Here is a 55,009-nt window from a genome sequence, read left to right on the forward strand (position 1 = left end):
GGGCGACGGCATCCGGATCTCCGTCGGCGAGCACGAGTCTGTGGAGGTACTCCTAAGGCTTCTCGGGGAGCTTGTCTGACCTCCACAAGAAGGGGCTCACATCGAGCGGGTACCGTGGAACGGTGACAGCCCCCTCACGCGACTTCACCGCTCCGACGGTCCAGCTCCTGACGCCCGAGGGCGACCTGCGTCCGACGCCGGAGGCGGAAGGCTACCTGCCGCTCGTCGAGGCGCTTCCGGATGCCGCGCTCGAGCAGTTCTACCGCGACATGGTGATCTCGCGCCGCGTCGACGTGATGGGCGCGAACCTCCAGCGCCAGGGCCAGCTCGCACTCTGGGTGCCGAGCCACGGCCAGGAGGCCGCGCAGGTCGGTTCCGCGCGCGCCGCGCGTCCGCAGGACCACATCTTCCCCTCGTATCGCGAGCACGTCGTGGGCATGATCCGCGGTCTCGACCCGGTCGCCATCCTGAAGCTCCTCCGCGGCGCTACCCTCGGCGGCTGGACCCCCGAGGAGAACGGCAACTTCCACCTCTACACGCTCGTGCTCGCGTCGCAGACGTTGCACGCGACCGGTTACGCGATGGGCCTGCAGTTCGACGGCGCGACCGCGACCGGCGACCCCGAGGCGGATGCCGCGGTGCTCGTGTACTACGGCGACGGCTCGACCTCGCAGGGCGACGCGAGCGAGGCCCTCGTGTTCGCCTCGAGCTACGCCACGCCGCAGGTCTTCTTCGTGCAGAACAACCAGTGGGCGATCTCGGTGCCCGTCTCGCGCCAGTCGCGCAGCCCGCTCGCGCTGCGGGGCGGCGGATTCGGCATGCCGGGCATCCGCGTCGACGGCAACGATGTGCTCGCGAGCTACGCGGTGACCCGGCAGGCGCTCGAGGAGGCGCGCGCCGGCGAGGGGCCGTCGTTCATCGAGGCGGTGACGTATCGGATGGGCGCGCACACGACCGCCGACGACCCGACGAAGTACCGCACCGACGACGAGGTCGCGTACTGGACCGCGCGCGACCCGATCACCCGATTCCGCACGTGGCTCGAGGGCCGCGGAGCGTCCGCCGGGTTCTTCGACGGCGTCGACGAGGAGGCGGCCGACATCGCGGCCGACGTCAGGACCCGCTCGCTCGAGCTCACCGCTCCCCCGCGCAGCGACATCTTCGCCCACGTCTACAGCGAGCCGCACCCGCTCATCGAGGCGCAGGCCGCGTGGCTCGAGGAGTACGAGAACTCGTTCGAAGGAGACCAGGCATGACGGTCGAGACCATTGCCGACGCGTCGCCCGAGTCGGGCGAGCTCCGCGGCGTGCACACGCTCTCGATGGCCAAGGCCATCAACGCCGGCCTGGCGGAGGCCATGCGCAACGACCCGAAGGTCCTGCTCATGGGCGAGGACATCGGCGCGCTCGGCGGCGTGTTCCGCGTGACGGAGGGCCTGCTCGCCGAGTTCGGGGATCGCCGGGTGCTCGACAGCCCGCTCGCGGAGTCGGGCATCGTGGGCACTGCGATCGGCATGGCCATGCGCGGGTACCGCCCCGTGCTGGAGATCCAGTTCGACGGCTTCATCTTCCCCGCGTTCGACCAGATCACCACGCAGCTCGCGCGCATCAACCTGCGCCACGACGGCGGGATGCCGATGCCGGTGGTCATCCGCGTGCCCTACGGCGGCCACATCGGCTCCATCGAGCACCACCAGGAGAGCCCCGAGGCGTACTTCGCGCACACCCCGGGCCTTCGCGTGGTCAGCCCGTCGTCGCCGCACGACGCCTACTGGATGATCCAGGAGGCGATCGCATCGAACGACCCGGTGCTGTTCTTCGAGCCGAAGAGCCGGTACTGGCCGAAGGGACCCGTCGACCACGACCATGCGGGCCTGCCGCTGCACGCGAGCCGGGTCGTCCGTCGAGGCGACGACGTCACGGTCGTCGGGCACGGCGCGATGGTCGCCACGTTGCTGCAGGCCGCCGACATCGCGGCCGGCGAGGGCCGCAGCCTCGAGGTCGTCGACCTCCGCTCCCTCTCCCCCATCGACTTCGGGCCGATCGTCGACTCGGTGCAGCGCACCGGCCGCCTCGTGGTCGCCCAGGAGGCGTACGGCTTCGTGAGCGTCGGCTCCGAGATCGCCGCCACCGTCGCGGAGCGCGCGTTCTACTCGCTCGAGGCACCGGTGCTCCGCGTCTCGAGCTTCGACACGCCCTTCCCGCCCGCCGCGCTCGAGACGGAGTACCTGCCGAGCGCCGATCGGGTGCTCGAGGCCGTCGACCGCTCACTGGCGTACTGACGAGAACGCCTATCCGATATGACCGTGACGGCATAGATCGACTGCGAGGGTGGACACATGAGTGAGATCCGATTCCCGCTTCCCGACGTGGGCGAGGGCCTGACCGAGGCCGAGATCGTGCAGTGGCGCGTCGCCCCCGGCGACCGCATCTCGCTCGACCAGGTCTTCGTCGAGATCGAGACCGCGAAGTCGCTCGTCGAGCTGCCGAGCGCGTTCGAGGGCACGGTCAGCGAGTTGCTCGTCGAAGAGGGCCGGACCGTCGACGTCGGCACTCCGATCCTGGTGATCCAGACGGATGCCACGTCCGGCATGTCCTCTCCCGACACCGCGCCCGACGCGGCCGGCGCTCCCGTCGCGACGCCCGCCGGCCCGGCTGCGTCGACCTCGACGCCGCCCGCGTCCGCGGCGGGCGACGGCGGCGGCGCCGTCCTCGTCGGGCACGGCAGCAGCGGCCCGGGCCAGAGCCGTCGCCGCCGGCATCCCGCGCCCGGCGGTGCGCACGAGCACCTCGCCGCCCCGGCCCCTCCGGCGCCTGCGGCCTCGTCGGCTGCACCCACCACGACGGCCGAACCGGCCGGCTCGCCGGTCGCGACGCCCGGGTCCGCTGAGGCCACGCGCCCTGCCGAGCGTCATGACGACCGTGTTCCCGTCATCGCGAAGCCCCCGATCCGGAAGCTCGCGAAGGACCTCGGTGTCGACCTGTCGCGCGTCGCCCCCACCGGCCCGATCGGCGACATCACGCGCGACGACGTGATCCGCGAGGCCAGCCAGGCGAGCGTCTTCCGCAACATCCAGACTCCCGAGGCGCCCTCCGACCGCGAGACCCGCATCCCGGTCAAGGGCGTGCGCAAGGCGATCGCCTCCGCCATGGTGCAGAGCGCATACTCGGCGCCGCATGTATCGGTGTTCGTCGATGTCGACGCGACGCGCACGATGGAGTACCTGAAGCGACTCAAGGCGTCGCCCGATTACGCGGGCATCAAGATCTCGCCGTTGCTGATCATGGCGAAGGCCATGCTCTGGGCCGTGCGACGCAATCCCACGGTGAACGCGCAGTGGACCGACGACGAGATCATCGTGAAGCACTACGTGAACCTCGGCATCGCGGCGGCGACGCCGCGCGGCCTCATCGTGCCGAACGTCAAGGACGCGCAGGACATGTCGATGGTCGAGCTCGCCACGGCGCTCGAGCAGTTGACGCTCACCGCTCGCGAGGGCAAGACGCAGCCCGCCGAGATGCAGGGTGGAACGATCACGATCACGAACATCGGCGTCTTCGGCATGGACACCGGAACCCCGATCCTCAATCCCGGCGAGGTCGGCATCGTCGCCCTCGGCACGATCAAGCAGAAGCCGTGGGTCGTCGACGGCGAGGTGCGACCGCGCTTCGTGACGACCATCGGAGGCTCGTTCGATCACCGCGTCGTCGACGGCGACGTGGTCTCGCGTTTCGTCGCCGACGTGGCCTCGATCATCGAGGAGCCGGCGCTCCTGCTCGAGTAGCGGATGCCGCGGGTGCCGCGTCGGCCCACCGCCGCGGCACCCGCCTCCTCAGAGGCGGATCTCGAAGCTGACGATGTCGTCGGAGCGGCCGACCTCGACGAGGCCCGCCTGCTCGAGCACGCGCCGCGCGGGCAGGTTGGCGATCTCGCACTCGGCGCGCGCGACGAGCGCGCCCGCCGTTCGGAGCACCTCGATCGCCGCGTCGACCACGTGAGCGGCCAGGCCGGTGCCGCGGGCGGCGGGCACGAGTCCGAATGCGAACTCGACCGCGCCGCGATCGTCGGGCGGCCCGAAGAGGTTCACGCCGCCGACCGCGGCGCCGTCCTCTCCGTCGGTGCCGAGGCGTCGCACGAGATACGGACCGAAGGGCGCCGGGTCGCCGTCGCGCTGCGCTGCGCGGACGTAGTCGGCGAGGAGCTCGGGCTCATCGGTGAACGAGTAGCCGCCCTCCCAGCCGTCGATCGGGTCGACGTGGCCGTCGAGCAGGCGCTCGGCGTCGGAGGGGGTGAACGGGTGCAGGGTGATGGGGCTCGTGGTGGTTTCCACGGCTGACACTCTCGCATGGACGACCGACGAGCGACAGTGCCAGTCCACAGAACGTCATGCGAACGATACGTGCTTCGTGGTTTTGACAATCATTATCAATAAGGCGTAGCCTCGTGGCATGCCCCTCGTATCGACCCGATCCGTCCGCGTCTCCGCACTCGCCCTCGGCGCGGCATCCGTGACCCTGCTGGCCGGCTGCGCCACGCCGGGCGCGACCGGATCCGACGGCGTGCAGGTGGTCGCGACGACCACCCAGGTCGCCGACTTCGCCCGCGAGGTCGCGGGGGAGTCGGCCGACGTGACCGGGTTGCTGGAGCCCGGGCAGAGCGCCCACTCCTTCGACCCCTCGGCCGCTCAGCTGCTCGCGCTCGGCACGGCGGATGCGCTGGTCGTGAACGGCGCCGGTCTCGAGTCGTGGATCGACGACGCGATCGCCGCGTCGGGCTTCGACGGCGTGCTGATCGACGCCGGAACGGGCATCGAGCTCGAGTCGACCGACGACGAGCACGCCGCCGACCACGACCACGAGGCCGAGACGGCGGGGGACCAGCACGCCGACGACGAGCATGCGCACGAGGGCGGCAACCCGCACATCTGGACCGATCCCGTGCTCGCCGAGCGCATGGTCGCGAACATCGCGGCCGGCCTCGAGGAGGTCCCCGGCATCGACGCCGCGGCGATCGGCGCGAACGCCGACGACTACACCGCACGACTCCAGGCGCTCGACGCCTGGATCGACGAGAACGTCGCCACGGTGCCCGTCGCGGAGCGACTCCTCGTGACGAACCACGACGCGTTCACCTACTTCCTGCACGCGTACGACATCACCTTCGTCGGCAGCGTGATCCCGAGCTTCGACGACAACGCCGAGCCGAGCGCGGCCGAGATCGACGCACTCGTCGAGCGGATCGCCGACACCGGAGTGCGCGCGGTCTTCTCGGAGGCGTCGATCTCGCCGAAGGCGGCGGAGACGATCGCCGACGAGGCCGGCGTCACCGTCTACTCGGGCGATGACGCCTTGTACGGCGACTCGCTCGGCCAGCCCGGAACGGACGGGGAGACCTACCTCGGCAGCCTGGTCCACAACGTGGAGCTGATCCTCGAATCGTGGGGCGTCGAGCCTTCCCCGCTGCCCGCTCTGCTGGGAGGATGACCGCATGACCGACCAGGACGCCGTCCTCGAGCTCCGCGACGCCGCATTCCGGCATCCCGGCGGGGCCGGAGTGAGCGGGCTCCGCCTGTCCGTCGCACCGGGCCAGGCCGTGGCCGTCATCGGCCCGAACGGCGCAGGCAAGTCCACGCTCCTGCGTGGCATCCTCGGCCTCGTCCCACTCGTCGGAGGCGCGATGCGGATCGGGGGAGCGGAACATGCCGCCGATGGCATGATCGGGTTCCTTCCCCAGTCCTCCGACCTCGACCCCGACTTCCCGATCAGCCTCGAGCAGGTCGTCATGCAGGGTCGATACCGCCGCCTCGGGCTGCTGCGCTGGCCCGGCCGTCGCGACCGCGAGGTCGTGCGCGACGCCCTCGAGACCGTGGGCCTCGCGGACCGCGCCCGCCGCCGCTTCGGCGAACTCTCGGGCGGTCAGCGCCAACGCGGCATGCTCGCGCGGGCCCTCGCCTCCGAGCCCCTGCTCCTGTTGCTGGACGAGCCGTTCAACGGCCTCGACCAGGCCAACCGGGACGCGCTCGTCGACACCATCCGCACGCTCAAGGCCCGCGGCGTCGCCATCGTGGTCTCGACGCACGACCTCGAGCTCGCGCGGCAGGTCTGCGACACCGTGCTGCTGGTCAACGGCAGCCAGATCGGCTGCGGTCCGGTCGACGACGTGCTGACGCTCGAGAACGTGCAGGAGTGCTTCGAGGGCGTCGAGGTCGAGATCGACGAGCACACCGTGGTCGTGCCGGGGCACGAGGGGCATTGATGCTGCGACGGGCATGCAACCGGGGGAGTCGCGCGCGATGAGCCTCGGCGACGTGCTCTTCGGCGCCTTCGCTCTGCCGTTCATGGGCCGTGCACTGCTCGTGCTGCTCGTGCTCGCCGTCGTGGCCGGCATCGTCGGGGTCCTGGTGAACCTGCGCGGGCTCGAGTTCATCAGCGACGGGCTGACCCACGCGGTCTTCCCCGGCCTCGCGATCGGACTCGCGGTCGGCGGCACGGCCGGACTCGTGCCGGGCGCGGCGATCGCGGCCCTCACCGGCGCCGTGCTGCTCACCCTCTTCGTCAGGGCCGGCGTCACCTCGGACGCCGCCGTGGCCGTGGTCCTCACGGCCACGTTCAGCGTCGGCGTCATCGTCGTCTCGCGAGGCGACGACTACGCGGGCGAACTGGAGGCGCTGCTGTTCGGCCGCGTGCTCACCATCGCGCCGGAGGACGTCGTGCCGCTCGTGGTGGTCTCGCTCGTCGCCGTCGTCGCCGTCGGCGCGACGATGAAGCAGCAGGTGTTCCGGGCGTTCGATCCGCAGGGCAGCCGCGCCGCCGGAGACCGCGGACTGCTCCTCGACCTCGTGCTCAACGCCTCGATCGCGCTCGTGGTGGTCGCGGGAGCGAGCACCGTCGGGACCCTCCTCGTGCTCGCCCTGCTCATCGTCCCCGGAGCAGCGGCTCGGCTCGCGACCACGCGGCTCTGGGTCCTGTTCCCCGTCGCCGCGATCGTCGGCGCCGTCAGCGCATGGCTCGGCCTCGCCGTCGGGTTCGGTGCGTCGGTCGGCGCCGGGATCGACCTGCCTGCGGGCGGCACGGTCGTGGCGGTGTTCGTCCTGGTGTACGCGCTCATGCTGGGGTTCCGGATCGGCGCCGACCGGCTGGCGAGGCGACCGGCGTCGCCCGAGGGCCTGCGGTCGTCGGCGGAGATCGCGGGGGAGCGCTGATGGGGTACTTCGAGCGAGCCCTCGTCGCCGCGGTCGTGATCGGAGCGGGCGCCGGATTCGTCGGTGCCCTCGTGGTGCTTCGTCGACGCACCTTCTTCGCGCAGGCGCTCACGCACGCCACCTACCCCGGCGCGGTCGCGGCGGCCGCGCTCGGGCTCAGCGTGCCGCTCGGGGCGGCCGTGGCATCCGTCGCCATCGTCGCGGTCATGGTCGGCATCGCGCGCGTGCGGCATCAGGGTGCGCAGGTCGCGGCGGGCATCGTGCTGACCGGGGGTTTCGCCGCCGGCGCCCTGCTGCAGGCCGCGATCCCCGGGATCCCGGTCCGCGCCGAATCGCTGCTCGTGGGCTCCATCCTGACCGTCCGCGACGCCGACATCGCCCTCGCGGCGGGCGTCCTCGTCGGCGCGGTGGTGCTCGTCGCGGCGTTCGGCCCGCGGATCGCGTTCTCGACGTTCGATCCGGGAGGGTTCCGCGCGGCCGGGTTCCGCGAGTGGCCGGTCGAGCTGCTCGTGCTCGGCCTGACCGCGGCATCCGTCGTCAGTTCGCTCCCCGCGGTCGGCGCGATCCTCGCGATCGCGCTCATCGCCGCGCCCGCCGCCGCTGCGCGCGCGGTGGTGTCGACCTATCGGGGGGTCCTCTTCGCGGCGCCGGTCATCGGGGCGGCGTCGGGCGTCGTCGGCGTGCTGGCCTCGCGGGCCCTCGCGGTGGCCGCCGGTCCCGCGATCGCGCTCGCGGCGACCGCCTTCCTGCTCGTCGCGCTCGGCGGCTCGCAGCTGCGGCGACTACCCTCGAGGCGGGCTCCGATACCCGTGGAGACCGCGGAGGACGCACGGATCGCATGAAACGGAACACCTGGCAGCGCGAAGCGGTGCGCGACGCCCTCGACGGCACCGAGGGCTTCATCAGCGCGCAGGCGCTGCACTCGGCGTTGCACGCGAGCGGATCGCCCATCGGCCTCGCCACGGTGTACCGCGCGCTCGGCGACCTCGCCGCCAGCGGCGACGCCGACTGCCTGCAGTCGCCGGAGGGCGAGGCGATCTACCGGGCGTGCAGCACCGGCCACCACCATCACCTGATCTGCCGCAACTGCGGCCTGACGGTCGAGATCGCCGCCGACGAGGTCGAGACGTGGGCCCAGCGCGTCGCCGCCGAGCAGGGCTTCACCGCCCCAGCCCACGTGGTCGACGTGTTCGGGCTCTGCGCGGAGTGCTCGCGCCAGGCGGCCGACGGCGCGCGCGACTGACCGCGGCCGGCGCGACAGGCTCGGCCGGTGCCGCGTGAGAGGTCCGCGCACGCCGTCGTCGGCGGCCGTCGCGCGTCAGGCGAGGCGCTCGAACGCGGCCAGGTGGTTCTCGGAGCCGGCGTAGAGCCGCTCGAGCACGCTGATCACGTCGGCCTCGTCCTCGGACGCCATCGCGGCGCCCAGGTCGGCGAGGTCCTTCTCCTCGATCGCGATGCCGACCTGGATCGCCTCGTCGAGGCTCGTCGACCCGCGCGCGACGAGCTCGTCGTAGAGCGCCTGGAGGTCGGGGTCGGTGAACACGCCGACGTCGGATGAGCGCGGGTCGTCGATTCCACGTGCCGAGAGCAGGGGAGCGACGAGGTCCTGGTGGGTCGTCTCGCTGTCGACGATGTTCGCGAACACCTGCGCACCCCAGAGGTCGGCGAGCACCACGTACACGTCGTGGGCGAGCTTCTCCTCCTCGATCAGGTAGGTGAGGGCGGCGGCCGTGTCGCTCTCGGCAGCGGTGGGGGCGGATGCCTCGGGGGCGGGGGTCGTCGCCTCCTCCGACGCCGGCGTGGTCGGCTCCGGTGCGGTGCCGGCCGGCGAGGGCGTGCAGGCCGTGAGCGACAGGGCCGAGCCGGTGAGCAGGACGGCGGTGATGGCGCTGAGGACGATGGACCTGCGGGGGAGCATGTGGGAGCCCTTCTCTCGGGACCTCTCGGTCCGGTGAACGCGGCCCGGTGGATCGTGCCGCGATCTCACGGTAGCAATACCCATGGGGTATTCCACGGGTCGGAGGTCCCGTGGGTGCCCGCGCAGGGAAGCGCACTCGCCGGTTATGCGAAATCCCCGGTCACGGCTGAATCACGTGACACGATTTGGGAACCGTCCGCGGACGTGGATACGGTTGACGACGGTCCACGTGGACCGCCCCGCCCAGTCCGCGGCTCCGATCGCCGGCACGTTCGTCCAGTGCCCGTCGGGGTCGTACGGTTCCCTGCGTGGTGTCCGGCCCGGATGGTCGGACGCGCTGGATTCGGCGCTCGCCCGGTGCACAGCAACGCCGCGGCTCGAGCCCCGTCTCCCGGATCGCCGGGAACCCGGCCGTGACCCTGAGCACGCTCCTGCCCGTCGGCCGCAGCGCACCATGGCCGGCGCATCGAGCGCGCCTCGGAGTGCCCGCACACATGCTCGAATCACCTGCACGTCCCTCGGACGGCGTCGCGACCATCGAGGTCGCCGCGCCGCCCGGCACGACCTCCGACGCCGCGGCGGCCGCCGCCGCGGCCCGCCACGCCCCGCCCGCCCTCGAGGTCCGCGGCCTCACCCGCTTCTTCGGCCGCAAGCCCGCCGAGGCCCTGAAGCGCCTCGCCGAAGGCGCCACCCGCGAGGACGTCTCGCACCTCGGGACCGCGGCCGTGGTCGACGCGGAGTTCGACGTCCGCCGCGGCGAGATCTTCGTCGTCATGGGCCTGTCCGGTTCCGGCAAGTCCACGCTCATCCGCATGCTCAACGGCCTGCTCGAGCCCACCGCGGGCTCGGTCGAGGTCATGGGGGAGCGGATCACCGGCGTCTCGCCCAAGCGGCTGCGCGCCATCCGCCGCGACCACGTCTCGATGGTCTTCCAGCACTTCGCCCTGCTGCCGCACCGCACGGTCCTCGACAATGCCGCCTACGGCCTCGAGATCCAGGGCGTGCCCGCCGCGGAGCGTCGCGAGCGCGCCGGGCGCGTCCTCGAGCGCGTCGGCCTCGGCGGCTGGGGCGACAAGATGCCGTCCGAGCTCTCCGGCGGCATGCAGCAGCGCGTCGGCCTCGCCCGCGCGCTCGCCGCGGACACCGACATCCTGCTCATGGACGAGGCGTTCTCGGCCCTCGACCCGCTGATCCGCCGCGAGATGCAGGAGCAGCTCGTCGAGCTCCAGCAGGAGCTCGGGAAGACGATCGTCTTCATCACGCACGACCTCAACGAGGCGATGTTCCTCGGCGACCGCATCGCCGTCATGCGCGACGGACGGATCGTGCAACTCGGCACGGCCGAGGAGATCCTCACCGACCCCGCCGACGACTACGTCGCGCAGTTCGTGCAGGACGTCGACCGTGCCCGCGTGCTCACCGCCGGCAACGTGATGGAGGCGCCGCGCGCCATCGTGTCGTCGTCGGCCGGGCCCCGCGCGGCGCTGCGGACCATGCGCGACCTGCAGACCTCGACCGTGTTCGTCGTCGCGCCGGGCCGGCGCCTGCTCGGGGTTGCGCACGACCGCGAGGTGCTCCGGCTCGTCCAGCGCGGCGAGCGCACGCTCGACGCCGCCATCCGAGCGGACGTCGCGACCGTCGCCCCCGACGTGCCCCTCGCGGAGCTGCTCGGCAGCGCCGTCGAGCACGAGCTCGCGCTCGCCGTCGTGGACGACCGGCAGCGCCTCCTCGGCGCAGTGCCACGGGTCACCCTGCTCGCCGCGCTCGGCAACGTGACGGCGACCACGGGCGAGCTCCCGGCGATCACCCCGCCCGCGACGGTCCCCGTCGACGTGATCACCGAGACCCTGCGCTCGACGGAGGAGGGCCGGCCCGACCCCGCTCCGGGCCTCGAGGAGGCGGTCCAGGCCGTCGACCCGGCCCGCGCCACCACGGAAGGGAGCCGCGCATGAACGAGTTCCGCCTTCCCCTCGGCGAGCTCGCCGAGGGCGCCATCGATGTCCTGACCGACGCGCTCGGCGGCCTCTTCGACGTCATCCGGGCCGTCTTCGCCGGCTTCTACGACCTCGTCGACCTGATCCTCTCGACCCCGCCGTTCTGGGCCGTGATGCTCGTCATCGCGGCGCTCGCCTGGTTCGCGAAGGGCTGGAAGCTCGCGATCGGCACGGCCCTCGGCCTGCTCGTCATCGTCGGCGTCGACCAGTGGGAGAACGCGATGGACACCCTCGCGCTCGTGCTCGTCTCGAGCGCGATCGCGGTCGTCGTGGCGATCCCCCTCGGCATCCTCGCCGCCCGGAACGACGTGGCGAGCCGCGTCATCCGCCCGGTGCTGGACTTCATGCAGACGATGCCGGCGTTCGTGTACCTGATCCCCGCGCTGATCCTGTTCCGGGTCGGCGTCGTGCCGGGCATCGTCGCGACGATCGTGTTCGCGATGGCTCCGGGCGTGCGCCTGACCGAGCTCGGCATCCGCGGCGTCGACCGCGAGGTCGTCGAGGCGGGGCACGCGTTCGGCTCGTCGCCGTCGCGCATCCTGCGGCAGATCCAGCTGCCGCTCGCGATGCCGTCGATCATGGCGGGCGTCAACCAGGTCATCATGCTCTCGCTCTCGATGGTCGTCATCGCCGGCATGGTCGGCGCGGGCGGCCTCGGCGGCGACGTCGTGCAGTCGCTGACGCGCATCGACGTCGGCCTCGGCTTCGAGGCGGGCCTGTCGGTCGTGATCCTCGCGATCGTGCTCGACCGGATCACCGGCGCGTTCGGCTCCGGCCGTCGACGCACGTTCCGACGGTCGGCGACGTCGGATGCCGCGGCCGCGCGCCCGTCGGAGGTCGCCGCGAGCACGGATGCCTCGAACGCCACCGACCTCGCCGACGCCGACGGCTCGGGTCTCGCGGTGAAGCACTCCGCCGTGAAGTCGCCGGTCGGCGCCAAGTAACCAGACCATCCGGTCACCGCTCTTCGGTCACGGAGCGCGGTGCCCGGCATGCCCCGGGACGCGGCATCCACCGCCCCCAGGACCCCCGCGCGGAACCCGCGCGGACCCATCCCCAACGCCCGTGCCACAGCACACGGGAGGAAAGGAACACCCTGCACATGACCAAGCGTCACCTGATCTCCACCATCGCCCTCGGCGGCGCCGCCGCGCTCGCCCTGTCCGGCTGCGCCTCGGGCGCCGAGGCCGAGACCCTCGACAACGGCGACCAGCAGGACGTCACCATCGCCGTGTTCAACGGCTGGGACGAGGGCATCGCCGCGAGCGAGCTCTGGAAGGCCGTGCTCGAGGAGCAGGGCTACGACGTCGAGCTCGAGTACGCCGACGCCGCCCCGGTCTTCCAGGGCCTGAGCGACGGCGACTACGACGTCACGCTCGACACCTGGCTGCCCATCACGCACGCCGACTACGTCGACCAGTACGGCGACGACATCGTCGACCTCGGCGCCTGGAACGAGGACGCCAAGCTCACCATCGCCGTGAACGAGGACGCCCCCGTCGACTCGCTCGCCGACCTCGCCGCGAACGCCGACGCGTTCGACAACCGCCTCGTCGGCATCGAGCCGGGCTCCGGCCTCAACCGCGTCACGACCGACAGCGTCATCCCGACCTACGGCCTCGACGGCATGGCGTACCTCACCTCGTCGACCCCGGCCATGCTCTCCGAGCTGACCGCGGCGACCGACGCGGGCGAGAACATCGCCGTCACGCTGTGGCGCCCGCACTGGGCCTACGACGCGTTCCCGCTCAAGGACCTCGAGGACCCCGAGGGCACGCTCGGCGACGCGGAGGGCATCCACTCGTTCGGCACCGCCGACCTCGAGGAGACCCACCCGACCCTCGCCGGCTGGCTCGCGGGCTTCACGATGGACAGCGACCTGCTGTACTCGCTCGAGAACGCGATGTTCAACGAGAACGACAGCGACGACTACGGTCCCGTCGTCGAGCAGTGGATCTCCGAGAACCAGGAGTACGTCGACTCCCTGACCTCCTGAGGTCCCGTCGCGCCGTGACGGCGCGATGAGGCGAAGAGCGGATGCCGCGGGCGCACGTCGTGCCCGCGGCATCCGTCGTCTCGTCCGGCTCCGAACGCGCCGCGTCGTCGAGCCGTCGGCCGTTCAGGCGGAGCGGCTCGCCCGCGAGCGCTCCGCCCGCCGGGCCGCGCGCGCCGCCTTCAGCTCGGCGTCCGATGCCGACATGGACTCCTTCGCCTCGTCGAGGTCGCCGAGGAGCGGTCTCACCCAGCGCATCGACGGGTTGGTGTCGACGAAGATCGTCCGCACGAGCAGCGTGAGCGGGATGGCGAGGATCGCCCCGACCGGCCCGATGATGATCGCCCAGAACAGCACCGAGAAGAAGGTGATGCTCTGGCTCAGTGCGACCGCGTTGCCCACGACCCGCGGCTGCACGACGGACTGCACGCCGGCGTTCACGATTCCGTAGACGATGATCACCGCGATCACCGTCGGCCATCCTCCGACGAGGCCGCCGAAGACGAGCGGCGGGACGATCGCGATGAAGTAGCCCACGTTCGGGATGAAGCTGCAGAGGAACGACAGCAGCCCCCAGATGAAGGCGCCCGGCACTCCGAGCAGCACCAGCGCGACCCAGTTGAGGACGCCCTGCGCCAGGCCGAGGAGCGTCGTGACGACCATGTAGCGCCGGACGCCGGAGGCGTAGGCGGAGAGGGCGGTGGAGACGAGCGGTCGGTCGGGCCGGAGCTGCGTGAGCAGCGTCGGCAGGTAGGCCGCATCCATCGCCATGAGCAGCAGCATCGTGAGGATGATCACGAGCAGCGAGATCCACCCCGTGAGGCCGCCGACCAGCCCGCCGACGAACCCGATGAGCGCGGACGGATCGAACGAGTCCCCGATCGCGGCGACCTGGTCGGCCGTGATGCCGATCGACGTGAGCCATGACGCGACGTCGCCGATCCACGCCTGGAGCTCCGGCTCGAACTGCGGGATGAGCTGGCCGAACTGGCCGAATGCGACGAGCACGGCGTAGCCGAAGGCCAGCAGGAGCAGGAGGACCGCGAGGATCACCGACCCGGTCGCGATCCCGCGCGGCACGCCGCGCCGCTCGAGCGCGGCCCGAAGCGGATGCACGCAGATCGTGAGGACCACGGCGAAGAAGACGGGCGCGAAGATCCCCGAGATGGCCGCGAGCCCGAACGCCCCGAGCACCGCGCCGCCCACGCCCATGAGGATGAAGGCGTTGCGATGGACGGGCACGGACGGCACGACCCCCTCTGCCGTCACGGGCTCGGCGGGCGCCGTCCGGTCGGCCGCACCGCGGAGGCCGCGGAAGCGCCTCGGCCGGTCCGACCCCTTCACGATCCCGCTCCAGCCGTGGAGTGGGCCGAGTGCATCCGCTCGATGATCGGCGGTCCGATCCCGGTGGCCTTCGGTTCGTTCGACATGCGACGACTCCTCTCCACGCCGGGGACGTCGAGCGCAGGCGAAGCCGGCTCGCGCGTGTCCCCGACCACGCGGGAATCCTATGGGCGGCTCCGCCGGGCCGAAGGGACTTCCGACCTCACACGGATCGGGTGGAGCGCGGACGGGCCGCAGGGCGTACCCTCGGCCGTGGGACGGAGTCCGGGGGGACGACACGGACCGTTGCGGATGCCGTCCGGGTCGACCGGAGCTGCCGGAGGCCGACGGAGCGATGGAGGGGACCATGCGCCACGACGACGAGCTGGAGCCGACGTTCACGCGAGCGGGGGAGGCGACGACCGCGCGGCACACGCGCATACCGGAACTGCCCATGCTTCCGGAGACCGCGTACCGCATCATCCAGGACGAGTCCATGCTCGACGGCAATGCCCGCCTGAACCTCGCGACCTTCGTGACCACGTGGATGGACGAGCACGGCGACCGGCTCTACCACGATGCGTTCGACAAGAACATGATCGACAAGGACGAGTACCCGGCGACGGCGGCGATCGAGGAGTACTGCTGGCGGATCCTCGCCGACCTGTGGAACGCGCCCGATCCCGACGACGCGATCGGGACGTCGACGATCGGCTCGTCCGAGGCGTGCATGCTCGGCGGCCTCGCGCTGAAGCGCCGCTGGCAGCATGCCCGGCGCGCGGCGGGCAAGTCGACCGAGACGCCGAACCTCATCATGTCGAGCGCCGTGCAGGTCTGCTGGGAGAAGTTCTGCAACTTCTTCGACATCGAGATGCGCTTCGTGAACACGAGCGACGAGCACCCCCTGATGGACGGCACCGGGCTCGAGGACGTGGTCGACGAGAACACGATCGGCGTCGTCGTGATCATGGGCGTCACCTACACGGGCTCCTACGAGCCGGTGACGAAGGTCGCCGCGAAGCTCGACGAGATCCAGGCGGCCACCGGCCTCGACATCCCGATCCACGTCGACGGCGCGTCCGGTGCGATGGTCGCGCCGTTCCTCCAGCCCGACCTCGAGTGGGACTTCCGCGTCGAGCGGGTGCAGTCGATCAACACGTCCGGCCACAAGTACGGCCTCGTCTACCCCGGCGTCGGTTGGGTCGTGTGGCGGAACTCCGCGGCCCTTCCCGAGGACCTCGTGTTCCGGGTGAGCTACCTCGGCGGGTCGATGCCGACGTTCGCGATCAACTTCTCCCGACCGGGCGCCCAGGTGCTCCTGCAGTACTACCGGTTCCTCCGTCTCGGACGAATCGGGTTCACGGCGATCCAGCAGGCGTCGCAGGACGTCGCGGTGTTCCTCTCCGGCGAGATCGGGTCGCTCGACGCCTACGAACTGCTCACCGACGGCACCGACATCCCCGTCTTCGCCTGGCGGCAGGCGCCCGGGTACACCGACAAGTGGACCCTCTACCACCTGGCCGAACGGCTCCGGATCAAGGGATGGCTCGTGCCGGCGTATCCGCTCTCGGGGGACCAGTCCGACCAGACCGTCATGCGCATCGTGTGCCGCAACGGCCTGAGCCACGACCTCGCCGAGGACCTGCTCCGCGACATCCGCGAGGAGACCGACTTCCTCGACGGCCTCGAGGCGCCGATGCCGCACGAGGGCCTCGTCCAGACGTTCCACCACTGAGGCGGGAGCCGCCGTGGCACCGGAGACGGGCGGAGGCCGGCGGCAGCGCCTGCGCCGCGAGGCGTGGGGGTTCGCCGCCGGCTCGCTCTGCTTCCTGGTCGGCGCGGTCCCGTTCTATGCCGAATGGGCGGGACCGGTCGTGGTCGGGTGGACCTTCTTCGGAGGGTCCATCCTGTTCACCCTCGCCGCGTTCATCCAGCTGAGCCTCAGCGGACGCCACCTGCCGCGGAAGGGCACCGGTCGGGCGGATGTCGCCGACTGGTGGGCGTCGGCCATCCAGTTCGTCGGCACGCTGTTCTTCAACGTGAGCACCTTCGGCGCCCTCCTCGCGGCGATCGCCGACCCGACCCGACTCGGCGTCGGCTGGCGACCGGATGCCTGGGGGTCGATCGCGTTCCTGCTGTCGAGCGCGCTCGCGCTCGTGGCGACCAAGGACCGCGGACAGCTCTGGGACACCCAGGCCCGGACCTGGCGTGCCACCTGGCTGAACATGTTCGGCTCGGTCTTCTTCGGCCTCTCGGCGATCGGCGCCTACGTCCTGCCCGACACCGGGACCTTCTACAACCTGCTCTGGGCGAACCTCGGCACCTTCCTCGGAGCCGTGTGCTTCCTCATCGCGGCGCTGCTGTCGCGCCGGACGATCGACGCCGACGAGCCCGCCGCCGCGACCGGCCCGGTCGCAGCCTGAGGGGAGGACTCGGCCGGCGCGACGACCGCGATTCGGCCCCCCATCGGGCCATCTGGTAAGCTGAACCTTTGGCTGGGTACTTCCACTGCCCAGACCGCGACGATCCCCTGACGTGACGCGCGAGAAATCGCGGGTTCCGACGCGGGCTCGTCAGCAGACAAGAGACCTTGGGAGGGGCCGTCCGGCCCCTCGGTATTGGAGGAAAGACCAATGGCAGCAGTGTGCCAGGTGACCGGAGCCGTCCCCGGCTTCGGCCACAACATCTCGCACTCGCACCGCCGGACGAAGCGCCGCTTCGACCCGAACGTGCAGAAGAAGACCTACTACGTGCCGTCGCTGCGTCGTAACGTCACCCTGAACGTGTCCGCCAAGGGCATCAAGGTGATCGACGCCCGTGGCATCGAGGCCGTCATCAAGGACATCCAGGCTCGTGGGGTGAAGCTCTAATGGCGAAGCAGCAGGACATCCGTCCGATCATCAAGCTCCGTTCGACGGCCGGCACCGGGTACACCTACGTGACCCGCAAGAACCGTCGCAACAACCCCGACCGTCTCGTGCTCAAGAAGTACGACCCCGTGGTGCGCAAGCACGTCGACTTCCGAGAGGAGCGCTAAGACATGGCCAAGAAGAGCAAGATCGCGCGCAACGAGCAGCGCAAGGTGGTCGTCGACCGCTACGCCGCGAAGCGCGCCGAGCTGAAGAAGACCCTCGTGGACCCGAACGCGACCGACGAGGCCCGTGAGGCCGCCCGCGTCGGCCTGCAGAAGCTGCCCCGCAACGCCTCGCCGGTGCGCGTCCGCTCGCGCGACGCCATCGACGGCCGCCCCCGCGGCGTGCTCACGAAGTTCGGCGTCTCGCGCGTCCGCTTCCGTGACATGGCGCACCGCGGCGAGCTGCCCGGCATCACGAAGTCGAGCTGGTAACTCCGACCCGCTTCCCGAGAGGGGCGTCCCGGTCTCCGGGGCGCCCCTCTCGTCGTCTCCGCGCCGGTCGACGAGAGCGGTCGGGCGACGGATGCCGCGGCATCCGTCAAGCCCCCTCCCAACCTGCCCGAACGGGCCGGAAATCCGCGTGTTTCCGCGGGACTCTGCTACATTCGAGGCGGCCTGAACGGCTACGGGGGCGGTCGAGACGATCCGTTCTCGTGTTTCCACACGACAGCTGTACCAACAGCGAAGGTCCGAGGAGGACATCCAATGGCTGACAAGTCGCTCAACAAGTCGGAGCTCGTTGCCAAGATCGCCGCATCGACGGGCCAGAGCCAGACGGCCGTCGACGCCGTGCTCAACGGCTTCTTCGACACCCTCGCCGAGTCGGTCGGCTCGGGCACCAAGGTGTCCATCCCGGGCTGGCTCGCCGTCGAGCGCACCCACCGCGCCGCCCGCACGGGCCGCAACCCGCAGACCGGCGAGACCATCCAGATCGCCGCCGGAAACTCGGTCAAGGTGACCGCGGGCTCGAAGCTCAAGGCCGCCGCGAAGTAATCCCGCGCGCGTCGATCGACGCACTCCGCGACTCCCGAAGGGGCGCCCGGTACCCCGGTGCGCCCCTTCGTCGTGCGCGGGCGGGCGCTCCCAGCCGGCTCGCCTAGGCTCGTACGGTGATCCGTTCCGCCCGCGTGCTGGGCCCAGCCGCACTCATCGCCGTCGCGCTCGCCGCGATGATCGCCGCACTCGCGTACGGCGGCGGCGCGGAGCCGTACCCGATCCAGGACCCGGGTCCGGTCGCGCGCTGGGGCGTCCCGGTCGCGAAGCTGTTCGTGAACCTCGGCGCGGCCGGCATGCTCGGCGCGCTCGTGCTCGCCGTCTGGGCGCTGAGCCCGAAGCGACGCGAGTTCGACCTCGCGCTCGACGTGGCCGCGGCATCCGCTGCCGTGCTCACCGTCGCGAGCGCCGCGACCGGCGTCCTGACCTTCATGCTGGTCACCGGCGCCTCGTTCTCGCTCGACGACCGGTTCGGCCAGCAACTCGGCCAGTTCGCGACCTCGATCGAGCTCGGGCAGTCGTGGCTCGCGACGACGCTCATCGCGGCGGCCGTGACCGTGCTCTGCTTCGCGGTCCGCAACCACACCGCGCTGGTGTTCGTCGCGGGGCTCGCCGTCGTGGCACTCGTGCCGATGGCGCAGCAGGGCCACGCGGCCGGGGCCTCCGGCCACAACGAGGCGATCACGGCGCTCGGCCTGCACCTCGTGTTCGCCGGCGCATGGCTCGGCGGCCTGCTCACGATCGTGCTGCTGAAGCCCGCCCTCGACGGCGAGCGCCTCGCGGTCGTGCTCTCGCGCTACTCGACCGTCGCGCTCATCGCCTTCATCGTCGTCGCGATCTCGGGCTATGCGAGCGCGGCGCTGCGCATCGGCACGTGGGACCAGCTCGCCACGCAGTACGGCGTGCTCGTCGTCATGAAGATCGCGGCGCTCGTGACGCTCGGGCTGTTCGGCGCCACACAGCGCCGCCTGATGATCGGGCGGATGCTGCGCGCCGGTGCCGCACCGTCGGCCTCGGCGAATCGCACCTTCTGGCTGCTCGTCGTCGTCGAGCTCGCGTTCATGGGCATCGCGTCGGGCGTGGCGGCCGCCCTCGCGCGCACGGCGACGCCCGTGAACGAGGACGTCTCGGGCGGACTCGCGCGAACGCCCGCCGAGATCCTCACCGGCGAGCCGCTCCCGCCCGCGCCCGACGCCCTGCGGTACTTCACCGAGTGGAGCCCGGACCTGCTGTGGCTGATCGCGTGCGGGTTCGGCATCTTCTTCTACGTGGCCGGCGTGGTGCGCCTGCGGCGCCGCGGCGACCGGTGGCCGATCTACCGCACCGTGCTCTGGATCGCGGGGCTGCTGCTCCTCGCATGGATCACCAGCGGCGGCGTCGCCGCATACGAGCAGTACCTGTTCTCGGCGCACATGCTGGGGCACATGGCGCTGACCATGGCGGTACCCGTGCTGCTGGTGCCGGGCGCGCCGGTGACGCTCGCGGCACGGGCCATCCGCCCGAGGAAGGACGGCAGCCGCGGGGGCCGCGAGTGGATCCTGCTCGCCGTGCACTCGCGCTTCGCGTCGATCATCGCGAACCCGATCGTCGCGGCCGTGCTGTTCGCCGGCTCCCTCTGGGTGTTCTACTACTCGCCGCTGTTCCGGTGGTCGATGGAGGACCACATCGGGCACGAGTGGATGATCACCCACTTCCTCATCACCGGGTACCTCTTCGTGCAGTCGCTCATCGGGATCGACCCGGTGCCGTACCGCCTTCCCTACCCGTTCCGGCTGCTGCTGCTGCTCGGCACCATGGCCTTCCACGCGTTCTTCGGCCTCGCGATCATGATGGGCACCGGCCTGATGCTCGCCGACTGGTACGGCGCGATGGGGTGGGGCACCGACGCGCTCGCCGACCAGCAGGTCGGCGGCGGCATCGCCTGGTCGATCGGCGAGATCCCCACCGTCGCGCTCGCGATCACCGTCGCCGTGCAGTGGTCGCGGTCCGACGCGAAGGAGACGAAGCGACGCGACCGGCACGCGGATCGCACCGGCGAGGCCGAGCTCGAGGCGTACAACGCGCGGCTCGCGGCGCTCGCCGAGCGCGACGGGGTGCACTGAGGCGACGCGTGGAGGCGCCGACGCGCGGGTCTTCCCGCCGTCAGCGCAGCTGGATGGAGATCGACCCGTCGGGACGCACGGTCGCGTCGAGCGCGAGCGTGAACGACTCGTCCTGTTCGAGCGTCGAGAAGGTGCCGTCGAACAGCGACTGCACTTCGACCGAGATGTGGGCGAGGCCGGGCGTCGGCGGCATCTCGAACGTCGTCTCGCCCGGGACGAGCGTGACCGCGGGGGACTCGACGATGCTCCATGCGGGTTCGCCCACGATGCGGTCGTCGATCACGACGCCGAACGGGCACCCGGCGGGCTGCAGCACAGGCTGGCTCGCGCACTGGTCGATGAGGTACTCGTCGACCTTCGCCTGGACCCGCTCCACGAACGCCGGCGTCGGGAGGGCGTCGACCCTGACCTCGGCCCGTGCGGCGGGTTCGACGATGGCCTGGACGGGGACGGCCTCGAGCAGCGTCGACTGGTAGCCGAACTCGTAGACCGCCGGGGCGATCGCGAGGTACTGCGTCGTCTGCGTGAACGCCGACAGCTCGTCGCCGGTCTTCGTGGCCCGCGTGTCGAGCGTGAGCGAGCCGACCGTGAACAGGGGGCTCTGCGCTGCGGTGACCTCGACCACGGCGAGCGGGCTCGACGCGAACTCCCACCGGTGCAGCACGCCGTACAGCGGCTCGATCGGGTTCACGTCGAACGCGGTCTGGACGATCGCCGTGTCGAGTCGATAGCTCACGGTGACGGTATGCCCGCCGTCGTCGTGCGCCTCGTCGGAGATGACGCGCACGTCTTCGGGGCCGGAGTCGACGACGTTCGAGCGGAGCATCGCGGTGGAGACGTCGACGGGAAGGCCGGCGCCCGCGAGGTCGCCCTCGTCGAGACGGACGCCCGGCGTCGCCGCGGCGCTCACGATGTCGTCGCGCGCGATCGCGTCGAGGTACCGCTCGACGAACGCCGGCGCACCGTAGAGGCTCTGGTTGAGCCCGCCGAGTGCGGCGAGGAAGCCGGCGACGAGCATGACGGCGAGACCCGTCCACCCGACGATCGCGACGGGCGACAGGCGTCCGTCACGTCGACCCGAGCTCCCCACCCGGCAAGTCTAGACAGGGCCATGCGACGGTACGGTTTCTCCACAACGCCGCGTGACGCATCGACGGATGCCGCGACCGGCGCCCCGGCGCGAGGATCGCGGTCTACAGTGAAGACGCCCGCCCGCGGCGTCCGCCCACCGCCGCATGCGCCGCCGCAGCGCATCGAACCCCGACGAACCCAGCGAGACCGAAGGCCGACCCGTGCAGCACGTCACCCTCACCGCCGAGCAGGAGGCGGTGTTCCGGGCGATCGAGCACACGCGCGAGCACGTGTTCGTGACCGGTCGCGCGGGCACCGGCAAGTCGACGCTGCTGAACCACCTGAACTGGAACACGGGCAAGCAGATCGTCATCTGCGCGCCCACGGGCGTGGCGGCGCTGAACGTCGGCGGGCAGACGATCCACTCGTTGTTCCGCCTCCCGATCGGCGTCGTCGCCGATCACGAGATCGACCAGAACGACGCGGTCCGGAAGGTCCTGAACGCCATCGACACGCTCGTCGTCGACGAGGTCTCGATGGTCAACGCCGACCTCATGGACGCGATGGACCGATCGCTCCGGCAGGCGCGCCAGCGCCCGCACGAGGCGTTCGGCGGCGTGCAGGTCGTGCTCTTCGGCGATCCGTACCAGCTCGCTCCGGTACCGGGCTCCGGCGACGAGCGCCGCTACTTCGCCGACACCTACCGATCGATGTGGTTCTTCGACGCGAAGGTCTGGCAGGAGGCCGACCTGCGCATCTACGAGCTCGGCGAGATCCACCGCCAGCACGACGACGCGTTCAAGCACATGCTGAACGCGGTGCGGCACGGGATGGTCACGGCCGAGATCGCGGGCGCGCTGAACGACACTGGCGCCCGCCGGCCACTGCCCGAGCAGGGGGCGATCACGCTCGCGACGACGAACGAGACGGTGAACCGCATCAACCGCGCGGCGCTGCACCGGCTGCCCGGCCACTCGATCGCGAACGAGGCCGACGTGAACGGCGAGTTCGGCGGGCGCGGCTACCCCGCCGACGAGCGGCTCGAGCTGAAGGTCGGCGCGCAGGTCATGTTCCTCCGCAACGACACCGCCGGGTGGGGCGAGGCGCCGCGCTGGGTGAACGGCACCATCGGCACGGTCACCTCGCTCGAACGCGAGGTGCGCGTCGAGATCGACGGCGAGGAGCACGAGGTCGAACCCGCCACCTGGGAGAAGTACCGCTATTCGTGGGATCCGGTCGCGAAGAAGCTCGAGCGTGACATCGTCGCCGAGTTCACGCAGTTCCCGCTGCGGCTGGCGTGGGCGGTCACGATCCACAAGTCGCAGGGTGCGAGCTACGACACGGCGATCGTCGACCTCGGCTCGCGCGTCTTCAGCCCCGGCCAGACCTACGTCGCGCTCTCGCGACTGACCAGCCTCGAGGGGCTCTACCTCGCCCGACCCCTCGTGCCGCGCGACATCATCGTCGACCGCGACGTCGAGCGCTTCATGTCGGGTGCGAGCCGCGACCTCGGCACGGCCGACGAGCTGCCCGACTGAGGCCCGGACCGCACGCATCTGACAGACTCGCCGGCATGGCATGGGTGTTCCTCGCACTGGCGATCGCGGCGGAGGTCGCGGCGACGAGCCTGATCGGATTCACGGCGGGGTTCACCCGGCTGTGGTGGACCGTCGTGGTGCTCGCGGGCTATGGCTTCTCGTTCTGGATGCTCGCCCTCACCGTCCGCGAGCTCGAGATCGGCATCGTGTACGCCATCTGGTCGGGGGTCGGGACCGCCGCGATCGTCGCGATCGGCGTGCTGTTCCTCGGCGAGTCGATCACCGTCGCGAAGCTCGTCGGCATCGGGCTGATCGTGGCCGGGGTGCTCGTGCTCAACCTGTTCGCCGCCGAGTCCGCCGCGCACGCCTAGGGGCGAGCGGCGGATCGCGGATCCAGCGGAACTCGCGCCGATCCGACGGCGCGCGTCGCGGGGGAGGAGCCGAGGAGGAGCGACCGGGGGCGTCATCGCCACGCGCCCCCGGCCGCGGTCGGGTGGTCAGTGGTGGTGCGCCGGCGCGGACGGCGCGTCATCGGAGTGCGTGCCGTGCGGCACGGCGGACCTGCCGGCCTCCGTCGCGGCGAGTGCGGGGGTCGCGAGCGCCGAGATCAGCACGGCGCCGATCGCGAGGCCGACGAGCGATCGACGGGTCTCCGTCGTGGAGGCGGCTGCTGCGGCCGCCGCGCCCGGCTCGGGGCCGGATGCCCGGGAAGCACGTCGTGCGCCCAGACCGCCGCGCACGGAGCCGGCGACCGAGAGTGCGACGACGGCGAGGAACACGCACGCCGCCGCGAGCGGGAGGCCGGGGACATCCGCCATGGCACCGGATGCCACGGCGACCCCGGCGACGACGAGGGCCGCGACCGAGGTCGCGAGCACGGCGCGCGGGGCGAGCGGACGCCCCGCGCGGAGGGACAGCACGCCCCAGCCGAGCGCGGCGACGCCGAGCCCGGCCAGGACGAGCCGCCCCGCACCCCCGGCACCGGCGGCGAGAGCGGTACCGACCAGCCCGCCGCCGAGGGCGGAGAGCATGGGCCAGGTCCGGGTGAACGTCGCCGGTGCACGCATGGCCGGTTCCCTAGGCCGTCGCCACGCGCGCTGAGCGCTCGGCGCCGACCCCCACGCCGAGCAGCACGATCGCGCTGGCCAGGTGCAGGAAGTGGTCGGGCGTGTTGAGCGCGAGGATGTTCGCCGGCGTGCCGGCGATGAAGAAGCCGACCACGCCGAGCAGCAGGTAGGCGGCGCCGACGACCGCGTTCACGGTCTTCGCCGCGGCGACGTTCGACAGGCCCGCGATCAGCAGGGCCGCGCCGATCGCGAGGTGCGCGATGTTGTGGAGCGGGTTCACGGCGAACACGCCGAGCAGCAGTCCACCCTCGGTGGCGATGAAGTCGATGCCGCCGGTCACGGCGAAGCCGAGCAGGCCGACGAGGACGTAGACCGCGCCGAACACGGTCGCGGCGATGCGGTTGGGTGAGTTCTTCATGGCGATGCCTCCTTTTTCTCGCGCGGCGGGCGCCGTGCTGGGAGGGGTTCGGCACGGCATGGGAACCGGATTGGATGCATGGTCCGCCGATCGGGGGACACCGGTTCGGGGACGGACGGTCGGAGCCACCGCGCCCCCGCGGAGCGCCGTGCGGTGGGTGGCCTCGATCGGGTTACAATCGCAGCGGACACACGGCGGGGGGCACGGTGGCTGCACAGACAGGGCGGATGCGTCGGCTGGTCGCTGCGGCGCTGGCGTCCGTCTTCGTGGTCGGAGGGCTCTCCGCGTGCACCGCGTCCGACAGCCCCGCCGCCGACTTCGACCAGGTCGAGGGTCCGTTCGACGACGCGATCGTGGAGCAGTTGGACGCCACGCTCGCCGAGGCCGTACGGCTCAGCGGATCGAGCGGCGCGGTGGCCGGCGTCTGGGCCCCATGGGCCGGCAGCTGGACCGTGGGCATGGGCACGGTGGACTTCAGCGACGGGGCCGCGCGGGTCACGACCGACACGCGGTTCCAGCTCGCCGACGGAACCGGCGAGCTCACCTGCGCGGTGATGCTGCGGCTCGTCGATGCCGGGGTCGTGGAACTCGATGAGCACGTGTCCGACATGGTCAAGGGCATCCCCGGACTCGAGGGCATCACGCTCGAGCAGCTGTGCCGCAACCGGTCGGGCCTCGCCGATTACTACGGCCCGCTTCGAGCGCACTTCGTCAAGAACCCGGCGCGGATCTGGCCGTCCAACGAGCTGCTCGCGAGCGGCCTCGCCGCGGGCCGGAAGGGCGACCCGGGCACGACGTGGGTCGAATCGCGCACGGGGATCCTGCTGTTGACCGAGGCGCTCGAGGAGCGGACCGGCCGCTCGTGGGCCGAGCTCGCGAAGCAGTACGTGCTCGATCCGCTGGACCTCGAGGGAACCTCCCTGCCGGAGGCGGACGACACCTCGTACGCCGGCGCGCTGGGCGGCTACGCCGCGTCGTACTCCGCCGGAGCGCCGGTGTGCGACGCGATCGTCGACGTCTCGCGGCGTTCCAGCTCGATCGGGGGCACCGCGTCCGGGGCGCGGACCACGCTCACCGACGTGAAGGCCGTCAGCGAGTCGTTCGCGACGGGGGCGATGTTCCAGGAGGCCACCGCACGCGACGTGTGGACGCTGACCCCGTTCGGGGGCGACGCACCCGGGTGGCAGGCGCAGGGGATCGGGGCGCAGCAGTTCGGGCCGCTGCGCGGCGTCGCCGGGGAGTCGATCGGTGCGCTGAGCGCGATGTTCACCGACCCGGCGACCGGGCTGACGGTCGTGCTCGCGCTGAACAACTCCAGCGGCGGCGAGGTCCTCGTTCGAGAGGCGGCGTTCGCGCTCGCGTCGATCGCCTCGAAGGCGCGGCCGGCCGAGAGTCGCGAGATGCCGCTCGTCGAGCTGCCGTGGTCGCTCGAGCAGGCGACGCAGCGCATGACGGATGCCGCGGCGTGCCCCCTTCCGGCCGAAGCCGGGGAATGAGACTTTGGGCCCGGCGGGAGTGATCGGACGGGTCCAGAATGGCGCCGACGGGGAGCGGGCCCCGCGCCGGGGGGAGGCGTTCGCATGTGCCGATGGCTGGCGTACTCCGGTGAGCCGCTGAGGACCTCGGCGGTCCTGCTCGACGCGAAGCACTCGCTCGTCGCGCAGTCGCTCGATTCGCCGCTCGGCGCGGAGACCGTGAACGGCGACGGGTTCGGCATCGGCTGGTATCCGGCGGGCGCCGTCGCGGGAAGCATCCCGGCGGTCTTCCACAGCACCGAACCGGCGTGGAACGACGACAACGTGCGCGAACTCGCCCGGGCCATCGAGAGCCCGCTGTTCTTCAGCCATGTCCGCGCGGCGGCGGGCCCGCCGATCCAGCGGACCAACTGCCATCCGTTCCGATGGGAGAACTGGCTGTTCATGCACAACGGCTTCCTGTCGGAGTTCGCGAAGGTCAAGCGCGACCTGACGTTCGCGATCGACCCGTCGCTCTACCCGCACGTGAAGGGGACGACGGACTCCGAGGTGCTCTTCCACCTCGCGATCACGAACGGGCTCGCCGACGACCCCGTCGCGGCACTGCGGGCGACGGTCGACCAGGTCGAGCGCGTCGGGCGCGACCACGGCGTCATGTTCCCGATGCAGGGCACCGTCGCCGTGGCCGACGGGGCCACGATCTGGGCGCTTCGGTATTCCACGCAGGGCCGCTCGCGCACGCTCTTCCACTCGGTCGACATCCCGACGATCCGCGAGATGTACCCGGATGCCGAGCGGCTCACGCAGTTCGGCGAGCACGCCCACGTCGTGGTCTCGGAGCCCCTGAACGACCTGCCGGGCATCTTCGTCGAGGTCCCGGAATCCACCATCGCCGTCCTCGACCGAGCGGGGTACCACCATGAGCCATTCCGAAGCGCAGCCTGAGCCCGCCGCATCGACTGCGCCGTCGGAGGGCGCGCCCGCGGCGCCCGCACCCGCGCGGACCTCGTGGGTCGTCGTGGCGGCCCTGTCCGCCGCGCAGTTCGTCATGGTGCTCGACAGCACCGTCATGAACGTGTCGATCTCGCAGGTCGTCGAGGACCTCGGCACGACGGTCTCGGCGATGCAGGCCGCGATCACGTTCTACACGCTCACGATGGCCGCCCTCATGCTCGTCGGTGCGAAGCTCGGCGACGTGTGGGGTCGACTCCGGGCGTTCGTGATCGGCGCGATCATCTACGCGATCGGCTCGCTGACGACGGCGCTCAGCCCGAACATCGTCGTGCTCTTCACGGGCTGGAGCGTGATCGAGGGCGTCGGCGCCGTGCTCGTCATCCCCGCGATCGCCGCGCTCATCGCCGACAACTACGAGGGTCGGGCGCGGGTCACGGCCTATGCCATGATCGGTGCCGCGTCGGGCGCGGCGGTGGCGGCCGGACCGCTCATCGGCGGGTTCCTGACGACGTACGCCTCGTGGCGGTACGTCTTCATCGGCGAGGTCGTCGTGATGGCCGTCGTCGTGCTCTTCTCCCGCCGGATCGTCGACCGGCACGAACCGGCGAAGCTGCGCATCGACGCGCTCAGCGTGCTGCTCTCGTCGGCCGGCCTGATCGCGATCGTGCTCGGGATGCTGCAGAGCAAGACCTGGGGCTGGATCGTGCCGCTCGATTCGCCGGAGATCAACGGCGTCGCGATCGAACCGCTCGGCATCTCGCTGACGACCTGGCTGATCCTCGTCGGCGGGGTGCTCCTCGCGTGGTTCGCCCACCGGCAGCGCCGCCTGGTCGAGACGGGACGTGAGGCGTTCCTCGACGTCTCGCTGCTTCGGATCGACCGGCTGCGGAGCGGGCTCTCGGCGCTCGGAGCCCAGTACGCGGTGACCGCGGGCCTCTTCTTCATGGTCCCCGTCTACCTGCAGATGACCCTCGGGCTGGACGCACTGCAGACCGGCATCCGCATCTTCCCGCTCTCGGTCTCGCTCATCTTCTTCTCGTTCGCCGGCACGCGTCTCTCGCGCGTCTGGTCGCCTCGCCGAATCGTGCGGATCGGCCAGCTCGTGCTCGTCGGCGCGGCGCTGCTGCTGCTCGCCTCGGTCGACGAGGAGCTCCGCCAGGCGGCGTTCAGCGTCGGCATGTTCATCGCCGGCGCGGCGCTCGGGTTGCTCGCATCTCAGCTCGGCAACGTGAACATGTCGAGCGTCGGACCGGAGAAGTCGAGTGAGGTCGGGGGCATGCAGGGCGTGTTCCAGAACCTCGGCTCCTCGCTCGGCACGGCCCTCATCGGCTCCGTGCTGATCGGCGCCCTGGCGACCTCGTTCGCCGCGGGCGTCGCGGCGAGCGACCTGCCCCCCGACGTCCGGGAGGCGGTCGCCGAAGCGACCTCGGGCGAGGTCGAGCTCGTCCCGGCGTCGGCCGTCGAGGGGATCGGGCAGGACGCCGGGCTCTCGAACGCCGACGCCCAGGAGCTGAGCGAGACGTACCGGCAGGCGCAGCTCGGATCGCTGCGGGTGGCGTTCGTCGGGCTCATCGGCATCGCGCTGCTCGCGCTCCTGTTCTCGCGCGGGATCCCCGATGTCGTCGAGGGCAGGGCCGCGGGATCGGGGTCCGGCACTCGGAAGAAGGAGTCGGGCGGTGCCGAACCGGATGCGGTCGACGACCCCGACCCGCACACGGTGGAGGAACGACCATGAGCACGACCATCGGCTTCGACGGCGCCCCGATCGATCCTGGCGACGCATCGGGTCCGAGCCCGACCGGCATCGACGATCTCGCCCCCCGCGACGACTTCGGCGCGCGCGCATCCGCCGGGCGCGCCGCCCGAGCGCGAGCCCCGCGGACCTCCCACGCGGGCTGGACGCCGCCGCCCGACCGCGCCGACCCGGTGGCGCTCCTCGAGGAGCAGGCGATCACGCGCGTGCCCGAACTGGTGCCGATCCGATACGCGCGCATGGCGCGCACGCCGTTCGACTTCTTCCGCGGCGCCGCGCTCATCATGGCGGCCGACCTCGCATCGACCCCGGTCTCCGGCATCACGGCGCAGATCTGCGGCGACGCGCACCTGTCGAACTTCGGCACCTTCGCCTCGCCCGAGCGCGATCTCGTCTTCGACATCAACGACTTCGACGAGACCCTGCCGGGCCCGTGGGAGTGGGACGTCAAGCGGCTCGCGGCGAGCTTCGAAGTCGCCGGACGACACCGTGGCTTCACGACCGAGGAACGCCGGAGCACGGTGCTCGCAGCGGTCGAGTCGTACCGCGGGCAGATGCGCAGGTCGGCGAGGGCGCGAGTGCTCGACGCGTGGTACGACCGGCTCGACGCCGACGAGATCCGGGTGCGGCTGCAGCGCGAGCGGGAGGCGAACCGGGTCGGCAAGGCCCAGGTCAAGCGCACGGAGGCCGCGCTCGCGAAGTCGCGCACGCGCGACAGCGTCCGCGCGTTCACGAAGCTCGTGACCGTCGACGGGGGCCGGATGCGGATCACGGCGGACCCGCCGCTCATCGTCCCCGTCGAGGATCTCGTCGAAGCGGGACTGGAGGGCGAGGACGTTCCCCGGATCATGCGGGGCATCCTCAGCGGGTATCGGACGACCCTGCGGTTGCCGCGGCACCCGGTCGAGGAGTTCGAGTACGTGCACATGGCCCGCAAGGTGGTCGGCGTCGGCAGCGTCGGCACCCGCGCCTGGGTCGTCCTGCTGCGGGGTCGAGGCGACGACGATCCGCTCATCCTGCAGGCCAAGGAGGCGGAGGCGTCAGTGCTCGAGCGCTTCCTCCCCCCGAGTCGCTACAGCCAGCACGGCGAACGGGTCGTGCAGGGGCAGCGGCTGATGCAGGCCGCGAGCGACCTCTTCCTCGGGTGGCAGCGGGTCACCGGGTTCGATGGCGTCGAGCGCGACTTCTACATCCGCCAGCTGCACGACTGGAAGGGCTCGGCCGACATCGAGACGATGCGGCCCGCCGCCGCCGTGCTGTACGCGGGCGCGTGCGGCGAGACGCTCGCGCGGGCGCATGCGCGGGCCGGCGACCGCGTGGCGATCGCCGAGTACCTCGGTGGGTCCGATCGGTTCGATCGCGCGATCGCGGCGTTCGCCGACGAGTACGCCGAGCAGAACGAGCGCGACTTCGAGGCGTTCACCGCCGCCATCGCCTCGGGCCGGCTGCCGGTCGCAGAGCGCTTCTGATCGTCTCGTCGCGCGCGGCGGCGAGCGCCGTCGCCGTGGGCTCCGCGCCGAGGCTGCGGCATCCGCCCCGCCCTTGGTAGCGTTCAGTCGTTCGGGTCGCACGGCGTTGGCGCAGCGACCGCAGGCGACGGGCCGGGGGAGGCGCGAATGTCGGCAACCGCAGGCGAGCACACGACGGCGCAGCCGCGCGAGATGTGGACGGGGCAGGTCGGGTTCATCCTGTCGGCGATCGGATCGGCGGTCGGCCTCGGCAACATCTGGCGGTTCCCGGGGGTCGCGTACGAGAACGGGGGCGGCGCGTTCCTCATCCCCTACCTCGTGGCGCTCGTGACCGCGGGCATCCCGATCCTGTTCCTCGACTACGCGCTCGGGCACCGGTTCCGCGGCGCGGCCCCGACGGCGTTCCGTCGACTCGGCGGCGGGCGCCTGAAGTGGCTCGAGAGCCTCGGATGGTTCCAGGTCATGATCTGCTTCGTGATCGCGCTGTACTACACGGTCGTCATCGCCTGGGCGGCGAGCTACTTCGTCTTCTCGTTCGACCTCCGCTGGGGCGACGACACCGCGGGCTTCCTGACCGGCGAGTACCTCCAGGTCGGCGACCCCGGGTTCTCGTTCACGTTCGTCCCCGGCGTGCTCATCCCGCTCGTGATCATCTGGATCGCCGCGATCATCGTGCTGGCCTTCGGCGTCGCACGCGGCGTCCAGCGCATCAACGTGATCTTCCTGCCGCTGCTGGTCGTCGCGTTCGCCGCCCTCGTCGTCCGCTCGCTCTTCCTCGACGGCGCCGCCGACGGCCTGAACGCCCTCTTCACGCCGGACTTCGCGGCGCTCGCAAATCCGAACGTCTGGATCGCGGCGTACAGCCAGATCTTCTTCTCGCTCTCGATCGCGTTCGGCATCATGATCACGTACGCGTCGTACCGGAAGCGCCGCGCGAACCTCACGACTCCCGGCCTCGTGGTCGCATTCGCGAACTCGTCCTTCGAGATCCTCGCCGGCATCGGCGTGTTCGCCACCCTCGGCTTCTTCGCCTTCGAGCAGGGCGTCGACGTCGCCGAACTCGAGGGCCTCACCGGCGTGGGACTCTCGTTCATCACGTTCCCCGCGATCGTCTCCCAGATGCCGGGCGGGCCGATCTTCGGGATCCTCTTCTTCGGCTCGCTCGCCATGGCCGGGTTCACTTCGCTGCTGTCGGTGCTGCAGGTCGTCTCGGCCGGGTTCCAGGAGAAGTTCGACCTCACGCCCCGGCAGGCGGCCGCGCGCGTGGGCATCGTCTCGATGGTGCTCTCGGTTCTGCTGTTCTCGACGACGACCGGGCTCATCGCGCTCGACACGGTCGACAACTGGGCGAACAACATCGGCATCGTGCTCTCGGCCGTACTCGCGGGCGTCTTCGCCTTCTGGGTGCTGCGGAAGGGTCCCGAGCTCCGCTACCACCTGAACGCCGTCTCGACGTTCCGGGTCGGCGGGGTCTGGACGCTCCTCGCGGGCGTCCTCGCCCCGATCGTGCTCGGCTACATGCTGGTCCAGCGCATCGTCGCCCTCGTCGTGGAGGGATACGGCGGCTACCCGGACTGGTACCTCGTGGTGATGGGCTGGGGGACGGTGGTGTTCTTCGCGGTGGCGGCCCTCGTGCTGACCGGCGTCCGTTGGCGCCGGAGTCCCGATGCGTTCCGACCGTGGCCACCCCTGCCCGAGCGGGTGTCGCAGGCTGATGCCGCCACGCCGACGGAGGGGGGTCGGTCATGACCGGGACCGCGATCTTCTTCCTGGTGCTCGCGATCGCGCTCGTGTGGGGCGGTTTCACGGTGAGCGTGCTCGCACTCAGCCGCAGGCCCGACCGGCACGACTTCCCGCCGGGCGGCGAGGACGACCACCGCGAGGACATCGGACCGGTCGAGCGGGACACGTGAGGTCGGGGGCCGCAACCCCCTGAGCCGTACCAGCCGCTCGCGGCATACTGTGGGGACCTCCGCAGATGCGGAGGCGGAGAGGAGGCGTGCGATGGGCGATCCCGAGGCGGGCGCGCAGGCGAGCGGGCCGACGGGAGCCCCGTCGGCGGAGGCGGACGGGCAGGACACGGGACGACCCGGCCGCTGGCGGCGGTTCCACGAGCGGTTCATCGTCGAGGAGCGGTACCTGTCCTCGACCGCCCGCCGGAACCTCTACATCACGGCGGCGGTCCTCGTCGTCGTCGGCCTCGTGGGCTTCTTCGTCGTGCTCGACTCGATCCTCGAGTCCGACGACATCTCCTACATCGACGCCCCCGTCCAGGCGTGGTTCGAGTCGGGCCGCGACGACTGGCTGACGACGTTCATGATCGTGCTCGCCGTCGGGTTCGGACCGGTCGCGATGCCCATCATCATCCTGGTGACCACGGTCGCGTGGGGCGTCTTCGCGAAGCACGCCTGGCGACCGCTGCTGCTCGCGGGCGGCATGATCCTCGGCGTGATCACGGTGCAGCTGCTCGCCCCGCTCATCGCACGCGATCGACCACCGGCCGACGAGATGCTCTTCGGCTACGACCCGACCTCGTCGTTCCCGTCGGGACACGTGATGGGCGTCGCCGACTTCCTCTTCATCGGCACCTACCTCGTGTTCTCACGGCACCGGCGGCCGGTCGTCACGACGCTGGCGTTCGTCGCGGCAGCGGTCATCGTGGTCCTCACGGCGGCGTGCCGCATCTACCTCGGGTACCACTGGGCGACCGACGCGCTCGGGTCGATCTTCCTCTCCCTCGTCGTGCTCGGCCTCGTGATCGCGGTCGACACGTGGCGCACGGTGCGCGTCGGATCGGCCGAGCAGATCGCCGAATCCGACCGCCGGCCCGAGGCATGGGGGCGCGATGAGCGGCACTGACGACACCGGCGCTCGGCCGGAGGCGCCGACGCCACGCGACGCGACCGGAACCGAAGCCCGTCGCGACGCGCAGCAGTCGCACGCCCCCGCACCGCTCCGCGTCAGTCGCCGCCCGTGGCTGGCCGCGGGCATCATCGCGCTGTGCGGCGTCGGACTGGTCGGCGGTGTCATCGTCTACACCGAGTCCCGGGAGCCGTTCGCGTTCGAGGTGGACCTGATGACCGCGCTCGCCGCGATGCGGACGCCGGCCGTCACCTCGGGCGCCCTCGCGCTCGACGTGCTCGGCGGCGGCACGATGTCCAACGTGGTCTTCCCGATCCTGATCGCCGCGGGCCTGCTCGCATGGCGCCGCCCCTGGGCCGCGCTCTACTTCGGGATCGCCGCGCTCGCGAGCGCGGGCGTGACGCGACTCGTCAAGGTGCTCGTCGGCCGGGTCCGCCCGGAGGACATCCTCGTGCAGCCCGACTTCGGCTCGTTCCCGTCGGGCCACAGCTCGGCGGCCGCCCTCATCGCCACCGCGCTCGGCCTCGTGTTCATGCGCACCTGGGTGTGGGTCGCGGGCGTCGCGTGGACCGTGCTCATGATGCTCAGCCGCATGTACCTCGGCGCGCACTGGCTGAGCGACACGATCGGCGGGGCCCTCGTCGGTGCGGGCGTCGCCCTCGTCGTCTGGGCGCCGTTCGCCTACCGCCTGTACCGCGAGAACCGATTGCCGCACCGGCCGATCTGGCGATCGGTCGACACGGCGGCGAAGGCCTGACGCGCGCCCGCGCCATCCGCCATCATCGGAACCGGAGGCCGGATGGGCGCGAACGAGCAGCAGGGTGCACGGCGGATGCCGCGCTGGCTGCCGCCGGGGATCGGGGTCGCGCGACGCTACCGCCGGGACTGGCTCGTGCCCGACCTGCGCGCGGGGATCGTCGTCACGGCCCTGCTCATCCCGGCCGGCATGGGGTACGCGCGCGTCGCCGGGCTGCCGCCGGAGACGGGCCTGTACGCGACGATCGTCCCGCTCCTGGCCTACGCCCTCTTCGGTCCGAGCCGCATCCTCGTGCTCGGGCCCGACTCGGCGCTCGCGCCGATCATCGCCGCGGCGATCCTGCCCCTGGCCGTCGGCGACGACGAGCGGGCGGTTGCGCTCGCCGGCCTGCTCGCCGTCATGGTCGGCGCGATCCTGCTCATCGGCGGAGTGCTCCGCCTCGGCTTCGTCACCGACCTGCTCTCCAAGCCGATCCGCGTCGGGTACCTGAACGCGATCGCCCTGCTGGTGCTCATCTCGCAGGTGCCTCCGCTGCTGGGATTCTCGGTCGACGCGGCGTCGCCGGTCGCCGAGGTCGGCGCGATCTGGACGGCGCTGGTCGGCGGCGCCGCCGAGCCCCTCGCCGTCGCGTTCGGGCTCGGCTCGCTCGCGGTGATCATCGCGATGCGGCTGCTCCGGTCGCCGGTTCCGGGCGTGCTCGTGGCCGTGGTCGGCGCGACGCTCCTCACCTGGCTCCTCGGCCTCGGCGAGCGGCTCCCCGTGGTCGGCGCCCTACCGGCCGGTCTGCCCGCGCCCGCGCTGGGCGGCCTCGAGTGGGCGGATGTCGCGGGCCTCGCGCTGCCCGCCGCCGGCATCGCGCTCGTCGCCTTCACCGACACGGCCGTGCTCTCCCGCACGCTCGCCGCGCGCCGCGGCGAGACGGTGAGCGGCAGCGGCGAGATGGCGGCGATCGGCTCGGCGAACCTCGCGGCGGGCCTCTTCGGCGGCTTCCCCGTGTCGGCGTCGGCGACGCGCACGCCGGTCGCCGAGCAGGCGGGCTCGAAGTCGCAGCTCACGGGCGTCGTCGGCGCCGTGCTCCTCATCCTGTTCATCGTGCTGGCACCGGGCGTGACCGCGTTCCTGCCGTCGGCGACGCTCGCGGCGGTCGTGATCATGGCCGCCGCCGGGCTCATCGACGTGCGCGGGTTCGTGCGGCTGATGCGGATGGACCGGGTGGATGCCGCGCTCTCGGCGGCCGCGTTCGTGGGCGTGTTCGCCTTCGGGGTCATCCAGGGCATCGCCGTGACCATCGGGCTGTCGCTGCTGGCGTTCGTGTACCACTCGTGGCAGCCGTACCGTGCCGAGCTCGGCCGGGTCACCGGGCTGCGCGGTTACCACGACCTCTCACGGAACCCGGAGGCGGAGCGGATCCCGGGGGTGGTGATCGTGCGGTTCGACGCGCCCCTGTTCTTCGCCAACGGCGGGCTGTTCGACGACTTCGTGCGCTCGCGCGTCGAGGCGGCCGGGTCCGGCATCCGCACCGTGATCCTCGCGGCCGAGCCCATCACCGACATCGACACGACCGCGATCGACGAGTTCGTCGAGCTCGACGACTGGCTCGCGAGCCGCGGCATCCGCCTGGTCATCGCCGAGATGAAGGACCCGGTCATCGACGTGCTGCGCCGCTACGGGCTGGCCGACCGGTTCACGCCGGACCGGTTCGCGCCGACGGTCGGCGCCGCGGTCGACGAGATCACGGGCACGCTGCGCGGCGACCTCGAAGGCACGAAGTGGGACGGCGACCGGGTCGATCGCGATGATGAGCCGGAGGCGGGGAGGCGCCCGGATGCGCCGGAGCGCCCCGACGACTCGGAGCGTCCCGACGACCCGGAACGCTGAGGCTCACCAGGTCGAGTCGCCGCGCATGACGGCGTCGGATCCGCCGTCGATGAACACGACCTGCCCGCAGAGGTGCGCGTTCTCCTCGCTCGTGAGCCAGGCGAGCAGGTACGCCGCGTCGCGCGGCTGGAAGATGCCGTTCAGGGGCATGGGCACCATCTCGAGGATCGAGGTGCGCGCCTCCTCGGTGCTGGTGTAGGCCTCGGTCATCGGTGTCTCGACCACTCCCGGCGCGATCGCGTTGAGGGGGATGCCGGCGCCGGCCCAGTCGGGCCCCGGGGCGTTGCGCCGGATCCAGCGCACGAGCGCGCGCTTGGTCGTGCCGTAGATGAGGTTGCCCTGCTCCGGCGACCCGGCCTCGAGCTCCGATGCGCGTGCCAGGGCCGCCGGCTCGTCTCCGTCGAGGAACGCGTCGAGCAACACGTCGTCCGGCGGGAAGAGCGAGGCCATCGAGGCGGTCGCGACGGCGCGCGGAGCCGGTGAGCCGGCGAGCATCGGCCGGAGCCCCTCGAGGGTCGCGAGCGTGCCGAAGTAGTTCACCGCGGCGGTCTTCGCGACCGGCAGCGCCAGGCCCGCATTGGCGATGATCGCGTCGATGCGACCGCCGCTGGCATCGGCGACGCCCGAGACCAGGTCGGCGCGGCCCTGCTCGGTGGTCAGGTCGACGTTCACGTCGGCGTCGTGCAGGTCGACCCCGATGACGCGGCCGCCGCGTTCGGCGAGGAGGTCGGCGGTCGCACGACCGATGCCGCTCGCGGCTCCGGTGACGACGTAGGTGCGTGACATGGGTGCTCCGGCTTCGTTGCGGGTGTCGCGCCGGGTTCCGGCGCGCGAGGCCGAGGTCCGGCCCCTCCTTCGAGCTTCGCCCGCCGCTGCCGTCCTCCGGGGGCCGTTGGGCCCGTGGCGGTTGCGGCCCGCCGTCTAGCGTCGGAACCGGGAGGTGCGCGATGAGCAACGGTTCGAACGCGGGTCTGGCCGGGGGTGGCGCGATCTACGGTCTCGGGATCTTCGGGGCCTGGGTGTACTTCTGGCAGCAGGCCGATGCGTTCTGGGAGTACGTCTGGGCGATCTTCCAGGGCCTGTTCTGGCCGGCGTTCATGGTCTACGAGCTCTTCGCGGCGCTCGGCGAGTGACGTCGCCCGCACCGGGCGGGGAGGGTCCCAGCCGTCGCACCGTCTTGGCGGTCGGTGCTGCCGCGGTCGGCGCGATCGCCGTCGGGGCGGGCGGACTCGCCTGGTGGACCGGCTCCCGCGTCGCCGAACCCGACTCCGCCGCGCCCGCCGGCACCGACGCCGCGCCGACTGGCGGAGACGGCGGCGGCGAGGAGACCTTCCGCGAACCCGAGGTGCGCGCGAGTTCGGGGGGCCGCCTCGACCTCGAGCTGACGGCGGCCGTCGCGACCGCGACGGTGGCCGGCAGGCAGGTGCGCGTCCTGGCGTTCGAGGGCGGCATGCCCGGACCGACCCTGCGCGTCCGCCCCGGCGACCGGGTCTCCCTGCGGTTGCGCAATGCGCTGGGTGCCACGACGAACCTCCACACGCACGGCCTCGAGGTCTCCCCCGAGGGCGACGCCGACAACGTCTTCGTGATGATCCCGGCCGGCGGCACGTTCGACTACGCGTACGAGCTCGGGGAGGGGCATCCGCCCGGCGTCTTCTGGTACCACCCGCACCACCACGGCACGACCGCCGAGCAGCTCTTCGCGGGCCTCTACGGCGCGATCATCGTCGAGGATGCGGAGCCGGTCGCGGTGGCCCGCGAACGCGTGCTCGTGATCGCCGACATCTCCTTCGATGCGAACGGCGACGTCGCCGCGGCGACGCGGGTCGACCGCATGCTCGGCCGCGAGGGCGACCTCGTGCTCGTCAACGGGCAGCTGTTCCCCACCATGGTCGCGGCGTCGGGCGACCGCGAGCGCTGGCGGATCGTGAACGCCTGCACCTCGCGCTACCTGCGCCTGCGCCTCGACGGTCAGCGGATGCACCTGCTCGGCATCGACGGCGGACGGTTCGTGGAACCGCGCGAGGTCGACGAGATCGTGCTGCTCCCGGGCAACCGCGCCGACGTGCTCGTCGACGCCGACATCGGCGAGGCCGTGCTGCAGACGCTCCCGTTCGACCGTGGAAGCATGGGCGCGATGGGCGCGCCCCGCAGTGCGACGACCGGCGCCGACCTGGCGCGGTTCATCGTGTCGGGCGGTGCCGCCGTCTCCGTCGCACCGCTGCCCGAGGCATCCGTCGCCCATCGGGACCTGCGCGACGAGCAGGTGACCGGGCGCCGGACCCTCACGCTCGCGATGGGCGGCATGGGCGGCGGCATGGGGCAGGGGATGGGATTCACGATCGACGGGCGGGCGTTCGCCGAGGGTCGCACCGACATCGAAGCGCCGGCCGGCGCGATCGAGGAGTGGACGATCGAGAACACGAGCACGATGGACCATCCGTTCCACCTGCACGTCTGGCCCATGCAGCTCGTCGAGGTCGACGGTCGGCCCGTGGCCGGGGTCGATCGGCGCGACGTGGTGCCCGTGCCCGCCGGCGGCCGGGTCGTCGTGCGCATCGCGTTCGAGGACATCGCCGGGCGCACGGTGTACCACTGCCACATCCTCGATCACGAGGACCTCGGCATGATGGGCGCCATCCGCGTCGCGTGATCGACGCGCCCGAAGCGGCATTCGGGACCAAAGGCCGCTGATCGCCGGGGCCCGCGAGTACCGTGTGACTCGTCGAGGACGTCGTCGAAAGGAACATCCCGTGGATCTCTGGCAGTGGTTCTGGTTCTTCTTCTGGATCTTCGCGTACGTCGCGTACCTGATGGTGCTCGTCTACATCGTCATCGACATCTTCCGCGACCACTCGCTGAACGGGTGGCTGAAGGCGGTCTGGATCATCTTCCTCGTCTTCCTGCCGTGGCTCACGGGGCTCGTCTACCTGATCGCGCGCGGTCGGGGGATGGCGGAGCGCTCGGCTCGCAAGCAGGTCGAGTACGAGACGCACACGGCCGAGGAGTACCGGCAGATCTCGTTCGCGAGCCCGTCGGAGGAGATCGCGAAGGCCCAGGCGCTGCGCGACCAGGGCGTCATCAGCGACGGCGAGTTCGAGGCGATCAAGGCGAAGGCACTGGGGTCGAAGTTCTGAGCGGCGGGACGACCGACGCGCGGCACCGTGCCCGGTACCGCGAGATCGCGGCGGTCCTGCGCCGTCACAGCTTCGGCTTCCTCGCCGGGCTGGTCGGCGGGGGCCGCCGCAATCCCTTCCGTCGTGCACCGACCGACGTCGACCCGGCGGTCGATGCCGCCGCCGCCGTCGCGGCACCCGAGCACGTGCGTCGGGCGCTCGAGGAGCTCGGGCCGACCTTCATCAAGTTCGGCCAGCTCCTCTCCACGCGCTCCGACCTCGTGCCCCCCGCGTACGCGGACGAGCTCGCGAAGCTGCAGGACGCCGCGCCGCCCGTGCCCGTCGAGCAGATCCGGGCGGTGATCCGCAGCGAGCTGGGCGCGGACGCCGACGAGCTGTTCGCCTCGTTCGAGGACGTGCCGCTGGCATCCGCCTCGATCGGGCAGGCGCACGCGGCGGTCCTCGACGACGGCACGGAGGTCGTGGTCAAGGTCCGGCGGCCCGGCGCCGTCGCGCAGGTGCACCAGGACCTCGAGATCATGCGCAACCTCGCCGACCGGGCGACCCGCACGTGGAGCCTGGCCCGCGAGCACGACGCCCGGGGGCTTGCGGAGGAGTTCGCGCAGACCCTGCTGGCCGAGCTCGACTACCTCAAGGAGGGGCGCAACGCCGAGCGCTTCGCCGAGGACTTCGAGTTCGAGGCGGATGTCGCGATCCCACGCGTGTTCTGGGAGTACACGACCTCCCGGGTCCTGACCCTCGAGCGGATGACCGGACTGAACGTCGGCGACGCGGCCGCGCTCGACGCGGCGGGCGTCGACCGGAAGCGGGTCGCCCGTCGCGGCGCCGAGATCGTGCTCAAGATGACGTTCGAGGACCGCTTCTTCCACGCCGACCCGCACCCGGGCAACCTGTTCGTCCAGCCCGACGGCACCATCGCGCTCATCGACTTCGGCATGGTCGGCGAGATCGACGAGGCGCTGCGCGACCAGCTCGGGGCGCTGTTCGTCGCGCTCGTGCGCGGCGACCCCGAGCGGCTCGCGTCGGCACTCATCGACCTGTCGCCGACCTCCGCCGGCGTCGACCGCGAACTCCTGCAGGACGACCTCGCCGACTTCCTCGCGCGGTACCGGCTCGACTCGCTGCGCGACACCCCGTTCGCCCGCATGATCGCCGAGCTCTTCGGCATCCTGCGACGCCACCGGCAGCGGCTGCCGCGCGAGATGGCCCTGCTGTTCAAGGCGCTGCTCGTGATCGAGGGCCTCGCCCTCCGGCTCGACCCCGAGTTCCGCCTCGGCGAGACGCTCAGGCCGTACGCGCAGCGGCTGGCGCGGGAGCGGCTCAGCGCCATCGTGCTCGCGAAGCGCATCGCGCGGGCGACGGCCGACCTCGGCGAGCTCGCCCTCGACATGCCGGGCACCCTCCGCCGACTGCTCGAGCACGCCGACGAGGGCGGGATCCAGGTGCACCTGCGGGCGGCCGAGCTCGAGCCGCTCGTCGGCCGGGCCGAACGCATCGGCAACCGCCTCGTCGCCGGGATGATCAGCGCTGCGTTCATCACGGGCGTCGGCAGCCTCGTGGCGAGCGAGCGGCGGTGGCGGTCGTGGGAAGGCGTCATGCTCGGCACCGGCCTCGGCGTGATCGGCTCGCTCGGCGGCTACCTCGCGTTGACGATGCGCCGGGGCGGTTCGCGGCGCCGGCGCTGACCGCCGCGACGGCGGTGGGAACGGGGACCGTCGTCGCGCCGATCGGGTGTCCTGCACGCGGCGCCTGATCGTCGCGCACGCAGCCTGAGCGATACCTGAAGGGTATTTTGACAATACCCCGGGGGTATTGTTACCGTGGTGCCATGACCTCGAAGCGGTACCTCATCATCGGCGGCGTCGCGGGCGGCATGTCCGCCGCGACCCGCCTCCGTCGCCTCGACGAGCACGCCGACATCATCGTGCTCGAGCGCGGCGGGCACGTCTCGTTCGCCAACTGCGGCCTGCCGTACTACCTCGGCGGCGTCATCGAGGAGCGATCCAGCCTCCTGCTGCAGACCCCGGCCTCGCTCGGCAGCCGTTTCGGCCTCGACGTGCGCGTGCGCACCGAGGCCGTCGCCATCGACCGCGAGGCGAAGACCGTGCTCGTGCGCGACCTCGTGACCGGCGAGGAGACGACCGAGGCGTACGACGCCCTCGTGCTCTCGCCCGGCGCCACCCCCGTCCGCCCGCCCATGCCGGGCGGCGACCGCATGCTGACCCTGCGCGACATCGACGACGTCGACCGCGCGATGGCCGAGCTCGAGGTCGCCCCGCGCACCGCGCTCGTCATCGGTGCCGGGTTCATCGGCCTCGAGATGGTCGAGAACCTCGTCCACCGCGGCCTCGACGTCACGCTCGTCGAGCTCGGCGACCAGGTGCTCCCGCCGCTCGACCCCGAGATGGCCGCGCCCGTGGCCGACCGCCTGCGCGAGGCCGGCGTCGACGTCCGCCTCGGCACGCAGGTGACCGAGCTCCACGCCGACACCGCACGGCTCAGCGACGGCACCACGGTGCCCGCCGAGTTCGTGCTCGGATCGATCGGCGTCCGTCCCGACACGACGCTGGCCGTCGCGGCCGGCCTCGAGGTCGGCGAGCGGGGCGGCATCCGCGTCGGCGACGACCTGCGCACGAGCGACCCGCACATCTGGGCCATCGGCGACGCCGTCGAGAAGGTCGACGCGATCAGCGGCGAGCACCGCCTCGTCGCCCTCGCCGGCCTGGCCAACCGCCACGGGCGGCTCGCGGCCGACGTGATCGCGGGCCGCGACATCCGCGTGCGCGACGCCCTCGGCACGGCCGTCGTCGGGCTCATGGGCCTCACGATCGCCACGACCGGCTGGCCCGAGAAGCTGCTCCGCCGCGTCGGGCGCGAGGTCCGCGTCATCCACACCCACCCCGCCTCGCACACGGGCTACTACCCGGGCGCCGAGCAGATGGCGCTGAAGCTCGTCGTCGACGCCGAGACCGACCGGATCCTCGGAGCGCAGGGCATCGGCGGCGACGGCGTCGACAAGCGCATCGACGTCATCGCGACCGCCATGGCCGGCGGCCTCACGGCCTCCGACCTCGCCGACCTCGAACTCGCCTACGCACCGCAGTTCTCGTCGGCGAAGGACCCGGTGAACATGCTCGGCTACGTCGCGCTGAACGCGCTCGAGGGGCTCACACCGTCGATCCAGTGGCACGAGCTCGATGACGCGATGGCGGCGGGCGACGTGCTCGTCGACGTCCGCACCCCGGCCGAGGTCGCCGCGGGCGCCATCCCCGGCTCGATCAACGTGCCGCTCGACGACCTCCGCGCGCGCGTCGACGAGCTGCCAGCCGGGCGCCTCGTCGTGCACTGCAAGGTCGGCCAGCGCGGCCACACCGCGGTGCGCCTGCTCGCCCAGCTCGGCCGCGACGCCGTGAACCTCGACGGCGGCTACCTCACGTGGCAGGCCGGCGAGTCGGCCCGGCTCCACGCCGAGACCCGCGAGACCGCGGCCGCCGCCTAGGCCGGCCGCACCCACCGGACCACCCCACGCACACTCGACCCTGAGGAGAACCATCATGTGCAGCCCCGTCACCTGTTCCTGCGGCAAGACCACCTGGTCCGGCTGCGGCCAGCACATCGACTCGGTGAAGGACTACGTTCCCGCCGACCGGTGGTGCGACGGCGACCACGGCGACCGCTGAGCCGCGGCATCCGCCCCCATCACGACCCTTCGAACCGAGGAGAACCACATGTGCCGAGCCGTCACCTGCCGCAAGTGCGGCAAGACCACCTGGGCCGGCTGCGGCCAGCACGTCGACCAGGTCATGCGGGGCGTGCCCCGCAACCAGCGTTGCGCGGGCCACGAGGACGAGCCGTCGACGGGCTTCTTCGCGAAGCTCTTCGGTCGCTGAGCCGGCGCCGCCGCACCGACGCCGAGCCGACCCCGCAGAGCCGATGCGCCTGAGCCGCATCCGCCGCGACCCACGGGCCGAGACGGAGGAGAATCCGCCGAGCGAGCCGCGTGTCCACCCCCGACACGCCGCCGCTCCGCCGGATCTTCCGCCGTCTCGGCCCGTGCTCGTGCGCGACGACGTCCGTGCACTCCGTGCCTCGGCGGCGGCGGCCTGGGCCGAGGCGATGGGGGATGCCACGTCCTGCGCACTCGCGAAGGACGGCCGGTCGCATCCCGCCGGCAAGTTCCACGAGGGCCGCACGGCCGCGCTCGGCGAGCTGTACCGGGCCTGCCCGGCGGATGCCGCGGGCGAGGGGATCGCCGCACTCGCCGGGTCGCTCGCGGACGACTGGCTCGCCCGCCGCATGCCCGGCGGCGGCAGCCGCGACTGGGAGAGCTACCGCGCGGGCGGCGTCGACGCGCTCCGCGCCGTCGCGGCATCCTGATTCCCGGCTCCGGTCCTCGGTGTCGTCCCCCACCGGCAGGAGTCGGTGCGGCCCCTCCGCCTTCGGTCGGTTCGGCCTGCGAGACCAGGCGTCGCCCGTCGCCTCGACCGGAACGCCGGGCTTGGAATCGCACGTGCGTTGTCCCCCGTTCGATACCACCGCGGGGTCGACTCTGCTATGAAAGGAAGGCCCTGCCCTGACAGTGATTGGACGTGTCGCATGAGTTCCACCGGTACCGAGCAGCCCGAGCCCCAGGCGCAGAGCGACTACCAGGCGGTCGGCGGTGGCCCGGCGGTCGCCGTGGTCGTCGACCGGTTCTACCAGCTGGTGCTCGACGACGATCGCCTGCGGGGGTACTTCGACGGGATCGAGATGGCCCGCCTCAAGCGGCACCAGGTCGCGCTCGTGTCGCAGGTCATGGGCGGACCGACCAGCTACGAGGGCCGTGAGCTGCGCGAGGCGCACAAGGGCATGGGGATCACCGAGGAGGACTTCGGTGCCGTCGCCCAGCACCTCGTGACCGCGCTTTCAGGGGCCGGGGTCCCGGCCGACATCATCGATCGCGTGGTCGGCGTCATCGCCGGCACGCAGCCCGACATCGTCGAGGCGCCGGCGGCCGGGTGACGCGGTGGACACTGCTGCACTGAAGCAGACGTGGGGGCTGGCGGAGAGCCTCGGCGACGAGGTCCCGCTGTACTTCTATTCGCATCTGTTCCTGTCGCACCCCGAGCTCCGGGCCATGTTCCCGGTCTCGATGGCGACGCAGCGCGACCGCCTCGTCGGCGCCCTCGGGCGCATCGTCTCCAGCGTCGACCAGCTCGACGAGGTGACGGCGTTCATCCAGCAGCTGGGCCGTGATCACCGGCGCTTCGAGGTCATCGCCGAGCACTACGACGCGGTCGGCGCCTCCCTGCTCGCGACGCTCGAGCACTACCTCGGGGAGCTCTGGACCGAGGAGCTGGCCGGGGACTGGGCGGCCGCGTACGGCGTGATCGCCGGGGTGATGGTCGAGGCGGCCGCGGAGTCGGAGCAGTCGAGTCCGGCGTGGTGGACCGCCCGGGTCACGGCGGTCGAGCGGCGAGGGCTCGACATCGCGGTGGTCCAGGTCGCTCCCGATTCGTCGTTCCCGTTCGAACCCGGCCAGTCCGTGGCCGTCGAGATCCCGTCGCGGCCGAGGCTGTGGCGCTACTTCAGCCCCGCGAACGCACCTCGCGCCGACGGGTCGATCGAGTTCCACGTGCAACTCGTGCCCGGCGGGCAGGTGAGCAGCACGCTCGTCCGCGACCTGAGGGCCGGCGAGACGATCCGGATGGGTGCGCCGGTCGGCCAGGAGCTCACCCTCGCGGACGCCGAGCGCGAGCGGGACCTCGTCATGGTCGCCGGCGGAACGGGGCTCGCGCCGCTCCGGGCGCACCTCGAGCGCATCGACCACGCGTGGCAGGCCACCGGCCGGGCTCCGCGGGTCGACCTGTTCCACGGCGCCCGACTGCCGCTGGGACTCTACGAGCACCGGCTGCTGCAGAACCTGACGGCCCGGCCGTGGTTCTCCTACACGGCCGTGGTCTCCGACGACCTCACGTACTCCGGCGAGCGGGGGAACGTGGGCGACGCGGCCGTCTCGGCCGGACCATGGCACGGGCGTCTCGCGCTCGTGTGCGGTTCCGCGGAGATGGTCCGGCACTCGGTCGCCCACCTCCGCACCGCGGGGATCGCGCACAGCGACGTCCGGTTCGAGCAGTTCGCGACGCTCGACGAGGACAGCCACGACCTGCACCACCACACCCGAGAACCGCAGCCGACCGGGCTGCACCAGCGCGAACAGGGGGACCACGCATGACGCCGAACGGGACCGACCCCGACAGCACCACCGAGTCGCCGGCCGAGAGCATGCCCGAGAACGACCTGTCCGCAGCGGTCGGCCGGCTCCCCGACACGCACTCGGTCGAGTTCACGATGAAGATCCGGGGTGGCGCGTACGACCGACTCGAGGTCGACAACTTCATGCGCGAGCTCGCCGAGGCGATCGCAGACGTGCGATCCGCCGCGAGCGTCGCCGGCCAGGAGCTGTCGTCGTTGCGCGCCGCGAACGCACGGCTGCGCAGCGGCTCCGGTGCGGAGTCCGAGGACGAGATCACGTCCGGAGCCGTCGGGCTCCTCACGCAGGCTCAGCTGATCGCCGACAAGGCGATCGCCGACGCCGAGCAGTACGCGCGAGACCTCGTGCTCACCGCACGCAACCAGTATCGCGAGATCCTCGAGCGAGCCGAGAGCACGGCCAGCAAGGCGAGCGCGACACTCCCTGCGCACCCGAACGGCGCACCCGCGGTGCCCGAGATCGAGTACGTCCGCACCTATGCCCAGGTCGCGCAGATCCAGCTCCGTTCGGTGCTCGACGCGCTCACCGAGCAGGTCGACCGCCTCGGCAGCCTGCCCCAGCCAGCTGACGAGGAGGATGGGCAGCCGGAACTCGAGGTCGGTCCGACGGGCGAGCCGGAGTGGCAGCCCTCGCCGGCGGTGCAGCAGGGTCAGGCGGAACGGGCCTAAGGGGTCGGGCGCCCCCTCGATCCGGACGACGGTCACAGCGGCATGCGCGCGCTGACGGTGGTGCTGGCGATCATCGTCGTCTGGAGCGCACTGTCGCGTCCGTTGGACCGGAGGGGCGTCACATCCGCGCTCTTCCTGATGGTCGTCGGCTTCGGGGTGAGCGCGCTCGCGCCGGGCCTGCTCGACGTGTCGCTCGAGACCGTCGTCGCCGAGAGCATCGCCGAGATCGCCCTGGTACTGCTGCTCTTCAGCGACGCGACGCGCATCGACCTCAGCGTGCTGCGGCACCAGCTCGGCTGGCCCAGCCGCCTGCTCCTCGTCGGCCTGCCCCTGACGATCCTCGCCGGCACGGGGGCGGCGGCGCTGGTCTTCCCGAGCATGGCGTTCGCGTCGGCGTTCCTGCTCGCGACCATGCTGGCCCCGACCGATGCGGCGCTCGGCCAGAAGGTGGTGGCCGACACGCGGGTGCCGTCACGCGTTCGCCAGGCGCTCGACGTCGAGAGCGGACTGAACGACGGTCTCGCGGTACCGCTCTTCCTGGTGGCGCTGTCGATCGCGAACGCCGAGTTCGAGGGCGGCGTGGCCGGCATGGTGGCCGGCAGCATGGCGGCGCAGATCGGCTGGGGCCTCATCGCCGGGCTCGCCGCGGGAATCCTCGGCGGACTGCTGTTCCACGCGTCCGACGCCCGCGGCTGGATCGCCGGCGAGTGGCGCCAGATCCTCCCCCTCGCGGTCGCGCTCCTCGCGTACTCGGTGGCGCAACTCCTCGGCGGAAGCGGGTTCATCGCGGCCTTCGTCGGCGGGCTCGCGTTCGGCCGGCTCGCCGGGCCGAGCCGCTCGAAGGTCACCGTGCTCTCCGAGGCGGCGGGCGACCTGCTCGCGGCGATCACCTGGATCGCGTTCGGCGCCCTCGCCCTGGCCCTCGCCATCCCGTACGCGACGTGGCAGGTCTTCGTCTACGCGGCGCTCAGCCTCACGATCGTGCGGATGGTCCCCGTGGCGATCGCGCTCGTCGGAAGCGGCGCGCGCCGGCCGACGGTCGGCTTCATCGGATGGTTCGGCCCGCGCGGCCTCGCCTCGCTCGTGTTCGCCCTGCTCGCGGCCGAGCGCGGGGTGCCGGAGGGCGAGACCGTGCTCACCGCGGTCGTCGTGACCGTCGCCCTCAGCATCATCCTGCACGGCCTCACGTCGGTGCCGTTCGTCGACGTCTACCAGCGCTGGTACGACGCGAACACGCCGACGGGCTCGGCGGCCGGGGAGTCGGTGCCGTCGACGCTGCCCCGTCGTCGGCGGCAGTTCCCCGGAGTGAACGGCGTCGGCGAACGCGCCGACGGCGCACCGCCCGCGGGGTGAGTCTGCCGATCACGCGACCGGCGGCTCCTCGGCGCCGGCGTCGTCGCGGTCGCCCCTCCGCGGCGAGAGGAAGAGGTTCGCGAGGTACCCGGTGAAGGTTCCGAAGATGCCGACGCCGACGACGATCATGATGCCGCCAGCGAACCGTCCGGCGTTCGTGACGGGGTACTCGTCGCCGTACCCGACGGTCGAGATCGTGACGACCGTGTACCAGAGCGCGTCTGACGCGGTCGTGATGTTCGCGCCCGGAGCGTGCTGCTCCAGGTAGAGCATCGTGAGGCTTCCGAACTGCAGCACGAGCACGCCCATCAGCAGGAGCGCGTAGAGGGCGCTCCCGGCGCGGTCCCGCACGAGGGTGCGCCAGATGGTGCGCGCCCCGAGCTCGCGGAAGAGGCGGATGACGCGGATGATCCGGAAGAGGCGCAGGATCTTGAGCTGGGCGAACGGCAGGCTCGCGAGGAGGTCGGCCCAGCCGAAGTGGCGGAAGAAGTAGGCGCCGCGCTGCGGAGCCGTCGCGAGCCGGTAGGCGAAGTCGACGAGGAACACGGCGCTGAACACCGCGTTCATGACGCTGAGCACCGTGTCGAGCGCCTCGTCGACCAGCGCGTACATGAGCACCAGGTTGACGATCGAGAGCACCGACAGTGCGCCGACGAAGATCTCGTACCCGGTGCTCTTCAGCTCGCTCCGCGGCTTCGACATGCGTGGATCATGGCACGGCGCCGGCGCGCCGAGCGGGAGCCACGAGGGGCGTCGGGCAGGTCTCCGATCCGGTCAGGTCGCGACGCGGGCCTCGGTCCACTCGCGGACCTCGTCCGCCGGTTCGGGCCGTCCCCCGATGACGCGTTCCGCGTCCGACACCGCGGCGGCGAGCAGCGCGACCAGCCGGTCGTCGTGACCTCCGACGGACGCCGTGGCGATTCCGTCGACCGCGCCGGTGATGACGTGTCGGCACTGCTTCACCGACGTGCGCGGGTGGCCCCCTCCGACCTCGTCGATGAAGCGGATGGCCCAGGCGTCGGCCGCCGGGGCGGAGCGCAGCGCCGACTCGGCCAGCTCGCGCGTCGCCGCGGAGACCTCGTCGTCGCGATCGCCGAGCGCGACCAACGCCGAGCGAAGGCCCACGGCCTGCGACCGCTGCCGTTCCTCGGCGGCGATCGGGATCGCCGCGTGCGCTGCCCGTACGGCGAGGACGACGTCGAGCAGGGGGTCGTCGCTCGTCAGGCCCACGACCGACGGGATGAGCGGGGTGAGGCGTGCGCGGCCGGCGTCGCTCGTCCGGTCGTTGACCAACCGAGCGAGGTGGGCGAGGGTGCCGTGCGTGCACGCCGGGTGGTCGCTCCAACGCTCCCCGGCGAGGAACGACGCGAACTCCATGAAGCACGCGCCGCGACGCGGCGAGCGATGGCGCCCGGCCGACAGGATCGGCACGACATCCGGGTGCAATCCAGCGCTTCGCATTGGAAACCTCCCTCGCAGGTTTCCACTGTGCGCCTGTCGGGACGGCGAATCAAGGGGGTGTCGCTCGCTCACGGCCCGATCGGAAGCCGCAGCGTGCGGTCGTTCCACGCGGCCTGCTCGCGGGTGAAGGTGTAGTCGTCGCGCCCAACCGCCTGAGTCGGGTCCAGGTCCGGTACCCGGTGCGCAGGATGGAGGAAGCCGAGCAGCCAGGCGCCGTTCGCGTCGTACATCGCGCGCATGATCTCGACCTTGCGGGCTCGCGCGAACTGGCCGGCTGCCACCTCCTGCGGTGTGGCGAACGAGCGCAGCTCGGCGCTGCCGGCCACCACCTCGTCGAACAGGTGCACGGCGTGCCGTTCGAAGTCGGCGATGAACCGGTCGCGGTTCAGGGTGCGCTGGCGTTCGCTCCCGCGCCCGGCGCGGATCGGCAGTGCCCGGTCACCGTAGACATCCGCCGCCGTGTCGGCCACGTTCGTGCCGCGCCAGTTGACCTGGTACCGCCGGGGGAACCAGCGCTGCGTGTAGCCGACCGCCTGCTGGCCGCGGTCGCCGCCGACCGCGCGCCCCGCTGCCCGCAGGAACTCCTCGCCTCCGCCGGCTCCGAGCCGGCAGCCGTGGAACTCCAGTGTCGAACCGGAGTCGAACCGGGTGGCGCTCTGCAGGTACTCGCTCGTCAGCCGCCGGGCGGCGAGCGCGGCCTCGAGCTGCGCGGCGGTGTGCCATCGACCGGCGAGCTTGAGCTGGTTCGACGGCTCGATCGTGCCGTGGGCGAAGACGTCGACGCGTCGGACCATCCGCTCCGGCTGGGCCGATTCGATCGTGCTGAGCATGCGCTCGAGGGTGTCGATGCCCTCGACGACGACGACCGTGTCGCCCGCGGTGGCGGGCCGGCCGAAGTAGGTGCGCGCATACGCCGCGGCATTGGCGATGAATTGGTCGTCATCCCGGCCGGGCGCCGCGACGAGGACGACGTTGACGCGCGGCGCGTTCCGGCCGAGCCGGTGCAGCGCCTGGAGGGCGCCCTCGTACGACCCGCGAAGCCGGTTGCCGAGCGCGGCGTCGCCCTGCAGCGAGCTGTCGATGATCTGCTTGCCGTTGTCGTAGGCGGTCTTCCACCGCGGCAGCACGTTGCCGATCTCGCGCAGGGTCGCTTCGGCGGGCGGCGCCGGCAGCCCGAGCGCGGGTGCGGCCTCCTGCGCCTGGCCCTTCGCGGCGTAGAACCTGGTGGCAGCGTCGAAGAACCGGATGAGGTCCTCGACGAACTCGCGACGGACGGGGTCGGTGGGCGGCGTCGTGGTGACCGTGTCGCGTTGCAGCGCGGCGTGCAGCGACACCGCCCGGGTCAGGCTCGGGATGGCGCCGACGGGCGCGGGCGCGATCGCACCGAGTCGCTCGGCGACGGCTCGGTTGCCCGCCGAGCGCTGCAACGCCACGACACCGGATGTCTCGTTCCGCGCGTCGCGCGTCGGCCCGACGCCCCGGCCGGGGGTCGCGACCGTTTCGCCGACATGCGCCGGCCCCCGCACCGCCGCAGTCCTCACTCCTCCACTATCCTCGCCCGCCGCCCGCGCGTCGCGGCCCGAACGGGCAGCCATTCCTGCCCCGAGGGGCACGAGGGCGTCGGAGTGCCGGTCGGATGTCGCAGATCGCCCGTGGTCGCCGCTCGGCCTGAGTCAGGTGCCGTCAGCGGCGCGGCGGGATGCGGACTTGGCGCGGACGTGCACCCTCTCGCCCTGCCGTCCGAAGAGGCTGAGCACTTCCGCCGGATCGCCGTCGGCGCTTCCGAACCAATGCGGCAGCCGGGTATCGAACTCGGCCACTTCGCCCGCGGCCATCACCAGGTCGTGCTCGCCGAGGATGAGTCGCATCTTCCCGGAGAGGACGTAGATCCACTCGTACCCCTCATGGCTCTTCAGGTCGGGCTGGTTCTGGCTGGCGGGGATCAGGATCTTCCATGCCTGCACGCCGCCGGGGTTCGGGGTCAGGGGGATGACCGTGCGACCGTGCACACGCCGGGGCTTCAGTCGCACCCGCGGGTCGGCGACGTCCGGGGCGCCGACCAGTTCGTCCAGCGGGACGCGATACGCCTGGGCGAGTGGGAGCAGCAGTTCCAGGCTCGGTTTGCGCTGGCCGGTCTCGAGACGAGACAGCGTGCTCTTCGAGATGCCGGTCCTTTCCGACAGCTCGCTGAGCGTGACGCCGAGCTTGGAGCGCAGGCGCTTGAGTCTCGGACCGACTGCGTCGAGGGCCGCGTCGATGGGCGTCGTGTCATCCATGCCCTCATCTCACTGCATCGATCCCAGTTTCAGCAACGAACATTGCTGTACGCGAGCCTCAACCTCATGGTTGGACCATGAACGAGTTCGATGTCGTGATCATCGGCGGCGGCGCGGCGGGCCTGACCGCCGCGGTCGTCCTCCTCCGCGCCCGGAGAACCGTCGCAGTGATCGACGCGGGCGCACCCCGCAACGCGCCGGCGACGGCCATGCACGGCTTCCTCTCACGCGACGGAATGGCCCCGCGTGAACTGATCGCCGCGGGCCGCGGCGAGGTCGCCCAGTACGGGGGCGTGCTGATCGACGACACGGCGACGAACGCCGCGCCGGGCTTTCGCGTTCACCTCGCCGGCGGGCGCGAACTCGGCGCGCGGAGGCTCCTGGTCGCGACCGGACTCACCGACGAGGTCCCCGACATCCCCGGGATCCACGAGCGGTGGGGACGCGACGTGCTCCACTGCCCGTACTGCCACGGCCACGAAGTCCGCGGCGAGCCCCTCGGCGTGCTCGGCGGGAACGCCGAAGCCGTCCAGCATGCACTGCTGATCAGGCAATGGTCGGATGACGTCACGCTCTTCTCGCACACCGATGCGCCGAGCGAGGCTCATCGGGCACTCCTCGCTGCCCGCGGCATCCGTCTCGTCGAGGGGGTCGTCACTCGCATCGTCGTTCGCGACGATCGCGTGCGCGGCATCGAGCTCGCCGATGGCAGCGTCATCCCTCGGACCGCCGTCTTCGTGCGACCTCGATTCGTGCCGAACAGCGATCTGCTCTTCCGGCTCGGCTGCCGTATCGACGGGAACGGGTGGGTCGAACACGACGTCCTCGGCCGCACCTCGGTCCCCGGCGTACGCGTTGCCGGCAATGCCGCCGACCCCAGGGCGCAGGTGATCGCCGCCGCAGGTCAAGGCTCCGCCGCGGCGATCGCCATCAACGCCGAACTCGTCGAGGACGACGTCGAACACGCCCTCTCTGTCCGCTCCGACGGCTGACCTCACGCCGTCCCGCCCCGTCTGCAGTACCGAACGACCAAGGAGAACCACCATGTCCGCAACCGAATCCGCCGCCACGATCGCCCCCCAGCTGCCACCGCCGAGCACGCACCAACTGGCGCTCATGATCTGGGTCGCCGTCTTCCCGACCCTCACTGCGCTGAACCTGCTCCTCGGACCGGTGCTCGAGGGCACGCCGACCGTCGTCCGCACCCTGGTCTTCGCCACCATCGCGGTGCCGATCGTGATCTACGGCATCATGCCCTGGCTCCACCGTGCCCGACGCGCGATCATCGCGAGGATCGCCGCACGGCGCGGCCTCTGAACCTCCCGCTCAACATCATCCTCACGTCCGAAAGGCGAATCCCATGAGCTTCCCCCAGTCGATCCGTAGCGGGTTCCGCCGCTACGCTGACTTCTCCGGCACCGCCAGTCGCTCCGAGTTCTGGTGGTGGATCCTCTTCACCGCGCTCGTCGCCACCGCCCTGGCCGCCCTGCCCGTTCCGACCTTCGCTTCCACAGAGGGAGCGGCGTGGGGCGCGCCGACACTCACCCCCGTCTGGCAGCTCGCTGTGCTCCTGCCCACGCTCGCCGTCACCGTCCGTCGTCTCCGCGACATCGGCTCGAGCTGGGGCCACATCTTCTGGGCCTTCCTTCCCGTCTGCGGCGCGATCGTGATCGCAGTGCTCTGCGCTCAGCCGTCGGCTGTTCGCGCCACCGCACCCGTGCCCGCCACTGCGAAGAGCCGATGACGGGAATCGAACGCGCGCTGTCTGCTTGGGAAGCAGAAGTCATCCAGTAGTGATTCACTCCGCGCCGCGATCGCCGGATCGGAGTCGATCCCCCGGGACGAGTGCTCGACGATGGGCACGTGTGCCGGACGCCGCCGTCGTGGGGCCGAGTGACCAGCCGCCGATCCGGACCTCACCTCGGAGCGGGCGCGCTGCTGGCGACTCGGGGGATCGCAACGCCCCACGCACGGCACGCTGTCGTCCTTCCACCGTTCGCCGCACGGTTGGCGATCGAGGCTGCTCAGCGCAGTTCGATGACGAGGTGTCCCTCATCGAGCCCTGTGTCTTCCGCTACTTCCCGGACGGGTGGGTCTTGTCCTGCATCTTCTTCAGTGGCGAGCTGGGGCTGTCGGAGCCGCTGGGAAGCGTGAGGTCGCCGACGTAGATGGTGCGATCCTTTTTCTGGCCGCCCATGACGCCACTCTTCCCGTGCGCCACCCCGTTGTTCAGGTTGGCGGCCTGACGCGGTTCGGCGGGCGGAACCAGCGCATCGAGCCAGGCGTAGAAGTTGTCGCCGCACATGGTGTACGCACCGAACGGATTGGTCGAATTGAGCTCGTCGGCGCATTGCAGCTGCGTCACGTCCAAGACTGGCAGGCGGAATTGGGGGTGCGACTTGGCGGCGGTGGTGGTCCATCCGGGTGGGCCACTGGTCCAGTCGCCGGTGGTGTCGATGCCGCACCACGTCGACGTGCCCTCGTAGAAGCTGTCGTTCGCGCTGGCAGGTGGGAGAGCCGGGTTGGGAACGGTGTTCGTGCAGGAGTCGTTGGACCCGGCGGGCACCTGCAGGCCTGCGAAGGAGTTGAAGTAGTCGCCAGCCGTTTGCGGGTCGTAGATCGGGTAGAAGACCCCGGGGCTGAAGCCCGTGTCCATGAAGGCATACACCTGCGTCGTCAGGTGCACATTGCTGAACGGCTGGATGGTGAACGCATAGTTGGTCACGAAGATCGTGTTCACCGGGATGCCGGAGAACCCGCGCGCGCTCATCAGATAGTCGGCACCGTTCGTGTATGTGCCCCAACTCGGGCCGGTGTTGTAGATGTCCTGGATCGGCCCCATCGGGGCGGCTCCCCACGTCCCGCCGTAGCTTGTGCCGTAGCCGCCGTAGGAGCCGCCGATCGCGGTGTCGCTGTAGGTCCCGGCAAGGATCCCGCACGGGGCGTTCGAGTTCAGTCCCGGGCAGCTCGAGTCGCTGTTGATCGAGTTGAAGACGCTCGGGTCGGACGCCCACAGGGTGGTGGATCCGACGTAGAGGTGGACGGGCTGGGAGTTCACGGTCGGATCCGTGGTGTACGGCGCGCCGCCGAACGTGAGCTGATCTGCGATCCGACCGCGTTCCCCGGACTGTCCGTCCTCGCCGAGGACCGCCCAATCGGCGTTCTCGCACCAGGACAGCACGCCGCCGGTAGCGGAGGCCCCGCAGATCGTCTCGGGCAGGTTCGTAATGGTCTTGACCGTCGACGTCGGCGAGTTGGCTGCCTGCCAGGCCTCGAAGTTCATCGCCTCGACCACCATGGTGATGCCCTCCACCTGGATGGTCTCGTAGTAGCCGATCAGCGGCGCGATGACCGTGTCGTAGTAGACGTCGTCCGTCTGTCCCGCGTGGTTGGTCGGCAGGTTCGCGGGCTGCGACAGGCAGCTCTGCAGGAGCCCGGTGTTGGCGGCCGGTGCGATGAGGGTGGTATCGAGGTCCTGGAGGTAGTCCTGGACACTCTTGCCGCCGATACCCTCGTTGTTGTTGTTCAAGACCTGGTCGGCCCAGACCTGCATGTCGGCGACGGTGACCGTGTTGTTCTGCGCCTCGGCGACGATGCCCTGATAGGACTGCTGGGGCACCGACCCGCCGAGAGGTCCCGAGGACGCGGCGTTGGGGTCCCAGAGGTTGCTGATGGCGTCGACCATCGGCTCGGCGCTCTGGATCCAGGTATCGCAGTCGAGCTTGTCGACCGCGTTGGTGAGCGCGGCGATCTCCGACTCGATATCGGTGAGAGTCTGCTCGATCGCGTCGAGCTCGGTGCTGATCTGGTCCAGCACCGCGGCGTCCTGGTTCGCCGAGCCCGCGCTGGGCAGCACCCAGCCCGCGAGCGTGCTGCCGACCTGGCCACCGGCACCCTTGACGATGGAGCTGAGCAGGTCGGTGACGGCGGAGGTCGTGGGATCACTCAGCGTGGGAGGCGGCGGTGCCGTCTTGGCGATCGCGGGCGCCGAGTCCACGCTGGTGCCCACACCGACGGCGACAATCGCGAGCATGCCGATAGCGACCTGCGCCGCGCCACGAACAGACGGGAGTTTCATCTGCCTCACCTTCCCGACGATCCGTCAGCGCCCTCGCTGGCGGGTGGGACGTACTTGTCCTTGGCGGTGTCAATGTTGCGCGCCAGCGCAGCGCCGCGAGGCC

Annotated in this window: 57 protein-coding genes (1 of these 57 running past the window's edge); 45 read left to right on the forward strand and 12 right to left on the reverse strand. The window is 71.4% G+C overall.

Going from position 1 to position 55,009, the window contains the following annotated elements; genetic code table 11:
• From ACSJD1_RS00785 to ACSJD1_RS00800, 4 genes are all read left to right on the forward strand, one after another.
• Positions 1-79, forward strand: the end of a protein-coding gene (locus tag ACSJD1_RS00785) for a histidinol-phosphate transaminase (protein ID WP_438853415.1). 1,004 nt of this gene lie to the left of the window's left edge; 79 of the gene's 1,083 nt are visible here — the last part of the coding sequence; the start codon falls outside the window, past its left edge; it ends in the stop codon at positions 77-79.
• A gap of 43 nt (positions 80-122) precedes the next feature.
• Positions 123-1,256, forward strand: a complete 1,134-nt coding sequence (locus ACSJD1_RS00790) for a thiamine pyrophosphate-dependent dehydrogenase E1 component subunit alpha (protein ID WP_438853416.1) — start codon at positions 123-125, stop codon at positions 1,254-1,256.
• Between the two features lie 65 nt (positions 1,257-1,321).
• Complete coding sequence (locus ACSJD1_RS00795; protein WP_438854098.1) at positions 1,322-2,281, forward strand: alpha-ketoacid dehydrogenase subunit beta; 960 nt, start codon at positions 1,322-1,324, stop codon at positions 2,279-2,281.
• 57 nt (positions 2,282-2,338) lie between these two features.
• Complete coding sequence (locus ACSJD1_RS00800) at positions 2,339-3,784, forward strand: dihydrolipoamide acetyltransferase family protein (protein WP_438853417.1); 1,446 nt, start codon at positions 2,339-2,341, stop codon at positions 3,782-3,784.
• A gap of 48 nt (positions 3,785-3,832) precedes the next feature.
• On the opposite strand, the gene ACSJD1_RS00805 is transcribed toward ACSJD1_RS00800, so the two are convergent.
• The gene (locus ACSJD1_RS00805) at positions 3,833-4,330 is read right to left on the reverse strand and encodes a GNAT family N-acetyltransferase (protein WP_438853418.1); all 498 of its coding nucleotides are present in this window, start codon (positions 4,328-4,330) and stop codon (positions 3,833-3,835) included.
• A gap of 118 nt (positions 4,331-4,448) precedes the next feature.
• Here ACSJD1_RS00805 and ACSJD1_RS00810 point away from each other — a divergent pair, with 118 nt between their 5' ends.
• The 5 genes from ACSJD1_RS00810 to ACSJD1_RS00830 are packed head-to-tail and all read left to right on the forward strand — an operon-like array spanning position 4,449 to position 8,444.
• On the forward strand, positions 4,449-5,483 hold the full coding sequence (locus tag ACSJD1_RS00810; RefSeq protein ID WP_438853419.1) for a metal ABC transporter substrate-binding protein: 1,035 nt from the start codon (positions 4,449-4,451) through the stop codon (positions 5,481-5,483).
• Between the two features lie 4 nt (positions 5,484-5,487).
• Entirely contained in the window at positions 5,488-6,255 is a 768-nt protein-coding gene (locus tag ACSJD1_RS00815; protein ID WP_438853420.1) for a metal ABC transporter ATP-binding protein, read from the forward strand.
• Between the two features lie 37 nt (positions 6,256-6,292).
• On the forward strand, positions 6,293-7,201 hold the full coding sequence (locus ACSJD1_RS00820) for a metal ABC transporter permease (RefSeq protein WP_438853421.1): 909 nt from the start codon (positions 6,293-6,295) through the stop codon (positions 7,199-7,201).
• The gene (locus ACSJD1_RS00825) at positions 7,201-8,043 is read left to right on the forward strand and encodes a metal ABC transporter permease (RefSeq protein WP_438853422.1); all 843 of its coding nucleotides are present in this window, start codon (positions 7,201-7,203) and stop codon (positions 8,041-8,043) included. Before ACSJD1_RS00820 ends, ACSJD1_RS00825 begins: the two co-directional genes overlap by 1 nt.
• Entirely contained in the window at positions 8,040-8,444 is a 405-nt protein-coding gene (locus ACSJD1_RS00830; RefSeq protein ID WP_438853423.1) for a Fur family transcriptional regulator, read from the forward strand. Before ACSJD1_RS00825 ends, ACSJD1_RS00830 begins: the two co-directional genes overlap by 4 nt.
• Positions 8,445-8,519: 75 nt before the next feature.
• On the opposite strand, the gene ACSJD1_RS00835 is transcribed toward ACSJD1_RS00830, so the two are convergent.
• On the reverse strand, positions 8,520-9,119 hold the full coding sequence (locus tag ACSJD1_RS00835) for a DUF2202 domain-containing protein (RefSeq protein WP_438853424.1): 600 nt from the start codon (positions 9,117-9,119) through the stop codon (positions 8,520-8,522).
• Positions 9,120-9,613: 494 nt separating this feature from the next.
• Between ACSJD1_RS00835 and ACSJD1_RS00840 the strand changes: the two genes are divergently transcribed.
• The 3 genes from ACSJD1_RS00840 (at position 9,614) to ACSJD1_RS00850 (ending at position 13,109) form a co-directional block, all read left to right on the forward strand.
• Positions 9,614-11,071, forward strand: coding sequence for a quaternary amine ABC transporter ATP-binding protein (locus tag ACSJD1_RS00840; RefSeq protein ID WP_438853425.1), 1,458 nt, complete (start codon positions 9,614-9,616; stop codon positions 11,069-11,071).
• Positions 11,068-12,057 (forward strand): ABC transporter permease, encoded by a 990-nt coding sequence (locus tag ACSJD1_RS00845; RefSeq protein ID WP_438853426.1) that lies wholly within the window; start codon positions 11,068-11,070, stop codon positions 12,055-12,057. Before ACSJD1_RS00840 ends, ACSJD1_RS00845 begins: the two co-directional genes overlap by 4 nt.
• A 158-nt stretch (positions 12,058-12,215) precedes the next feature.
• On the forward strand, positions 12,216-13,109 hold the full coding sequence (locus tag ACSJD1_RS00850) for a glycine betaine ABC transporter substrate-binding protein (protein ID WP_438853427.1): 894 nt from the start codon (positions 12,216-12,218) through the stop codon (positions 13,107-13,109).
• Positions 13,110-13,232: 123 nt separating this feature from the next.
• On the opposite strand, the gene ACSJD1_RS00855 is transcribed toward ACSJD1_RS00850, so the two are convergent.
• Complete coding sequence (locus ACSJD1_RS00855) at positions 13,233-14,450, reverse strand: AI-2E family transporter (protein WP_438853428.1); 1,218 nt, start codon at positions 14,448-14,450, stop codon at positions 13,233-13,235.
• A gap of 346 nt (positions 14,451-14,796) precedes the next feature.
• Between ACSJD1_RS00855 and ACSJD1_RS00860 the strand changes: the two genes are divergently transcribed.
• From ACSJD1_RS00860 to ACSJD1_RS00890, 7 genes are all read left to right on the forward strand, one after another.
• On the forward strand, positions 14,797-16,164 hold the full coding sequence (locus ACSJD1_RS00860) for a glutamate decarboxylase (protein WP_438853429.1): 1,368 nt from the start codon (positions 14,797-14,799) through the stop codon (positions 16,162-16,164).
• Positions 16,165-16,177: 13 nt separating this feature from the next.
• Entirely contained in the window at positions 16,178-16,852 is a 675-nt protein-coding gene (locus tag ACSJD1_RS00865) for a hypothetical protein (RefSeq protein WP_438853430.1), read from the forward strand.
• A 210-nt stretch (positions 16,853-17,062) separates the two neighbouring features.
• A complete protein-coding gene (rpmB, locus tag ACSJD1_RS00870) occupies positions 17,063-17,299 on the forward strand; it encodes a 50S ribosomal protein L28 (RefSeq protein WP_056727420.1) in 237 nt (78 codons plus the stop codon).
• The gene (rpmG, locus tag ACSJD1_RS00875) at positions 17,299-17,466 is read left to right on the forward strand and encodes a 50S ribosomal protein L33 (protein WP_021760158.1); all 168 of its coding nucleotides are present in this window, start codon (positions 17,299-17,301) and stop codon (positions 17,464-17,466) included. The genes rpmB and rpmG overlap by 1 nt, the downstream gene beginning before the upstream one ends.
• Before the next feature lie 3 nt (positions 17,467-17,469).
• On the forward strand, positions 17,470-17,775 hold the full coding sequence (gene rpsN / locus ACSJD1_RS00880; RefSeq protein WP_155053011.1) for a 30S ribosomal protein S14: 306 nt from the start codon (positions 17,470-17,472) through the stop codon (positions 17,773-17,775).
• A 273-nt stretch (positions 17,776-18,048) separates the two neighbouring features.
• Positions 18,049-18,336: an HU family DNA-binding protein gene (locus ACSJD1_RS00885; protein WP_129233735.1), complete on the forward strand. Its 288-nt coding sequence runs from the start codon at positions 18,049-18,051 to the stop codon at positions 18,334-18,336.
• Between the two features lie 176 nt (positions 18,337-18,512).
• Entirely contained in the window at positions 18,513-20,438 is a 1,926-nt protein-coding gene (locus tag ACSJD1_RS00890; RefSeq protein WP_438854099.1) for a cytochrome c oxidase assembly protein, read from the forward strand.
• A gap of 40 nt (positions 20,439-20,478) precedes the next feature.
• Here ACSJD1_RS00890 and ACSJD1_RS00895 read toward each other — a convergent pair whose 3' ends face one another.
• Positions 20,479-21,528, reverse strand: coding sequence for a hypothetical protein (locus tag ACSJD1_RS00895; RefSeq protein WP_438853431.1), 1,050 nt, complete (start codon positions 21,526-21,528; stop codon positions 20,479-20,481).
• A 145-nt stretch (positions 21,529-21,673) separates the two neighbouring features.
• Here ACSJD1_RS00895 and ACSJD1_RS00900 point away from each other — a divergent pair, with 145 nt between their 5' ends.
• Complete coding sequence (locus ACSJD1_RS00900; protein WP_438853432.1) at positions 21,674-23,047, forward strand: ATP-dependent DNA helicase; 1,374 nt, start codon at positions 21,674-21,676, stop codon at positions 23,045-23,047.
• A gap of 35 nt (positions 23,048-23,082) precedes the next feature.
• On the forward strand, positions 23,083-23,418 hold the full coding sequence (locus tag ACSJD1_RS00905; RefSeq protein WP_438853433.1) for a DMT family transporter: 336 nt from the start codon (positions 23,083-23,085) through the stop codon (positions 23,416-23,418).
• Positions 23,419-23,544: 126 nt separating this feature from the next.
• On the opposite strand, the gene ACSJD1_RS00910 is transcribed toward ACSJD1_RS00905, so the two are convergent.
• Both ACSJD1_RS00910 and ACSJD1_RS00915 read right to left on the reverse strand, forming a co-directional pair.
• The gene (locus ACSJD1_RS00910; protein WP_438853434.1) at positions 23,545-24,114 is read right to left on the reverse strand and encodes a hypothetical protein; all 570 of its coding nucleotides are present in this window, start codon (positions 24,112-24,114) and stop codon (positions 23,545-23,547) included.
• 10 nt (positions 24,115-24,124) lie between these two features.
• Positions 24,125-24,532, reverse strand: coding sequence for a DUF4383 domain-containing protein (locus ACSJD1_RS00915; protein ID WP_438853435.1), 408 nt, complete (start codon positions 24,530-24,532; stop codon positions 24,125-24,127).
• A 206-nt stretch (positions 24,533-24,738) separates the two neighbouring features.
• On the opposite strand from ACSJD1_RS00915, the gene ACSJD1_RS00920 reads away from it, so the two are divergent.
• The 9 genes from ACSJD1_RS00920 to ACSJD1_RS00960 all read left to right on the forward strand — a co-directional run bounded on the left by ACSJD1_RS00920 (position 24,739) and on the right by ACSJD1_RS00960 (position 35,680).
• Positions 24,739-26,028, forward strand: a complete 1,290-nt coding sequence (locus tag ACSJD1_RS00920; RefSeq protein WP_438853436.1) for a serine hydrolase domain-containing protein — start codon at positions 24,739-24,741, stop codon at positions 26,026-26,028.
• Between the two features lie 84 nt (positions 26,029-26,112).
• The gene (locus ACSJD1_RS00925; RefSeq protein WP_438853437.1) at positions 26,113-26,952 is read left to right on the forward strand and encodes a class II glutamine amidotransferase; all 840 of its coding nucleotides are present in this window, start codon (positions 26,113-26,115) and stop codon (positions 26,950-26,952) included.
• A complete protein-coding gene (locus tag ACSJD1_RS00930; protein WP_438853438.1) occupies positions 26,927-28,696 on the forward strand; it encodes an MFS transporter in 1,770 nt (589 codons plus the stop codon). Before ACSJD1_RS00925 ends, ACSJD1_RS00930 begins: the two co-directional genes overlap by 26 nt.
• Positions 28,693-30,183 carry a DUF2252 domain-containing protein gene (locus ACSJD1_RS00935; RefSeq protein WP_438853439.1) on the forward strand — a complete coding sequence of 497 codons (1,491 nt, stop codon included), beginning with the start codon at positions 28,693-28,695 and terminating at the stop codon, positions 30,181-30,183. The genes ACSJD1_RS00930 and ACSJD1_RS00935 overlap by 4 nt, the downstream gene beginning before the upstream one ends.
• Before the next feature lie 147 nt (positions 30,184-30,330).
• Positions 30,331-31,932, forward strand: a complete 1,602-nt coding sequence (locus ACSJD1_RS00940) for a sodium-dependent transporter (RefSeq protein ID WP_438853440.1) — start codon at positions 30,331-30,333, stop codon at positions 31,930-31,932.
• Positions 31,929-32,096, forward strand: coding sequence for a methionine/alanine import family NSS transporter small subunit (locus tag ACSJD1_RS00945; RefSeq protein WP_438853441.1), 168 nt, complete (start codon positions 31,929-31,931; stop codon positions 32,094-32,096). The genes ACSJD1_RS00940 and ACSJD1_RS00945 overlap by 4 nt, the downstream gene beginning before the upstream one ends.
• A gap of 91 nt (positions 32,097-32,187) precedes the next feature.
• Positions 32,188-33,042, forward strand: a complete 855-nt coding sequence (locus ACSJD1_RS00950) for a phosphatase PAP2 family protein (protein WP_438853442.1) — start codon at positions 32,188-32,190, stop codon at positions 33,040-33,042.
• Entirely contained in the window at positions 33,029-33,802 is a 774-nt protein-coding gene (locus ACSJD1_RS00955; RefSeq protein WP_438853443.1) for a phosphatase PAP2 family protein, read from the forward strand. Before ACSJD1_RS00950 ends, ACSJD1_RS00955 begins: the two co-directional genes overlap by 14 nt.
• A 42-nt stretch (positions 33,803-33,844) precedes the next feature.
• Complete coding sequence (locus ACSJD1_RS00960) at positions 33,845-35,680, forward strand: SulP family inorganic anion transporter (protein WP_438853444.1); 1,836 nt, start codon at positions 33,845-33,847, stop codon at positions 35,678-35,680.
• Positions 35,681-35,683: 3 nt separating this feature from the next.
• On the opposite strand, the gene ACSJD1_RS00965 is transcribed toward ACSJD1_RS00960, so the two are convergent.
• Positions 35,684-36,466 carry an SDR family oxidoreductase gene (locus ACSJD1_RS00965; RefSeq protein WP_438853445.1) on the reverse strand — a complete coding sequence of 261 codons (783 nt, stop codon included), beginning with the start codon at positions 36,464-36,466 and terminating at the stop codon, positions 35,684-35,686.
• 161 nt (positions 36,467-36,627) lie between these two features.
• Here ACSJD1_RS00965 and ACSJD1_RS00970 point away from each other — a divergent pair, with 161 nt between their 5' ends.
• The 12 genes from ACSJD1_RS00970 to ACSJD1_RS01025 all read left to right on the forward strand — a co-directional run bounded on the left by ACSJD1_RS00970 (position 36,628) and on the right by ACSJD1_RS01025 (position 47,091).
• Positions 36,628-36,813: a hypothetical protein gene (locus tag ACSJD1_RS00970; protein ID WP_155053041.1), complete on the forward strand. Its 186-nt coding sequence runs from the start codon at positions 36,628-36,630 to the stop codon at positions 36,811-36,813.
• A gap of 44 nt (positions 36,814-36,857) precedes the next feature.
• Entirely contained in the window at positions 36,858-38,333 is a 1,476-nt protein-coding gene (locus tag ACSJD1_RS00975; protein ID WP_438853446.1) for a multicopper oxidase family protein, read from the forward strand.
• A gap of 100 nt (positions 38,334-38,433) precedes the next feature.
• Positions 38,434-38,817, forward strand: coding sequence for an SHOCT domain-containing protein (locus ACSJD1_RS00980; RefSeq protein ID WP_438853447.1), 384 nt, complete (start codon positions 38,434-38,436; stop codon positions 38,815-38,817).
• A gap of 185 nt (positions 38,818-39,002) precedes the next feature.
• The gene (locus ACSJD1_RS00985) at positions 39,003-40,502 is read left to right on the forward strand and encodes an ABC1 kinase family protein (protein WP_438853448.1); all 1,500 of its coding nucleotides are present in this window, start codon (positions 39,003-39,005) and stop codon (positions 40,500-40,502) included.
• Positions 40,503-40,645: 143 nt separating this feature from the next.
• Positions 40,646-42,316 carry an FAD-dependent oxidoreductase gene (locus ACSJD1_RS00990; RefSeq protein WP_438853449.1) on the forward strand — a complete coding sequence of 557 codons (1,671 nt, stop codon included), beginning with the start codon at positions 40,646-40,648 and terminating at the stop codon, positions 42,314-42,316.
• Between the two features lie 55 nt (positions 42,317-42,371).
• Positions 42,372-42,497 carry a hypothetical protein gene (locus tag ACSJD1_RS00995; protein WP_438853450.1) on the forward strand — a complete coding sequence of 42 codons (126 nt, stop codon included), beginning with the start codon at positions 42,372-42,374 and terminating at the stop codon, positions 42,495-42,497.
• Positions 42,498-42,545: 48 nt separating this feature from the next.
• Complete coding sequence (locus ACSJD1_RS01000; RefSeq protein ID WP_129235593.1) at positions 42,546-42,707, forward strand: hypothetical protein; 162 nt, start codon at positions 42,546-42,548, stop codon at positions 42,705-42,707.
• 163 nt (positions 42,708-42,870) lie between these two features.
• Entirely contained in the window at positions 42,871-43,194 is a 324-nt protein-coding gene (locus ACSJD1_RS01005; RefSeq protein ID WP_438853451.1) for a hypothetical protein, read from the forward strand.
• Positions 43,195-43,413: 219 nt separating this feature from the next.
• The gene (locus ACSJD1_RS01010; RefSeq protein WP_438853452.1) at positions 43,414-43,818 is read left to right on the forward strand and encodes a group I truncated hemoglobin; all 405 of its coding nucleotides are present in this window, start codon (positions 43,414-43,416) and stop codon (positions 43,816-43,818) included.
• Positions 43,819-43,822: 4 nt separating this feature from the next.
• On the forward strand, positions 43,823-45,031 hold the full coding sequence (locus ACSJD1_RS01015; RefSeq protein WP_438853453.1) for a globin domain-containing protein: 1,209 nt from the start codon (positions 43,823-43,825) through the stop codon (positions 45,029-45,031).
• Entirely contained in the window at positions 45,028-45,738 is a 711-nt protein-coding gene (locus tag ACSJD1_RS01020; protein WP_438853454.1) for a DivIVA domain-containing protein, read from the forward strand. Before ACSJD1_RS01015 ends, ACSJD1_RS01020 begins: the two co-directional genes overlap by 4 nt.
• A 42-nt stretch (positions 45,739-45,780) precedes the next feature.
• A complete protein-coding gene (locus tag ACSJD1_RS01025) occupies positions 45,781-47,091 on the forward strand; it encodes a cation:proton antiporter (RefSeq protein WP_438853455.1) in 1,311 nt (436 codons plus the stop codon).
• A gap of 9 nt (positions 47,092-47,100) precedes the next feature.
• Here the strand turns inward: ACSJD1_RS01025 and ACSJD1_RS01030 are convergent, their stop codons facing one another.
• The 4 genes from ACSJD1_RS01030 to ACSJD1_RS01045 form a co-directional block, all read right to left on the reverse strand.
• Positions 47,101-47,793: an ion transporter gene (locus ACSJD1_RS01030; protein WP_438853456.1), complete on the reverse strand. Its 693-nt coding sequence runs from the start codon at positions 47,791-47,793 to the stop codon at positions 47,101-47,103.
• 72 nt (positions 47,794-47,865) lie between these two features.
• Positions 47,866-48,552: a hypothetical protein gene (locus ACSJD1_RS01035; protein ID WP_438853457.1), complete on the reverse strand. Its 687-nt coding sequence runs from the start codon at positions 48,550-48,552 to the stop codon at positions 47,866-47,868.
• Between the two features lie 68 nt (positions 48,553-48,620).
• On the reverse strand, positions 48,621-49,985 hold the full coding sequence (locus ACSJD1_RS01040; protein ID WP_438853458.1) for a hypothetical protein: 1,365 nt from the start codon (positions 49,983-49,985) through the stop codon (positions 48,621-48,623).
• 240 nt (positions 49,986-50,225) lie between these two features.
• Entirely contained in the window at positions 50,226-50,828 is a 603-nt protein-coding gene (locus ACSJD1_RS01045; protein ID WP_438853459.1) for a helix-turn-helix domain-containing protein, read from the reverse strand.
• Between the two features lie 77 nt (positions 50,829-50,905).
• On the opposite strand from ACSJD1_RS01045, the gene ACSJD1_RS01050 reads away from it, so the two are divergent.
• The 3 genes from ACSJD1_RS01050 to ACSJD1_RS01060 are packed head-to-tail and all read left to right on the forward strand — an operon-like array spanning position 50,906 to position 52,572.
• Entirely contained in the window at positions 50,906-51,820 is a 915-nt protein-coding gene (locus ACSJD1_RS01050) for an NAD(P)/FAD-dependent oxidoreductase (protein ID WP_438853460.1), read from the forward strand.
• A gap of 52 nt (positions 51,821-51,872) precedes the next feature.
• Positions 51,873-52,145 carry a hypothetical protein gene (locus ACSJD1_RS01055; RefSeq protein WP_438853461.1) on the forward strand — a complete coding sequence of 91 codons (273 nt, stop codon included), beginning with the start codon at positions 51,873-51,875 and terminating at the stop codon, positions 52,143-52,145.
• 43 nt (positions 52,146-52,188) lie between these two features.
• Positions 52,189-52,572 (forward strand): DUF805 domain-containing protein, encoded by a 384-nt coding sequence (locus ACSJD1_RS01060; protein ID WP_438853462.1) that lies wholly within the window; start codon positions 52,189-52,191, stop codon positions 52,570-52,572.
• A 330-nt stretch (positions 52,573-52,902) separates the two neighbouring features.
• Here ACSJD1_RS01060 and ACSJD1_RS01065 read toward each other — a convergent pair whose 3' ends face one another.
• Positions 52,903-54,906 (reverse strand): hypothetical protein, encoded by a 2,004-nt coding sequence (locus ACSJD1_RS01065; RefSeq protein ID WP_438853463.1) that lies wholly within the window; start codon positions 54,904-54,906, stop codon positions 52,903-52,905.
• Positions 54,907-55,009 lie beyond the last annotated feature (103 nt).

It is taken from the genome of Agromyces excoecariae (genome assembly GCF_051715505.1).
Classification (GTDB): Bacteria; Actinomycetota; Actinomycetes; order Actinomycetales; family Microbacteriaceae; genus Agromyces.

Bases quoted from the DNA above. Each gene is read 5' to 3' on its own strand.
- ACSJD1_RS00795 (WP_438854098.1), top strand. From the start codon at position 1,322: ATGGCCAAGGCCATCAACGCCGGCCTGGCGGAGGCCATGCGCAACGAC.
- ACSJD1_RS00800 (WP_438853417.1), top strand. From the start codon at position 2,339: ATGAGTGAGATCCGATTCCCGCTTCCCGACGTGGGCGAGGGCCTGACC.
- ACSJD1_RS00810 (WP_438853419.1), top strand. From the start codon at position 4,449: ATGCCCCTCGTATCGACCCGATCCGTCCGCGTCTCCGCACTCGCCCTC.
- ACSJD1_RS00815 (WP_438853420.1), top strand. From the start codon at position 5,488: ATGACCGACCAGGACGCCGTCCTCGAGCTCCGCGACGCCGCATTCCGG.
- ACSJD1_RS00820 (WP_438853421.1), top strand. From the start codon at position 6,293: ATGAGCCTCGGCGACGTGCTCTTCGGCGCCTTCGCTCTGCCGTTCATG.
- ACSJD1_RS00825 (WP_438853422.1), top strand. From the start codon at position 7,201: ATGGGGTACTTCGAGCGAGCCCTCGTCGCCGCGGTCGTGATCGGAGCG.
- ACSJD1_RS00830 (WP_438853423.1), top strand. From the start codon at position 8,040: ATGAAACGGAACACCTGGCAGCGCGAAGCGGTGCGCGACGCCCTCGAC.
- ACSJD1_RS00835 (WP_438853424.1), bottom strand. From the start codon at position 9,119: ATGCTCCCCCGCAGGTCCATCGTCCTCAGCGCCATCACCGCCGTCCTG.
- ACSJD1_RS00840 (WP_438853425.1), top strand. From the start codon at position 9,614: ATGCTCGAATCACCTGCACGTCCCTCGGACGGCGTCGCGACCATCGAG.
- ACSJD1_RS00845 (WP_438853426.1), top strand. From the start codon at position 11,068: ATGAACGAGTTCCGCCTTCCCCTCGGCGAGCTCGCCGAGGGCGCCATC.
- ACSJD1_RS00850 (WP_438853427.1), top strand. From the start codon at position 12,216: ATGACCAAGCGTCACCTGATCTCCACCATCGCCCTCGGCGGCGCCGCC.
- ACSJD1_RS00860 (WP_438853429.1), top strand. From the start codon at position 14,797: ATGCGCCACGACGACGAGCTGGAGCCGACGTTCACGCGAGCGGGGGAG.
- rpmB (WP_056727420.1), top strand. From the start codon at position 17,063: ATGGCAGCAGTGTGCCAGGTGACCGGAGCCGTCCCCGGCTTCGGCCAC.
- rpmG (WP_021760158.1), top strand. From the start codon at position 17,299: ATGGCGAAGCAGCAGGACATCCGTCCGATCATCAAGCTCCGTTCGACG.
- rpsN (WP_155053011.1), top strand. From the start codon at position 17,470: ATGGCCAAGAAGAGCAAGATCGCGCGCAACGAGCAGCGCAAGGTGGTC.
- ACSJD1_RS00885 (WP_129233735.1), top strand. From the start codon at position 18,049: ATGGCTGACAAGTCGCTCAACAAGTCGGAGCTCGTTGCCAAGATCGCC.
- ACSJD1_RS00890 (WP_438854099.1), top strand. From the start codon at position 18,513: ATGATCGCCGCACTCGCGTACGGCGGCGGCGCGGAGCCGTACCCGATC.
- ACSJD1_RS00900 (WP_438853432.1), top strand. From the start codon at position 21,674: ATGCGCCGCCGCAGCGCATCGAACCCCGACGAACCCAGCGAGACCGAA.
- ACSJD1_RS00905 (WP_438853433.1), top strand. From the start codon at position 23,083: ATGGCATGGGTGTTCCTCGCACTGGCGATCGCGGCGGAGGTCGCGGCG.
- ACSJD1_RS00910 (WP_438853434.1), bottom strand. From the start codon at position 24,114: ATGCGTGCACCGGCGACGTTCACCCGGACCTGGCCCATGCTCTCCGCC.
- ACSJD1_RS00915 (WP_438853435.1), bottom strand. From the start codon at position 24,532: ATGAAGAACTCACCCAACCGCATCGCCGCGACCGTGTTCGGCGCGGTC.
- ACSJD1_RS00925 (WP_438853437.1), top strand. From the start codon at position 26,113: ATGTGCCGATGGCTGGCGTACTCCGGTGAGCCGCTGAGGACCTCGGCG.
- ACSJD1_RS00930 (WP_438853438.1), top strand. From the start codon at position 26,927: ATGAGCCATTCCGAAGCGCAGCCTGAGCCCGCCGCATCGACTGCGCCG.
- ACSJD1_RS00935 (WP_438853439.1), top strand. From the start codon at position 28,693: ATGAGCACGACCATCGGCTTCGACGGCGCCCCGATCGATCCTGGCGAC.
- ACSJD1_RS00940 (WP_438853440.1), top strand. From the start codon at position 30,331: ATGTCGGCAACCGCAGGCGAGCACACGACGGCGCAGCCGCGCGAGATG.
- ACSJD1_RS00945 (WP_438853441.1), top strand. From the start codon at position 31,929: ATGACCGGGACCGCGATCTTCTTCCTGGTGCTCGCGATCGCGCTCGTG.
- ACSJD1_RS00950 (WP_438853442.1), top strand. From the start codon at position 32,188: ATGGGCGATCCCGAGGCGGGCGCGCAGGCGAGCGGGCCGACGGGAGCC.
- ACSJD1_RS00955 (WP_438853443.1), top strand. From the start codon at position 33,029: ATGAGCGGCACTGACGACACCGGCGCTCGGCCGGAGGCGCCGACGCCA.
- ACSJD1_RS00960 (WP_438853444.1), top strand. From the start codon at position 33,845: ATGGGCGCGAACGAGCAGCAGGGTGCACGGCGGATGCCGCGCTGGCTG.
- ACSJD1_RS00965 (WP_438853445.1), bottom strand. From the start codon at position 36,466: ATGTCACGCACCTACGTCGTCACCGGAGCCGCGAGCGGCATCGGTCGT.
- ACSJD1_RS00970 (WP_155053041.1), top strand. From the start codon at position 36,628: ATGAGCAACGGTTCGAACGCGGGTCTGGCCGGGGGTGGCGCGATCTAC.
- ACSJD1_RS00990 (WP_438853449.1), top strand. From the start codon at position 40,646: ATGACCTCGAAGCGGTACCTCATCATCGGCGGCGTCGCGGGCGGCATG.
- ACSJD1_RS00995 (WP_438853450.1), top strand. From the start codon at position 42,372: ATGTGCAGCCCCGTCACCTGTTCCTGCGGCAAGACCACCTGGTCCGGC.
- ACSJD1_RS01000 (WP_129235593.1), top strand. From the start codon at position 42,546: ATGTGCCGAGCCGTCACCTGCCGCAAGTGCGGCAAGACCACCTGGGCC.
- ACSJD1_RS01010 (WP_438853452.1), top strand. From the start codon at position 43,414: ATGAGTTCCACCGGTACCGAGCAGCCCGAGCCCCAGGCGCAGAGCGAC.
- ACSJD1_RS01020 (WP_438853454.1), top strand. From the start codon at position 45,028: ATGACGCCGAACGGGACCGACCCCGACAGCACCACCGAGTCGCCGGCC.
- ACSJD1_RS01025 (WP_438853455.1), top strand. From the start codon at position 45,781: ATGCGCGCGCTGACGGTGGTGCTGGCGATCATCGTCGTCTGGAGCGCA.
- ACSJD1_RS01030 (WP_438853456.1), bottom strand. From the start codon at position 47,793: ATGTCGAAGCCGCGGAGCGAGCTGAAGAGCACCGGGTACGAGATCTTC.
- ACSJD1_RS01035 (WP_438853457.1), bottom strand. From the start codon at position 48,552: ATGCGAAGCGCTGGATTGCACCCGGATGTCGTGCCGATCCTGTCGGCC.
- ACSJD1_RS01045 (WP_438853459.1), bottom strand. From the start codon at position 50,828: ATGGATGACACGACGCCCATCGACGCGGCCCTCGACGCAGTCGGTCCG.
- ACSJD1_RS01050 (WP_438853460.1), top strand. From the start codon at position 50,906: ATGAACGAGTTCGATGTCGTGATCATCGGCGGCGGCGCGGCGGGCCTG.
- ACSJD1_RS01055 (WP_438853461.1), top strand. From the start codon at position 51,873: ATGTCCGCAACCGAATCCGCCGCCACGATCGCCCCCCAGCTGCCACCG.
- ACSJD1_RS01060 (WP_438853462.1), top strand. From the start codon at position 52,189: ATGAGCTTCCCCCAGTCGATCCGTAGCGGGTTCCGCCGCTACGCTGAC.
- ACSJD1_RS01065 (WP_438853463.1), bottom strand. From the start codon at position 54,906: ATGAAACTCCCGTCTGTTCGTGGCGCGGCGCAGGTCGCTATCGGCATG.